Source organism: Clostridium sp. CTA-19 (assembly GCF_054767855.1).
This window is the reverse complement of record NZ_BAAABH010000026.1, coordinates 1-50,303: the sequence shown is the minus strand read 5'-3', so window position 1 is coordinate 50,303 and position 50,303 is coordinate 1. Positions and strand designations below refer to the sequence as shown.

The window sequence follows — 50,303 nt, the reverse complement described above, 5'->3', positions numbered from 1 at the left end:
TTAAAAATAAGAAATAAAAATAATAAGGAGGGAGCTACTAGACAAAATATCCAAAAGCAAGTAGTTAAGGTACAGAAAATCCATCAAAGATTATATAATATTAGAAATGATTATAATAATAAAATAGTTTCAGAACTAGTGAAAATCAAACCAGTTTTTATAACTATAGAAGATTTAGCTATTTCTAATATGATTAAGAATAAGCATTTATCTAAAGCTATACAAAAGCAAAAATTGTATGACTTAAGAAATAAACTTATTTCAAAATCACATCAAAATAATATTGAAATAAGACAAGTGAGTAAATGGTATCCATCATCTAAACTTTGTAATAAATGTGGAAGCATAAAAAAGGACTTAAAGCTTTTAGATAGAGTATATAATTGCAAGTGTGGTTATAGTTTTGATAGAGATGCAAATGCTTCATATAATCTCAGAGATGCAAAAGAATATAAGATTATCTAACGTTAAATAGATACTTATATATGTACCGTTGGCTAGATGGGAATTTAGGCCTGTGGAGTGCTATATAAACCAAAGTAGCTTCGGCAAAATGGAGTACATTGAAACAGGAAAAATCTCAATATGGGTATTTTTGTCCATATTTTGAGTAGCAGGCTTAACATGGATAAGAGACTGACAGAGCTTTCAAAAACGTCAGGTTGAGCAGCAAAAATAGGGCCGGAGACCCTTTCAAAAATATTAGGTAAATTACCTAAAATGGAAAATGAAAACTTGATAGTTGGAATAGAGACTTCAGATGATGCAGCTGTTTATAAAATAAATGATGATATAGCAACAATACAAACTTTAGATTTCTTTACGCCGGTAGTAGATGACCCATACATTTTTGGTCAAATAGCGGCAGCAAATTCATTAAGTGATGTATACGCTATGGGAGGAAAACCAACTGTAGCTATGAATATAGTATGTTTCCCTAATTGTCTTAATATAGATGTTTTAGGAGAAATATTAAAAGGTGGAGCAGATAAAGTTATAGAAGCAGGGGCAGTTATTATAGGTGGACACAGTGTTGCTGATGATGAGCCTAAATATGGGCTTTCCGTAATGGGATTAGTTCATCCAGAGAAAATATTAAAAAATTATGGATCTAAGGTTGGAGATATTTTAATTTTAACCAAGCCATTAGGAACTGGAATACTTACAACTGCTATAAAGGCAGAAATGGCATCTAAGGATGCTTATAATGAAGGTGTAAAAGTTATGAGCACTTTAAATAAATATGCAGGGGAAATTATAACCAAATATAATATAACGGCATGTACAGATGTTACAGGTTTTAGCTTAATGGGACATAGTTATGAGATGGCAAGTGCATCAGAGGTAACATTTAAAATATTTAAAGATAAATTACCTATAATAAATTCTGTAGAAGAATATGCAAAGATGGGTTTAGTTCCAGCAGGGACCTATAATAACAGAAATTATCTGAACGGAAAATATGAATTAAATAATGTTGATGATTTTATTTGTGACATATTATTTGATCCACAGACTTCAGGTGGTTTATTGATATCAATACCTAAAGAAGAAGGAATTATACTTTTTGAGGAATTAAAAAGATTAGAGTTGAAAACTTCTATAATAGGAGAAGTTGTAGAATTTAATGATAAGCATATAATTGTAGAATAATTATTTGTAAAAGATGCATCTGATTTATGTTGAAATTTTAAAATGTTTAATTGCTATTTTAAAAATGAAAATAATTTATTAGGGTTTAGGAGAGTGCTTATGAACAAAGAATTATTAAGGAAACTTCCGAAAATTGATGAGTTATTAAAGGAGCCATTAATTCAAAAAGAAATAGATATTACATATAGAGTATTAGTAGTAGATTCTTTAAGAGAAGCTATAGATAAGTTTAGAAGAAATATATTAGAAAACAAAATTAATGATTTTGAAAGTGAAGATGTTTTAAACTATGCACTAGGAATTTTAACTAGAAAAAAACAGCATAATTTAAGAAAAGTTATAAATGCTACTGGAACAGTTATACATACAAACTTAGGGCGTTCTTTATTAAGTAGCGATGCAGTTAAAAATGCTATGGAAGTGGCAAGTAGATACAATAATTTAGAATATGATATAAAAGAAGGAAAAAGAGGTTCTAGATATAGTCATATAGAAGAATTAATAACAAAAATAACCGGTGCAGAGGCTGCTATAGTAGTTAATAATAATGCAGCAGCCATAATGCTAGTTTTAGATACTTTATCTAAAAATAAGGAGGTTATAGTATCAAGAGGTCAACTTGTTGAAATTGGTGGATCTTTTAGAATTCCAGAAGTTATGAAATTTAGTGGAGCTAAATTAATAGAGGTAGGTACAACTAATAGAACTCATTTATATGATTATGAAGATAATATAAATGAAAATACAGGTATATTATTAAAGGTTCATACATCTAATTTTAAAATTTATGGATTTACTGAAGAAGTAGAACTTGATGAATTGGTAGAATTAGGACAAACAAAAGAAATACCTGTAGTAGAAGATATTGGTAGTGGAGTTTTGGTTGATTTCACTAAGTATGGATTTACTCATGAACCTACTGTCCAAGATAGTATAAAAAAAGGGGTAGATATAGTTACTTTTAGTGGAGATAAAATGCTAGGAGGACCTCAAGCTGGAATAATAGTTGGAAAGAAAAAATATATACAAGCAATGAAAAAAAATCAATTAACTCGTGCACTTAGAATAGATAAGATGACTTTAGCAGGATTAGAAGGAACATTAAGACATTATTTAGATGAAAGGAATGCTATAAAAAACATTCCAACTTTAAATATGATATTAGCATCTAAAGATGAAATGAAGAAAAAAGCTATAAGATTTAGAAAAAAACTTAGAAATGTAGTTAAAGATTTTAAATTTGATATAGAAGAAGATTATTCTATGGTTGGTGGAGGATCTATGCCAACAGAAAAAATACCTACATATGTTATAAAGGTTAGAAATGAGGGTATATCAGCAGCAGAAATAGAAAAAAATCTAAGACTAAATGAGGTTCCTATTATAGGTAGAGTTTTTGATAATGAGTTTATAATAGATGTAAGAACTGTTTTTGAAGAGGATATAAAAGAAATTATAAAGGCTTTAAAAGACATGGAAAACTAAGTTTACAAAAATAATAGTTTAAGGTTTATTGGTCTATTTTATTAAATAAGGTAGACCAATGTCTTTTTAAAATTTAATTTGAAAGGATGTTAGTTATGAAACACGTTATTATAGGAACTGCAGGTCATATAGATCATGGAAAAACTACATTAATTAAAGCGTTAACAGGAAGAGAAACTGACACTTTAAAAGAAGAAAAGGATAGAGGGATTTCTATTAATTTAGGTTTTACATATTTTGATTTACCATCTGGAAAAAGAGCAGGAATAATTGATGTTCCAGGTCATGAAAAATTTATAAAAAATATGCTAGCAGGAATAAGTAGCATAGATGTTGTTCTATTAGTTATAGCAGCAGATGAAGGAATTATGCCACAGACTAGGGAACATTTAGAAATCCTACAACTTTTAAATGTAAAAAAAGGAATAATTGTACTTACTAAAGCTGATTTAGTTGATGATGAATGGATAGATATGATAAAAGGAGATATAAAAAAAGAATTTGAGGGTACATTCCTTGAAAATGCTCCAATCCATGAAGTATCATCTAAAACAAAATCAGGATTTGAAGCTCTTACTGAAGATATAGAAAAGCTTACTAGTGAAGTAAATCCAAAAGATACAGAAGGACATTTTAGATTACCGGTAGATAGAGTATTTACCATAAAAGGATTTGGTACTGTTGTTACAGGAACAGTAATAAGTGGACGTGTTAAAGTTGGGGATAGTATAGAAATATATCCATCTAAAATAATAACTAAGGTACGAGGTATAAGAATTCATGATGAACCGTGTGAAATAGGTGAAGCGGGACAAAGATGTGCAATAAACCTTACTAATATAAAATTAGAAGAAGTGTCAAGAGGAAATGTTATAGCAAAGGAAAATATAATGGAACCTTCTTACAATATAGATTGTAATTTATATTATTTAAAAAGTGCAGAAAAACCATTGGTAAATAGACAAAGAGTTAGACTTTACCATGGTACAGAAGAAGTACTTTGTAGAGTAATTATATTAGACAAAGATGAGATTAAACCAGGTGAAAGTGGATACGTTCAATTGAGATTAGAAAAGCAAATAACTGCACAACGTAATGACAGGTACGTACTTAGAAGCTATTCGCCTATGTTTACAATAGCAGGTGGATCAATAATAGAGCCAGTAGCTAAAAAAGCTAAAAGATTTGATGAAAAGTATATAGAAGAGTTAAAAATTAAAGAGAGTGGAAAATCAGAAAGCATATTAGAAAATGTCATAAATCAATTAAGCAACACATATCCTAATAAAGCTAATATATTAAAATCACTTGGGAAAAATTTAGAAAATATTGATGAAAAAATAGAAGAACTAGTTGAAAATAAAATTATAATAGAACTTAAAGCATCAGAAAATAATATATATGTTCATAAAGAGTTTTTAAAAAATAAGATAAATATCATAGAAGAAAACTTAGTAGAGTTTCATAAGATTAATCCTTTAAAATTCGGAATGTCAAAAGAGGAAATAAAAAGTAAGGTTTTTGGTAAAGCTTTAAAACAAAAAAATTATGATGAAATCTTAAATCTTTTACAAGATAGAAACATAATAAAAGTAAATTCTAAGTTTATATCTTTGTTTAATTTTAAAGTTGAATATAATAAAGAACAACAAAGAATTAAGGAAACATTGATAAAGTCATATAAAGAAACAAAATATAATTGTCCCAAGTATAGTGATTTAGCTTTAAATGAAAAAGATAAAAGTAACTTTAAAATGGTCTTTGAATCTTTACTTGATCAAGAGTTATTGGTAAAACTCAATGAAGAGTGTATAATAGAAAAGGGAAATTATGATAAAGCAAAAATTATGCTAAAAGAATATATCGAAAAAAATGGATCTATAAGTGCATCATCAACAAGAGATTTATTTGAAACTAATAGAAAGTATGCAGTTGCTATGTTAGAACATTTTGACGGCATAAAATTCACTAAAAGGATAGAAAACGACAGAATTCTATATTAAAATTATAAAAAGACAGATAAATTATTAGAAACATAAAAAAAGTGTTGAATTATGTGAAAAATTTGATATAATAATAGATGTGTCAATAATTATTTGAAAAACAAATATTCTGGGAGTAGATAGGTGCTGGTGTGCCTGCCGGTCTTCAAAACCGTGTTGCCGTGCTAAGACCACGACGGGTGGGTTCGATTCCCACATATTCCCGCCAAATAAGTATATACAGACTTATATAATCTTAAGGTTATATAAGTCTTTTTATATTTATTTAAATTTTAGAAGTATTAATTTCTTAGGAGATACGAGATTTAGAATGAATTCTTTTAAAACCTGAAAATATGTATAAAAATGAATTGTAATATAATAAAATAGCTATGGCATATAATGTATAAATAATTTGAAAAAATCTACAATGTAATATATTAGTATATATTTAAAATGTAACTTATTTATTAAAATCTTAATATAAAAAAGGAACTGAATCATTAGCTTTGAAATATATACTAATGTAACATATTATTTTTTATAAATTAAAATTTAATTTAATGTACTTAAAATTAAAATCAAATGAAAAATATTTTTAGTATCATTAAAAAAATATAAAGTAATTAACAAATTATTCACTAAAATTCTGCTAAAAATATTAAAAAGTATGATTTCTAAAATAAGTATTAGGAGTTGAAATTTATGAAAAGATTATTTAAAGATAAGGCTGTAGAAATTAAAACAATTTTGAACAGAGTATTCACAGATACAGAATTTATTTGTTATACTTTTAGATTTAAAATTTAGTAAGAATATATAAATAGTAATATTAAAGTTAATGTATAAAATTTTATATAAAAAAACAATCTAAAACCTTATGTTTATTATATAAGGTTTATTTTTATAACAAACAATGTAGAGAATATTTAGGGTACAATAGAAGAATAAAATAGTATAATAAAAGTAAGTATAAATTATATAACACTACATAAATAAGTATAAATTTAGAATTATGTATAATTGGAGGTGAAGATAATGGAGTTTTTCAAAAAACCTATATATAAATCTAGAAAAAATAAAAAAATAGACGGGGTATGTGCAGGTATAGCAAATTCATTAGAGGTAGATGCTAGTTGGATTCGAATTCTATTTGCACTAACTATTTTATTAGGGGGATCTGGTATCATTGTATATTTAATATTAGATATAGCTCTGGAGAAAGAGCCAGAGTAAAACAATAAGCTTAAAAAATATGAATTTATGATAATTTATGTTTTTTAAGCTTATTATAAGGTTTGAAGCTATCAGTTAAAATTATTTATCTATTAAATGATAAAATTTAAGCCTGCTTCCCTATGTGTTAAGTTGAATGGATAAAATATGAATTATGTGGCAATAATTTCTATAAAAATGATAATAGGTGATTATATGGAAAGGCCATTAATATTTTATGCTATATGTATACTTATAGGTAATTTTTCTGCATTGTTTTTGTTGCAAAATGTTTATTTTATATTTTGTATATTATTAATTTTTTTAATAATATCCTATATTGAATTAGAAAAGCATTATTTTTTCTTTGTGCTAGCTTTTATTTTTATAGGATTTGTTTCATATAGTATATACTTTACTACAGAACTAGGACAATCTGTTCAAGGTAGAATTATTGAAAATAATAATGGTAAAGTTATAGCTAAGATAGAAAGTAGAAAAGTACTTTTAGAAGGCAATAATTTGGATGATTTAAAACTAGGACAACTATTTAATGCAAAAGGATTGTATATAAAAGATTTAGATTATAAAAATGGAATTATAGGAGTTTATAAAACAAATAAAATAGAAAAAGGCAAAGATAGTATAACAAAAATTTATAATATAAAAAATAACTGTTATAATAAAATTGCAAAGTATGATGAGGATATAGCATCAATTGTTATGGCTATATCTTTAGGAGATAAATCCTATCTAGACTATGAAAAGAAAAATGATATGAATACTTTAGGAATTGTGCATATACTTACAGTTTCAGGATTCCATATTGCGTTGATATATAAATGTATGGAAAAATTGTTAGGATATAAGATATCTATATTAATTACACTTATCTACATAACAATTATAGGCTATACAGCCTCTACAGTTAGGGCATTTATAATGATTTGCGTTTTTGTATTATCAAAAAAAGTTTATAGAAATTATGATGGTATAAGTAGTTTAGCATTAGCGTTTATAATAGTTGTCACAATGAATCCATATTATATTTTGGATCCTGCCTTTAATCTATCATTTTTATCAGTGTTAGGTATTTTTGTAATGAATAAAAAATTTGATAAAACATTATACTTTTTACCTAAACTATTAAGAGACTCTATAGTTATTACATTATCCGCTTCGACTTTTACAACATTATATATTGCTTTTAATTTTGGTACAGTAAATTTAAATGGTATAGTAGGAAATTGTTTGTTAATTCCATTTTATACAATTCTAATAATAGCAAGTAATATGTTTTTATTTATTATTTATATTCCTAAAATAAACACTTTATTTCTATGTTTTTTAAAAGGATTATTATTATGTATAAATACCTTTGAAGGGTTTTTAATAAAAGATTTTAATCAGGTATATAATGTAGGGTATGTTGCCTCTTTAACTATTTTATCTATGTATTGTTCTTATATATTTTATAAAAGTGGCTATAAAAAGAGCAAATATATACCCGTTATAATGCTTATGATTACAATTATAAGTCAATATTCCTTTTATCCCAATATACATTATATAAAGACAAAAAAAGGAACTACTATAAATATTAATTACAAAATGAAAAATGTTATTTTAAGCAATAAGTCAGTAAAACTTTCAAAAATAAAAGAACCATTAGATATACATAGAATTTATGATGAAATAGATTGTGAGAAAAATTTAAATTTAGATAATAAATATAACATAAAAGCTATAAATAGTGATGGTTATTTAGATTTAATAATAGCTTGTAAAAATAAAAAGATATTTATAACTGAGAAAGAGAATTATAGTAAAGCCAACATAGACAAATATAATATTGTGGAATTGGTTGAAGATGATAAATATAAACCAAAGGGAACTATATATGGAAAGTATAAGCTTATAAATGAGGATATAGTAAAAATATATTATTAAAGTAAAGAGTTATTGTAAAATAAAAAAAAAAATTATAATATATAGATATATAGGAAAACAAGCTGACATTTAAATTTATTCATCAAATTTTTGTTATCAGTTGAGAAAAATAAGTGCAAATATATTTACTTAAGAATTATGAATTATGAATTATGAATTTAGGATGAAAGTGGCAACCACTTTCTGAAAATGATTTTAAAAAATCTATCAATATAATTTGCTTTACAAATTTATAAAAAGATACGTTGAAAATTACTAGGAACGAAGTGAGTAGTAATAACCAAAACTGTTCACTATTCACTATTAACTTTTAACTAAAATAATCTGTTAGTTATTAAAAAAATATTAATTTGAGTTTTCTCATTTGATAAATGAATAAGTTTAAGATTTAACTTGGAACCCTATATCAATTTTTAGTTTATACATTCTTTCTATGAAAGGTAAGGGAAAACCGGTGATTAATTTAGTTCAATTTGAAGCAAATATAAAAAAAGGTGACTTGAAAAATTTATATGTATTTTGTGGTTCCGATGAGAATTTGATAAAAGAATCTATAGAAAAGATATCGAAGGGATTAGTGGGAGAAGATTTTAAAGAATTTAATTTTATAAGATTAGATGGAAGAAAAGTGGATAATGACATTATAATAAATGCTTGTGAAACTATGCCTTTTATGGGTCAGCGAAAAGTTGTTGAAGTTTTTAGAGCAAATTTTTTAGATGATACTAAATCTTTAGATGATGAAAAAACAATAGATTTTAATAAACTTTTAAAATACACACAAAATTTACCACCATATACAACATTAATAATGTACTATATATTTAAAAGTGATAGAGATAAACCTAGTAGTAAAGTCAAAAAACTTGAAAAAAATGGTGTATTAGTAAAGGTAGATAAAGTAAAGGGTAATAATTTATATTTTAAAGTAAAAGAAGTTTTTGAGAGAAAAGGTAATAAGATAGATAAACCTGAATTGAGTTTTTTTTGTAGTTTAGTAGAAGGTAATATGGATATTATAAATAATGAGGTGGAAAAACTTTGTTGCTATTGTGAAGGAAGAAACATAACTAAAGAAGATATACTATTATTAATGTCTCAAAAGAGCGAAAATGATATCTTTAATTTAGTAGATTATATATCTCAAAAAAATATAAAAAAATCTATAGATGTATTAAATGAATTGATTTATAAAGGGCAAGAGGTAACGTCTATATTATATATGATACAAAGACAATTTAGGTTACTATTATCTGTAAGAGTAAGCAGTGAAAAAGGAGAATCTATTGAAAAAATATCTAGAAAATTTAGATTGCATCCATATGTAGCTGAAAAAATGATAGGTCAAAGCAAGAAGTTTACTTTGGAAAAGCTTAAGAGAAATCTAGAATTAGCATTAGAAGTTGAAGGTAATATAAAGAGTTTAACAACTAATAGTAGAATACAGTTAGAATTCTTTATTATAAATTCTATGATATAAAAAATAACTAATCTTTAAGGATTAGTTATTTTTTATATAAAGTAAAATAAAAAAACCGGTAAAAACCGGTTCATTTATTAAGCTGATAAATTGTTTAATTTAGTAGCTAATCTAGATTTCTTTCTAGCTGCTTTATTTTTATGTAGTATTCCTTTTGATGCAGCCATATCTAAAGCTTTAGCAACTACAGTATAGTTAGCTTGAGCTTCTTCTACATTTTTGTTAGCAACTGCAACTTCAAACTTTTTAATTCTAGTTTTAAGTGCAGATTTTATCATTGTATTTTTAAGAGTTTTAGCTTTAGTAACTTTTATTCTCTTTTTTGCTGACTTAATGTTTGCCATTTCACTTCACCCCCTTGTATTTTTATCACGTCTCAGCAGCTTTGGGGAAGTCTGCGTATGAGTTCTTTTTATTCAACAAGTGATATTATATCACTAATTTTTTTACACTTCAAGTAAATTTTATAAGTTAATTAGAAAAAATTACTGATTTTATGTATAAATACCCCTAAATCTTATTATAACAGTATTAATAACAAAAATACATAAAATTTTTTAACTTTATATTAATTGCTAAAAAAATACATGGGGAATTTAATTTATTTAATTGTAATTAAGAAGCAGTAATTAAAGAATATTAATATTTTATTTGGAAAAAATAAAATCAGATATAATTTTAGAATAATATGCTATAAACACTAGTTTTACAATTAAGAGTTAAAAAGTTTAAGGGAGGAATACCAGTGAATAATATTAGAACGGATTTAGCATTAGAAGCTAGGGAGTATTATACTGAGCAAAATAGTGAAGAACGTGAAATAGATGGTGTAGAAGTTGAAGAATATGTTGATAAACAAGTTATGGTTTCTCATGTTAAAGTTATAAATGAGAATGGAGAAAAAATAATTGGAAAACCTAAAGGAAGTTATGTAACTTTAGAGTTTGCCGATTTTGTTTATTATGACGTAGAGGCAAAGGAAGATTTAAGTCAAAGTTTAGCAAAAGAACTTTCAAAATTAGTAAAGATAAATGATAAAACCACTGCGTTAGTAGTTGGCTTGGGAAATTGGAACATTACACCAGATGCATTAGGTCCTAAAGTTACATCAAAGTTAATGGTGACAAGACATTTAAAAGAATACGTACCAGATAGTATAGATGAGGGAATAATACCAGTTTCTGCTATAGCACCAGGTGTTCTTGGAATCACAGGTGTAGAAACTAGTGAAATAGTAAAAGGTGTTGTAGATAGAGTAAAACCTAATGTAGTAATATGTATAGATGCATTAGCATCAAGAAAAACTCAAAGAGTTAATAGAACAATACAAGTTGGAAATACAGGTATATCACCAGGTGCAGGAATAGGAAATAATAGAATGGCGTTAAATGAAAAAGAATTAGGTGTTCCTGTAATAGCTATAGGTGTTCCTACAGTTGTAGATGCGGCAACATTAGCGAATGATACTATAGAACTAGTAATAGAAGATTTAATGAAAGAAGCTAAAAGTGGTAGTGAATTTTATAATAGTTTAAATTCATTAGATAGAGAAGAAAAGGAAGTACTAATAGGTCAAGTTTTAGGTGAAAAAATGGCTACTATGGTTGTTACACCTAAAGATATAGATATGGTAGTAGATTGTCTATCAAAAATTATAGCTAATGGTATAAATATAGCATTGCAGCCAGCCCTGACATTGGAGGACATTGATAGATATTTAAATTAAAAACATTAAAAGAATCTGCTTTAAGATAAAACTTAAGTTTTATCTTAAAGCAGATATTTTTATGCTGTTATATTTTAAAGAACCTAAACATATATTATAGTGATTGAAACAAAGAAGGATTTTAATTTAGGACAAGTTATGTAATTTATAAAGGTCATTTAACTAAAAAATATTTTTATATAAATATAGAGTGCTTAATTTAGATAATTATGGACTTGTGCTAATCTTTTAGGCATCCCAATCTTCAAATGAATAATTTAAAAAATCAATTTGGAATCTTATAAAGTGTAGCTTTATATGTAAATTTTATACAAATAACAGGAGGGTAAAATGAGATACAATAGGGAGAAATATAAAAGATATAATCCAAGATATAACCCAAGATACAGTTCTAGATATGTTAGTAATAGAACATATGAAAATGTAAAAAATGTTAAATTAAATTTTAAATATATGAAATTTATAATTATAATCTTAGTGGCTACGTTACTAGTAATTTTGCCAAAAAGTTTTATTATATATGAGGGGCATAATAGTGATGGGATAAAGACAACTTTATACTTTAAAGCTATAAATAATTGTATGGCTACTGTAGGGGTTTCATCTAATAATATGTTAAGAGAAGAAGACAAGGGTATATCATCGTTTAGTATTCTAGAACTTATCAAAGGAGAATTAGGTTTTTTTGACAAAGAGCAGGTAAAACAAGTAAAAGCAGAAGAGTATAAAATAAGTGCTTTTAATTTAGGGGAAAATGATATAAATAAAAATGAAGTAGGTGCTGTGCCAAAAGAAGATGCTACCAAAAATGCAAATAAGAAAGTGCTAATATATCATAGCCATTCTTCTGAGGCCTATTCACCAGGAGAAGAAAGTAAGAAAGATGCCAGTCAGAATATAATTGCTGTAGGTGAAGAACTTACAAAAAATTTACAAGCACAAGGATTTACTGTTATACATGATACAACAGCACATGACCTACCAGATTATAATGCTGCTTATTATAAATCACGTGAAACTATGAAAAAATATTTAAGTGAATATGGAAACTTTGATTTAATTATAGATTTGCATAGAGATTCAGGTGTAGATAAAAAATATGTTACAGGAACTGTTAATGGTGAATCAACAGCTAAGGTAATGTTTGTGCCAGCGATGGCTAATCCAAATTATGCAAACCAATTAGAAATAATGAATAACATTGTAGGAGCATCTAAGACATTATACCCAGATTTATTTAGGGGGAGAGCTATATATGATGTTTACACAACGGGAATAACTTATTACAGTCAAGATTTAAGTAGTAATGCAGTGTTAATTGAAGTTGGATCTACAACTAATACTCTTGATGAGGCAAAAGCCAGTATGAAATATTTGGCTCACTCTATTAGTGTAGGATTATCACAATAAAGATAATATTATAATATAAAAGGCTTTATCAAAATGAAAGTTAAAATTTATTTTGATAGGGCTTTTTAAATTTTAATTCTAAAATATATTTTTGCGTTTTAATGTTTGAATAAAAAACATATATAATGTGAATTATTATAATATTGGAGGTGCTCTTTTTGGGAAGAAAAGAAAAAAATATACTAATTTTATGTACATTAGCTATTATAATTGGAATTGTTGTGGTAAATAAAAATTCAAGTGATGTAGTGAAAAAAAATAGTAATATAGAAATTTGTAATGAGGATAAACCTAAAATAATATTAAAATTAAATGAAAAACAATTAGTTTTTAAAAGTGATTTTTTTTATGATTTAGAAAATGGCTTTAAAATTATATTTAATAACATAAAAGAGAACATAAACTAATTACATAAGTTATAATAGAATGAAAAATTATAAAAGACTTAAAGTTAAGGTTGTTTAATACATATCATTGACAAGTTAAATAAGTTGTATGGTATAATTTAAACTGAGTAATTATAATTTATTTATAAAAAGTATATTAAAATTTAAATGTAGTAAAAAAATTTGATAATATAAAGTAAATTTATATATCCATTACACAAACGGGGGTAAAATTCATGCAAAGTGACAGACAAAAGTATATAAGAAATTTTTCAATAGTTGCCCATATAGATCATGGTAAATCTACATTAGCTGATAGATTGCTAGAGAAAACAGGTACATTAACACAAAGAGAAATGGAATCTCAAGTACTTGATAATATGGAGTTAGAAAAAGAAAGAGGAATAACAATTAAAGCACAAGCAGCAAGACTTGTATATAAAAGAGAAGCAGATGGAAAAGAATACATATTAAATCTAATTGATACTCCAGGACATGTAGACTTTAATTATGAGGTTTCTAGAAGTCTAGCAGCTTGTGAAGGAGCAATTTTAATAGTAGATGCAACACAAGGGATTCAAGCTCAAACTCTTGCAAACTGTTATCTAGCATTAGATAATGATTTAGAAATAGATCCGGTAATAAATAAAATAGATTTAGCAAGTGCAAGACCGGAGGAAGTAAAGCAAGAAATAGAAGATGTTATAGGCATAGAAGCACAGGATGCACCTTTAATATCAGCTAAAACAGGATTAAATATAGAAGATGTATTAGAATCAGTTGTAGAAAAAATACCTGCACCAACTGGTGATGAAGAAGCACCATTAAAAGCATTAATTTTTGATTCTTATTATGATAGTTATAAAGGTGTTGTTACTTATATAAGAGTTTTTGACGGAAGTGTTAAAGTAGGCACAAAAATAAAATTAATGAATACTAATAAAACTTGTGAAGTTACGGAAGTTGGAGTGTTTACTCCAGCACCAATGCCGATTGAAGAATTAAGAGCTGGAGAAGTTGGATATTTAAGTGCTGCTATAAAAAATGTAGGAGATGCAAGAGCAGGAGATACAATAACTGAAGCAAATAGACCTACTAAAGAACCAATGAAAGGTTATAGACCAGCAATACCAATGGTGTTTAGTGGAATATATCCAGCAGATGGTTCAAAATATGAAGCATTAAAAGAAGCTTTAGAAAAATTGCAGCTAAATGACGCTGCACTATCTTTTGAACCAGAAACATCTATTGCATTAGGTTTTGGATTTAGATGTGGTTTCTTAGGATTATTACATATGGAAATAATTCAAGAAAGAATAGAAAGAGAATTTAATTTAGATATAATTACAACAGCGCCATCAGTTATCTATAAAGTTACAAAAACAAATGGTGAACTTTTAGAAATTACGAATCCTACAAATTTACCAGAAATATCAGAAATAAGTTATATGGAAGAGCCTATGGTAAAAGCATCCATAATAGCGCCTTCAGATTATGTAGGAGCTATTATGGAATTATGTCAAGAAAAAAGAGGAGTATTTATAGATATGCAATATCTTGATCAGACAAGGGTTATGCTAAATTATGATATGCCTCTAAATGAGATAGTATATGATTTTTTTGATGCACTAAAATCAAGAACTAAAGGATATGCTTCTTTTGACTATGAATTAAAAGGATATAAAGAAACTAAACTAGTTAAACTTGATATAATGTTAAACGGAGATGTTGTAGATGCTTTATCAATGATAGTTCCAGAAGAAAGGGCTTATCATAGAGGAAGAAATATGGCAGAAAAATTGAAAGAAATTATTCCAAGACAATTATTTGAAATTCCAATCCAAGCAGCTGTAGGTTCAAAGATTATAGCCAGAGAAACTGTAAAAGCTATGAGAAAAGATGTTCTTGCAAAATGTTATGGTGGAGATATATCAAGAAAGAAAAAACTATTAGAAAAACAAAAACAAGGAAAGAAAAGAATGAGACAAGTTGGAAGTGTAGAAGTTCCACAAGAAGCATTCATGGCAGTGCTTAAAATAGATTAATTTTACTAAAAGCTATAAGGAGGAATGCAAAATGAAAGATGTATCATTGTATATTCACATACCATTTTGTAAAAATAAGTGTTTTTATTGTGATTTTCCTTCTTTTAGTGGATGTGACGGGAAAATGCTAGAGTACACTAAAGCGTTAGGAAAAGAAATAGATAAAATAGATAAAGATTACATTATAAAAACGGTATTTATAGGTGGGGGAACTCCCACCTATTTATCTTTAGATGGATTAAAATATATAAAAAAAAGTATAGAAAAATTAAATTTAGCTCCTGATGTTGAGTTTACAGTAGAAGGAAATCCAGGTACATTCACAAAAGAAAAATTAGAATTATTTAAAAGCATGGGTGTTAATAGATTAAGCATAGGTCTTCAAGCTTATCAAGATAATCTTTTAAAAAGTATAGGAAGAATACATTCTGTAGAAGATTTTGAAAAAAGTTATAAATTAGCACGAGAATGTGGATATAAAAATATAAATATAGATTTAATTTTTGGACTTCCAAATCAAGATATTGATAATTGGAAAGAGACACTAAAAAAAGTTGTAAAACTTAACCCAGAACATTTGTCTTGTTATAGTTTAATAATAGAAGAAGATACTAAATTTTATAGTTTATTTGAAAATGATAAATTAAAACTTCCATGTGAAGAAGATGAAAGGGAAATGTATTTAAAAACTTTAGAAATACTAAAAGAAAATGGTTATAATCATTATGAAATTTCAAACTTCTGCAAACCTAATAAAGAATGCAGACATAATTTGGTGTATTGGGAATTAAAACCTTATATTGGCTGTGGAAGTTCTTCCCACTCTTATGTAGATGGACGAAGATATTATAATGAAAGTGATATAGAAGAATATATTAAAAAAATTAATGAAAATGGAAGTGCAATAATAGAAAGTAAAAAAAATAGGATAGAAGATGATATTGAAGAATATATGTTTTTAGGATTGAGAAAAATAGCGGGTGTTAATAAAAAGCAGTTTCAGCTTAAATTTTCTAAGGATATATATGAAATTTATGGGGAAATTATTAATAGATTTAAAGGCTTGAAAATGATAAATGACGATGGTGAAAAAATATACCTCACAGAAAAAGGAATAGAAGTGTCGAACAGCATAATGTGTGAATTTATATTAGAAAAGTAAAAAAGGTATTGACAAATTAATATTAAAATGATATGTTAAGAATGTAGTAATTAGCACTCCTTGTTAACGAGTGCTAATAAAGAGGTGATAATATGAAAATGGATGATAGAAAAATTTATATACTACAAGCTATTATCCATGATTACATTACTTGTGGTGAGCCTGTAGGATCTAGAACTATTGCTAAAAAATATGATTTAGGAATCAGTTCTGCAACTATTAGAAATGAGATGGCGGATTTGGAAGATATGGGATATTTAGAACAACTTCACACATCTTCTGGAAGAAAGCCTTCTGATAAAGGTTATAGACTTTATGTAGATAATTTAATGAAAATATCTAATTTAACATCACAAGAAAAAGCTATAATTAAAAAATCTATAATTGATATGGCTTGTGGTGAAATAGATAGAATCATAATGAATGCTACTGAAATTTTATCAGATCTTACAAAACTTACATCTATAGTAAAGGCTCCGTCTCTTAGGAAAAGTACATTAAGACATGTTCAACTTTCTTTAGTTGATAATAATAATGTCTTAGCAACTATGATAACTAATAGTGGTGTAATTAGAAACAATATTATTAAAATTACAAAACCGATAGATAGCAGTACTCTTTTAAAATTAAATAATGTTTTAAATGAAAAACTAAGAGATATAAATATTGAAGATATTTCTTTGGAATTTCTTTTAAATATTAAAAGAGAATTAAAAGGAAATGAAGAAATTTTAGATGCTATCATTCCTATACTGTATGGGACTTTAATAAATGAAGAAAATAGTAAAATATATATAAAAGGCTCAACAAATATATTTAATTATCAAGAATATAATGATATAGAAAAGGCGAAAGATTTTTTAAATTTTTTAAATAATAATGAATTTGTAAAAAGTTTATTAGATCAAAATAAGGAAAATGGATTAGCCATAAGTATAGGAAAAGAAAATTTTAATGAATATACCAAGCAATGTAGTATTATAACAGCTACTTACAATTACAATGGAATACCATTGGGAACTATAGGAGTTATAGGGCCAACAAGAATTCCGTATGGCAAAGTAGTAGGAATTTTAAATACATTAGTAGATGAGCTTAACTTTAATATAGAAGAGATATATAAGAAGTTTTAAAAAGCTATGGAATGGAGGAGTGCAAAATTGAATAAGAATAATATAGATGAAAATCTAGATGAAATTAAAGATGAACATACTAACAAAACAAGTGAATGTTCAGAAAATCAATGTGAGTGTGATTCAAAAGAAAAAGAAACTACTTTTGAACCAGTAGATGTAAAAAAAATAAAAGAAGAAAATGAAAAATTAAAGAAAGAAGTAGAAGAATTAAAAGAAAAACAATTAAGAATTTCTGCTGAATATGATAATTATAGAAAAAGAACAATAAAAGAAAAGCAAGATGTATATCTGAATGCATATGAAGATGTTTTAAAAGAAATGTTTGAAGTTTTAGATAATCTAGAACGTGCTTTATCATGTGATTCTAACTTAGAGGATTTAAGAAAAGGAATCGAAATGACAGTTAAACAGTTTAATACTTCTTTAGAAAAATTAGAAGTTGAAGAAATAGATACAAATGGAGAATTTGATCCTAACTATCACAATGCAGTAATGCATGAAGAAAATGATAGTGTTGGAGCAAATCAAATAGTTGAAGTATTCTTAAAAGGATACAAAAAAGGTGAAAAAGTACTAAGATATAGTATGGTAAAAGTAGCAAACTAACAATTAGGAGGTAATTTATAATGGGAAAAGTAATTGGTATTGATTTAGGAACAACAAATTCATGTGTAGCAGTTATGGAAGGTGGAGAACCAGTTGTTATAGCAAATGCTGAGGGAGCTAGAACTACACCATCAGTTGTATCTTTTATGAAAGATGGAGAAAGATTAGTAGGTCAGGTTGCTAAAAGACAAGCGATAACTAATCCAGATAAAACTATAATATCAATAAAAAGACATATGGGAACAGGTCATAAAGTTAATATAGATGGAAAAGATTTAACACCACAAGAAATATCTGCAATGGTACTTCAAAAATTAAAAGCTGATGCAGAAGCTTATTTAGGTGAAAAAGTAACAGAAGCAGTTATAACAGTTCCAGCATATTTTAATGATAGTGAAAGACAAGCAACAAAAGACGCAGGAAGAATAGCTGGTTTAGATGTTAAAAGAATAATCAATGAGCCAACAGCTGCATCACTTGCATATGGTCTTGATAAAATGGATACAAATCAAAAAATATTTGTATATGACTTAGGTGGCGGTACTTTTGATGTATCAATACTAGAACTTGGAGATGGAGTGTTTGAAGTTTTATCAACAACAGGTGATACTAAATTAGGTGGAGATGACTTCGACGAAAAAATAATGAACTATATAGCTGAAAGCTTTAAAGCTGAAAATGGTATTGATTTAAGAAATGATAAAATGGCACTTCAAAGATTAAAAGAAGCTTCAGAAAAAGCTAAAATAGAATTATCATCTTCAATGCAAACAAATATTAACTTACCATTTATAACAGCAGATGCTACAGGTCCAAAACATATAGACCTAAACTTAACAAGAGCTAAATTCAATGAATTAACTCATGACTTAGTTCAAAGAACAATTGAGCCAATGAAAAAATCACTTGCAGATGCTAAATTATCAATAAATGATATAGATAAAATACTTTTAGTTGGAGGTTCTACAAGAATACCAGCAGTTCAAGAAGCTGTTAAAAACTTTACAGGAAAAGAACCATCAAAAGGAGTTAACCCAGATGAATGTGTTGCAGTTGGAGCAGCAATTCAAGCAGGAGTATTAACAGGAGATGTTGAAGGATTACTATTATTAGATGTTACTCCATTAACATTAGGAATAGAAACATTAGGTGGAGTTGCAACTCCATTAATAGAAAGGAATACAACAATACCAACTAAGAAGAGCCAAGTGTTCTCTACAGCTCAAGATGGTCAAACATCTGTTGAAATTCACATTGTTCAAGGTGAAAGACAAATGGCTGCGGATAATAAAACATTAGGTAGATTTACTTTATCAGGAATAGCACCAGCTCCAAGAGGAATTCCACAAATAGAAGTTGGATTTGATATAGATGCTAATGGTATTGTAAATGTAACAGCTAAAGATAAAGGAACAGGAAAAGAAGCTAATATTACAATAACAGCATCTACAAATTTAAATGAAGATGAAATTAAAAAAGCTGTAGATGAAGCAGAACAATTTGCAGCTCAAGATAAAGAAAGAAAAGAAGCTATAGAAGTTAAAAATAATGCTGACCAAATGGTTTATCAAACAGAGAAAACATTAGGTGAGTTAGGAGATAAAGTTTCAGCAGAAGATAAATCAGAAATAAATGCTAAAATAGATGCATTAAAAGCTGTTAAAGATGGGGAAGATATAGAAGCAATTAAAAAAGCTACAGAAGAATTAACACAAGCATTCTATGCAGTATCTTCTAAAATGTATCAAGGAGAAGCTGGAGCACAAGGAGAAGCTCAAGCTGAACCACAACAAAATGGTAGTAATGAAGATGAAAATGTAGTTGATACAGATTTTAAAGTAGACTAATTAACAAATTTATTTTAAAAGATTAAAAAAGTAAAGGTTGATAGTTATGAATGTGTATAGTCAAATAATTAAATAGTATTTAATTATAAATACCATAACTATCAACTTTTTTAAAATTTATTTAAAATAAAATTAGCTTAATACTACTCAAAAAAGAGGGATGAGCATAAAAGCTCTTCCCTCAATTTGAGTAATATGTATTAATAGAAGATAGTAATTTGATTCTTATTTTATAAAATATACTTAAATTGGTAACAGCTTTGGATGAGTTTTAATAAGATATATATGTAATAATTTAAAATTGATAAAAAGCACTACATACTAATGCGGTTAAAGTGGAATTTTATATTATATTAATGTTGAAATAATACGTAATATAATTTATATTATAAAGGTTAGAGTATAATAGGTGGTGAAATTAATATAATGGCAAATAAAGATTATTATGAAATTTTAGGTGTAGATAAAAGTGCAACTGAAGATGAAATAAAAAAAGCTTTTAAAAAATCTGCATTAAAATATCATCCAGATAGGAATCCAGGTGATAAAGAAGCAGAAGAAAAATTTAAAGAGTTGAATGAAGCATATCAAGTGCTTTCGGATAGCGAAAAAAGACAAAGATATGATCAATTTGGAACAGCGGATTTTAATGGTCAAGGATTTGGTGGATTTGAAGGAGGATTTGGTGGATTCGACTTTGGAGACATATTTGGCGATATATTTGGAGGATTTGGTGGATTTGGTGGAAGTTCATCAAGAAGAAATGGACCGAGAAAAGGTGCAGATCTTGAGTACAATATAAATCTTACTTTTGAAGAAGCTGTATTTGGCATAGAAAAAGAAGTGAAAATAAGCAGAAAAGAAAAATGTGAAAGTTGTAATGGAACAGGTGCTAGTAATGGATCAGCTCCAAAAACATGTTCTAAATGTAATGGTACTGGACAAGTGAGAATACAAAGGCAGACACCGATAGGGGTTATAGCTACATCTTCAACTTGTGATGTTTGTGGAGGAAAGGGTCAGGTAATAGATAGTCCTTGCTCAACTTGTAGAGGTACAGGTAAAGAAACTAAAAGAAGAAATATAACTATAAATATACCAGCAGGTGTAGATAATGGAAATGTTATGCCATTGAGAGGCCAAGGTGAAGCTGGTGAGAATGGTGGTCCGGCAGGAGATTTATATATAAATATTAGAGTTCAATCTCACAAAACATTTGTAAGAAAAGGATTTGACATTTATATAGAAACACATGTAAGCTTTGCACAGGCTACACTAGGGGCAGAAATAAAAGTTCCTACAGTGGATGGAGATGTTAAATACGTTGTGCCAGCTGGTACACAACCAGGAACAACATTTAGATTAAAAGGTAAGGGGGTTCCAAGAGTTAATTCAGCAGGACGTGGAGATCAATATGTTAAAGTTATAGTAGATGTTCCAAAAGAATTAAACGAAAAACAAAAGGAAGCTCTTAATATGTTTATGGAAGCTAGTGAAGAGTCTAGTGAAGGAATACAACATCATGCTAAAAGAAAATGGTTTGGAAAATAGATTGAAAGAGAAACTTCAAGTAAGAAGTTTCTCTTTATTTTTTAGTAGATAAATAAATTGAAAACAGGTTAATTGGGAATAAGAATATAAATATACTATATAACTTTAGGATTAATATATTTAAAAAAGGTTAAAATTTATGATAGTATATATAGATAAAGACATTTAATTTAAAATACAATTTAAATAAATAATATATAAATCACATTAATTTATATGCGTTTTAATGTAATAGAATTAATATTGGAGGAAAAATTATGAGTAAAGAATGGATTGAAATAACGGTTGTAACGAGCTGTGAAGCTGTAGAAGCAGTAACAGGAATATTTTATAGTACAGAGGTTGAAGGTGTATCTATAATTGATTCAGAAGATGTAGAATTTAAGAAAAAGAATCCTGGTGATTGGGATTATTTTGATGAAAAAGTATTAAATATAAAAAAAGGTGCTGTAGTAAAAGGCTACTATAAAGAAGATGAAAATCTTGAAAAATATATAAAATACATAAAAGAAAATGTAGAAAAATTATCTGAATATGGTTTTGATAAAGGCGAAGGAACTGTTGATGTAGTAAAAGTGAATGAAGAAGATTGGGAAAATAATTGGAAAAAATATTATAAGCCTACTAAAATAGGAAATAAAATTGTTGTAAAGCCAATATGGGAAGAATATATTGCAAAAGATGATGAGTTAATTGTAGAATTAGATCCTGGTATGGCATTTGGTACTGGAACACATGAAACTACTAGAATGTGTATAAAATCTTTAGAAAAATATGTTGAAAAGAATAGTAGAGTATTTGATATAGGAACAGGCTCAGGAATACTTGCTATAGCTGCTGCAAAACTTGAGGCGAAAGAAGTTATAGCTGTAGATTTAGATCCTGTAGCAGTAGATTCAGCAAGAAATAATGTTGGCTTTAATGACATTGAAAATATACAAATTTTACACGGAGATTTAATGGAAGTTGTAGAAGGAAAAGCTGATATTATTGTAGCTAATATAATAGCAGATGTAATAATATTTTTAACAGAAGGTGTTAAAAAGTTTATAAATAAGAATGGATATTTTATAACTTCAGGAATAATATTAGATAAACAGCAAGAAGTTCAAAATAAAATGAAAGAATGTGGATTTGAAGTTGTGGAAGTCATTAATGATGGAGAATGGGCTTGTGTAATAGCTAAAAATATATAAGTTGCATTTAAACACTTAATTAGATATTATATTTTTTATATAGATAGTTCTCAATGATAAACTTAATGGTGTTATAAGGTTCTAAATTTTAACTATACCTTATGGTTTTATTTATATCATTGGAACTTTATGAAAGTATTGTTTTTATGTATAAGTGAAAAACATATTATTTAAAGTTAATTAACGGTGGTGAAAAAATGCATAAGTTTTTTGTGAATAAAGAAAATATATGTTGTGATGTATGTAAAATAGATGGAGAAGATGTAAAACATATATACAAAGTTTTAAGATTGAAAATTGGAGATAAAATCAATATAAATAATTGTGAAGGTAAAGAGTATTTAGCTATAATCCAAGATATTAACAAAAAAGAAGTTATAGCAAAAATACTTGAACAGTGTGAGCTAAATAATGAAAGTAAGGTAAGAGTGCACTTATTTCAAGGGTTGCCAAAGTCAACTAAAATGGATTTAATAGTTCAAAAAAACACAGAATTGGGAATAGCATCTATAACCCCAGTAATAATGGAAAGAGTAGTTGTTAAAAATGATTCAGAATTTAAAAAAGTTGATAGATGGAATAGAATAGCATTGGAAGCCTGCAAACAAAGTAAAAGAAGTTTAATTCCAAGTATAAATAAACCAATAGAATTTGAAAAACTTATAGAAAAAATAGATGATATGGATTTAATTGTAGTTCCCTATGAAAATCAACAGGGATATGGAATAAAAAAACTTGCAAATAATTTAGATAAGAATTCTATAAAAAATGTAGCTATTGTAATTGGACCAGAGGGTGGTTTTGAAGAAGAAGAAATCGGAAAATTAAAAGCTAAAGGTGCCAATATAGTTACATTAGGTCCAAGAATATTAAGAACAGAAACAGCAGGATTTACAGCTTTAAGTCTTATAATGTATGAATTAGCTGATTTAGGAGGAGTTTTATAATGAAAGTTGCTTTTGCTACTTTAGGGTGTAGGGTTAATGTTTATGAGTCAGAAGCCATGACAGAAAAATTTATAAAAGAAGGATATGAAACTGCAACTTTTGATGAAGCGGCAGATGTTTATGTTATAAATACATGTACAGTTACTAATATGGGAGATAAAAAATCTCGCCAAATGATTTCTAGAGCAAGAAGAAAAAATCCAGGGGCGATAATAGCAGTTGTTGGTTGCTACTCTCAAATTGCATCAGAGGAAATTTCTAAAATAGAAGGTGTAGATGTAATTTTAGGTACAAAAAACAAAGGGGATATTGTTTATTATGTAAATAGAGCTAGAGTTGAAAAAAAACAATTCGTTGAAGTAAATGATGTATTGAAAAATAAAAAATTTGAAGAATTAAAAATAGAAGAATACCAGGATAAAACTCGTGCATTTTTAAAAATCCAAGATGGATGTAATCAATTTTGTTCATACTGTTTAATTCCTTTTGCTAGAGGAGCTGTGTGTAGTAAAAATCCAGATTTGATTCTAGATGAAGTAAGACAACTAGCTGCAAATGGGTTTAAAGAAATTATTTTATCAGGAATTCATATTGCGTCTTATGGTGTGGATTTAGATAATGACTGGTCATTGGTTAAAGTGTTAGAAGAGATAAATAAAATAGAAGGTATAGAAAGAATAAGGATAGGTTCAATTGATCCAACATTTTTTACAGAGGGAGTTATTGAAAAAATAGTTTCTTTGAAAAAACTTTGTCCTCATTTTCATTTATCACTTCAAAGTGGATCAAATGCTACATTAAAAAGAATGAATAGACATTACAATGCTGAAGAGTATAAGGATGTTGTGAATAACCTAAGAAAATACATAAAAGATGTTTCTATAACCACTGATGTAATTGTTGGCTTTCCAGGAGAAAGTGAAAAAGAGTTTGATGAGACTTATAGATTTTTACAGGATATAAAATTGTCTAAAATACATGTATTTAAGTATAGTCCAAGAAGTGGAACTAAAGCTGCAAAAATGATACTTCAAGTAGATGGTAAGATAAAAGAACAAAGAAGTGAAAAGCTTATAAACTTAAATTTAGATCTTGAAAAAGAGTTTATGGAAAAATTTAAAGGTAAGAGTATGAACGTCTTATTTGAAGAAGAAATGAAAAATAAAGAAAACCATTATATAGGATATACACCTAATTATATAAAAGTTACAGTAGAAAGTGCAGAGAAGTTAGATGGAAAAATAATAGAGGTTAAACTTTTAGAAGTAGAAAAAGAAAATATGATAGGTATAGTAGAAAAATAGTAGAATTTAATAAAAAAACTAGAATAGTGTACAATAAGATATTATAATTAATTTTGAATTTTGATTATTTATATATTTTAATATAAATAAAATTTATATTAAGGAGGGTAGAGTTTATTTTAACAGTATATAGTTAATTTAAACAGAACGTTATGAGTGATTGTATTTTTTGTAAAATAGCTAATGGTGAAATACCTAGTCAAAAAGTTTATGAAGATGATAGGGTTCTAGTTTTTAATGATATAAATCCAGAAGCTCCAGTTCATGTGCTTGTTATTCCTAAAGAGCATATATCAAGTGCTAATGAAATAACACAAGAAAATTCTGACATAATATCTCATATATTTGTTGTAATTAATAAAATTGCAAGGGAATTGAAAATATCAGAAGATGGATTTAGAATTGTTAATAACACAGGAAAAAACGGTGGTCAAACTGTTGGACACATGCATTTTCATGTCTTAGGTGGTAGAAATTTAGCATGGCCACCAGGCTAAATAAAAAAAAATGAAATTGTTGACAGAATATGAAAATGTATTGTATAATTAACAATGTGCTATTTATGTCCCGCATGGCTATTTGAAATTAAAAATTTGAATTGAGCTAGCGGAGGGAGGGATAATAATGTCAGAAATTAAAGTTGGAGAAAACGAATCATTAGAAAATGCTTTAAGAAGATTTAAGAAGAAATGTGCTAGAGCTGGTGTTCTTTCAGAAGTAAGAAAGAGAGAGCATTACGAAAAGCCAAGCGTTAAAAGAAAGAAAAAATCAGAAGCTGCAAGAAAGAGAAAATTCAAATAGAATTTTTGAAAGAAGGTAAAGCTATGTCCCTTAAAGATAGATTACAGCAAGACTGGAAAAATGCTTTAAAGGAAAGAAATAAATTTAAAGCTAGTGTTATAAGTATGGCAAAGGCTGCAATTTTGCTTATAGAGAAAAATGGCAGTGGAAGTCTTAATGATGATCAAGTCATTGAGGTTTTAGCTAAGGAAGTTAAACAAAGAAGAGATTCTTTAGAAGAATTTAAAAATGGAAATAGACAAGATTTAGTTGATAGCACTAATGCTGAAATAGAAATCTTGTTGGATTACCTTCCTCAGCAGTTAACTGAAGATGAAATTCGAAAAATTGTTGTAAAGTCTGCGGAAGAAATTGGCGCAAATAGCATAAAAGATATGGGCAAATTAATGTCTATTGTTCGACCTAAAACAAATGGTAGAGCGGACGGAAAAATAGTAAGTCAAATAGTTAAAGAATATTTGAATAAATAAGAACTCAGTTTTCTGAGTTCTTTTTTCGTTTATATATAAAAAATCTTTTTAACCTTAAAACAAGTAATTTATTTTGGTAGACAATCATAAAATAAAACATGTAATTATATAGTAAATAACAGAGCTATATATAAGTAATATAGTGAAACAAGTTCGAGTTTTAACTTATTCATAACTTACAAAAATATTTTAGTCTAACTGGAATTATGTATTTGAGTGATTTTCGAGCATGTAATCACTCTTTTAGGAATGGAAATACTCTAGGTATAAATTTAAGAGTAATTTTGGATTCCTATAAAAAATACTGTTTAATTATAGTAATTTAAAATACAGGTTAAAGAGGTGGGTACTTTGAAAAATAAGATAAAAAAGAAAGCAGAGCTAATTGTTGAAAAATTGGACATACCTAGAGATACTGTATTAGACTTACCTAAAATAACGGTAATATCTAATTCGGAAATTACAATAGAAAATCATAAAGGAATAACCACATTTGAAAGTAATGAGATAAAAGTAAAAACTTCTATTGGTGTATTGGAAATATTAGGTGAAAATTTTGAAATATCTTTTGTAGGAGGAACGACAATAGTTTTAAATGGAAGTTTTAATGCTATTGGATACAAGAAAAATGAGTAAAGATTTAAATTATAAAAAAGGATTATTAGTAGTAGAGATTGAAACAGTAAACCTAGAAAAGCTTATAAATTTTTTATGGAGAAAAGATGTAAAAGTAAGAAATTTAAAAAGAAATAGCCTAACCAATTGCACTATGGAAATTGAATTCATTGATTATGAAGTTTTATTAGAAGGAGTAAAAAAAACCAATAGTAAATTAAAAGTTCTTAATAGAAAAGGTATTATGTTTAAAATTTTAAAATTAAAAAGAAGAAGGACGTTACTTGTTACAGTACTTATTTTTGTGGGAGTATTATATTATTTAAGTAGTTTTATTTGGAAAATAGAGGTAGTTACAGAAAGTTATATAGCACCTTTTGAAATAAGAGAATTGTTAAAATCATATGGTATAGAAAAAGGAACTTATAAAAATAGTTTTGATGTTCATAGAGTAGAAGAAAGAATAATAGATGATAATGATGAAGTAATGTGGGTAAAAGCTAGAATAGATGGATCAAAATTAAAAGTTGAGGTAATAGAAAGGCAGGCACCACCAAAAATAAAAGAGGAAAAGCTGACAGGAAATATTGTTGCAAAAAGAGATGGAGAAGTACAACGAATATTCTCTCAGGGTGGGACTGTTATGGTGGAAAGAGGGAAAATTGTTAAAAAAGGTGACTTGTTAATAAAGGGAGAACAAGGAAAAGAAGGCAAAGAATATGATGTTAAGGCAGAAGGAAATGTGTTTGCCAAAACATTTTATGAACAAAAGAAAGAAATTCCTAAAAGTACAGTAGTAAGAAAAAAAACAGGGGAAAAAGCTAGAAGCTATTATATAAAAATAGGTGGGAAAAAAGTTTATATTAAAAATGCCTTAAATGCATTTGAAAATTATGATAAAATAGAGAATAACAAATGGTTTATAGGTGAAGAAATCTATGAGGAAGTACTAGAAGAAAATGTTGAGGCCAATACTGATATGGTTATTAAAGAACTTAGCAATAATGTTTTACTTAATTTAGATAAATTTGTTAAAGTTTTGGAAGTAAAGCCAGAAATAAAAGATAAAGGTGATAATTTTTTAGTTACAGTACTTGTAATAGCGGAAGAAGATATATCTTTAGAAGAAGCAAAGAGCGATATTATAGAGGAGAATACAGAGAGAAAAGCTGAAAATGATGAATAAACAATCTTAGAGTAGGTTAGATATAAACTAGAGAAAAGAAAGTTGGGATGTTTATGAAAGGGTTTAAAATAGGTAAGAAAAAGAAAATGCCTAAATTATCAGCAAGGTTAATATTTATTATTACTACTGTTATTATATACTTTTTAACTTCAACTTCTATAATTACAGAAACTTATGATTTAGAAGTAGGGGATATAGCTAAGGTTGATATTAAAGCTCCTAAGGATATTGAAAATCAGTTTGCTACAGAACAGGCAAAGGAAGAGGCTATAAAACATATAGCAGATGTATATAGTTATAATAGTGAGGTTAGTATTACTGCAATTAAAACCATAGAAGAGTTTTTTGATACAGTAATATCAATAAATAAAAAGTATGAGAGTTCAACGTCTCAAGAAGATGAAAAACAGAAAAAGATAGAAGAATTAAAAAAATCATCTAAAATTGCTAACTTATCTGATGAAGCCTATAATACATTGGCAATATCAGATGTTAAAGAGCTAGAAGAATTAAAAACTTTTATGCTAAATTCTATGGAGAAGCTATTTGATGAAGTGAAAATTCATGAAGATAAACCAGAGGAAATAGTTTTAGCTCAAGGAATAATAACCACATTATTTAATAATTCTAGATTTTCTAAGAATTTAAAAGATGTCGGTATGGCAGTAGGATATTCACAAGTAAAACCAAGCTTTTTTGTTGATTATGAAAAAACTCAAAAGCAAAAAGAAGAAGCTCAAAAGGCTATAAAACCGGTAGTTATAAAAAAAGATCAAATAATTGTTAAAGAAGGAGAACCAGTAAGCCAGATTGAAATAGAAATTTTAAAAGAGTTAGGGCTTTTAAATAAGGATAAGTCTCTTAGAATAAATTTATATGCAACACTTTTAATACTAGTGCTAGGTGTAATGCTTATGCAGTGGTATTATTTAAAAACTATCAGATGGGATATATATAAACAGTATAATAAAACTGTAGTTATAAATATTTTAACTGTAATATCTGTTATATTAAGTGCAACTCTAAATATGATTTCACCATATTTAATACCATTTGCATGTGTTCCTATATTAATGAGTATACTTGTAGATGAGAAAGTCTCTATGACTATAAGTATCTTGAATGTATTAATTATAAGTATAATTATAAAATTTAATCCAAGTGTTATGCTTATAGCTCTTTTAAATGCAGTATATGCGCCAATTGTATTAAAAAAAATACAACAAAGAAATGATATATTGCAATCTTGTTTATATTTAGCAGTATTAAATTTTATTTTTGCATTTGCAATAGGTTATGTTCTTAGTAACCATGTTGTAGGTATAATAACTCAAGCTGCATTTGCAGCTACTGCAAGTTTTATATCAGGAATTTTAGCTATAGGTATGTTACCTTTTTTAGAAAATATTTTTGATATAGTGACAAACATAAAATTGTTAGAATTGGCAAATCCTAATAGCCCACTTTTAAAGAGACTATCTATGGAGGCACCAGGAACATATAATCATAGTGTGTTAGTTGCAAATTTAGCTGAAATAGCTGCTGAAGCTGTAGGAGCTAATGCTGTCCTAGCTAGGGTGGCATCTTACTATCACGATGTAGGAAAGATAGAGAGGTCTTATTATTTTAAAGAAAACCAATTTAGTGGAGAGAATCCACATGATAAAATATCACCTAAGTTAAGCTCATTAATAATAACTTCTCATGTTACTGATGGTATTGAACTTTCTAAAAAATATGGCATTCCAACTGTTATACAAGATATAATAGGTCAGCACCATGGTGATTCTTTGGTAAAATATTTTTATATTACAATGAAAAATAATTCGGAAAATCCCGATGATATAAATGAAGAAGATTATAAATACAAAGGACCAGCTCCATTTACGAAAGAAGCAGGGATTATAATGCTAGCAGATAGTGTTGAAGCAGCAGTAAGGTCTATACAAAATCCAACTAAAGAAAAAATAGAAAATATGGTAGATAATATTTTAAAAGGAAAGTTATCAGAAAATCAATTGGATAATTGTGAGTTAACTTTTAAAGACCTTAAAATTATAAAAGATTCTTTTTTGAAAGTATTGAAGGGAATATATCATGAAAGAATAGAATACCCTATGGATAAATTAGAAAATAAGGAGAAAAAGAATGATACTAATAGACAACAGGCAAAGTAAAATTGAAGCAACACAAGAACTAGAAAATAAAATGAAAGAAATAATAGAATACAGTTTAAAAGAAGAATGTGTAAATATACCTTACGAGATTAGTATAATATTCGTTGATAATGAAGAAATAAAAGAAATTAACAATGAAATGAGAGGAATAGACAGTGCTACTGATGTGTTATCTTTTCCCATGCTAGAATTTGAAAAAGATAAGTATTTTAAAGATATGTATATAAATCATGAATTTATGCCTTATGAGCTAAATGAAGGGCGATTAGTTTTAGGTGATATGGCCTTATCGCTTGAAAGAGCAAAAGAACAATCAATAGAATATGGACACTCTTTTGTAAGAGAAGTTATGTATTTAGTAGTACATTCTATATTACATCTTTTAGGTTATGATCATATGGAAGATGATGATAAGAAAGTAATGCGAAAAAGAGAAGAAGAGATAATGAGAAAATTTAATATAACAAGATAATATAATTCACAATCTAAATTAAATTAGTTATAAAAATATTTTGAAAACATAAGATAAATATAAAAAATATGAGCAAGATATTAGTAACTATATAAAAAATTAGATTGTGAATTTTTTACTACAAATAAGGGGCTAGTATTATGAAAGTTAAGAAAATTCTAGATAGTTTTAACTATGCTATAGAGGGAATAATATATTCTATAAGAACTCAAAGAAATATGAGAATACACGTTATAGCAGCAATAATGGTTTTAACATTATGTTTTTTTTATGATTTAAGTAAAGTTGAGCTACTTATTACAACTATAACAATAACTATGGTAATTGTTGCTGAAATGATAAACACGGCTGTGGAAGCTGCAATTGATGCAACTACCAATTATTACCATCCGCTTGCAAAGATATCGAAAAATGTTGCTGCTGGGGCTGTATTAATCACTGCATTTAATGCAGTGATAGTGGCGTATGTTATATTTTGGGATAGAATAAGACCTTTTTCAATTAATGTACTTAATAAAATTAGAAATTGTGATCCGCATATGATATTTCTTATATTAGTTATAGTTAGTATACTTACTTTAGTTGTAAAAGCAATATTTGGAGAAGGAACGCCATTAAGGGGTGGAATGCCAAGTGGTCATAGTGTAATATCTTTTTCTATTGCAACAACTATAACTTTAATTAGTAATAATTCTGTAATAATGGTATTATCTTATTTTTTGGCATTAATTGTAGCACAAAGTAGAGTTGATGCTAAAATACACTCTGTATTAGAGGTTGCTGTTGGCGCAATGTTTGGAATATTGGTAACTTTGCTTTTGTATAATTTTTTCTCGTAAATAGTTAAAAAACATTGAATTAAAATTATTTAGTGGTATAATTTACGTACACTTTATATGTATAAATATAGTAAAGAACCGAATAAAATTTTAATGAATATATATAATAAATATTTATAATAAACTTAGTATGGATTTGTAAAATACAAAATTAAGTTATTATTTATTTAAAGTTTATGTTTAGGAGGAATAGATATGGATTATAAAGAATTAGTAAAAGAAGCTATAGAAGCAAGAAAAAATGCATATGTTCCATATTCCAACTTTAAGGTTGGTGCAGCGGTAATCACAGAGGATGGAACTATATATGGAGGCTGTAATATAGAAAATGCGTCTTATGGTGCTGCTAATTGTGCTGAAAGAACAGCTATATTTAAAGCAATTTCTGAAGGGCATAATTCTATAAAGGCTATAGCTGTTGTAGGAGATCAATCTACATATACAGCTCCTTGTGGAATATGTAGGCAAGTAATATCAGAGTTTTTAGAAGAAGATGGAAAAATAATAGTAGTTAAAAATGAAGATGACTATCAAATAAAAACTTTAGAAGAAATTTTACCAGGAGCATTTACAAAGAAAGACTTAATAAAGTAAGTATTGGAGGAAAAAATGTTTAAATCAGGATTTATAACAATAATAGGAAGACCAAATGTAGGTAAATCTACATTATTAAATTATATAATGGGAGAAAAAGTATCTATAGTTTCTAGTAGACCGCAAACTACAAGAGATAATATACAAACTATAAAAACAACGGAAGATTATCAGATGATATTTGTAGATACCCCAGGAATGCATAAGCCAAGACATAAACTGGGAGAATATATGGTTAATGTAGCAAAGGATTCGTTAAAAGAAGTAGATTTAGTGTTGTTTATAACAACACCAGAAGATGAAATGCACAGAGGAGATGAACATATATTAAATCAGCTTGAAGAAGCTGGGGTTCCAACATTTTTATTAGTAAATAAAATTGATGAAAATCCTGCAGAAAGAGTGGCTAAAGCCATAGATACATATTCTAAAACTATGAATTTTGAAGAGGTTATCCCTTTATCTGCAATTAATGGGAAAAACATAGAGACGTTAATGAAGCTTATAGTTGAAAATTTACCGGAAGGACCAAAGTATTACCCAGAAGATATGATTATAGATAAACAAGAAAGATTTATAGTTACAGAAAGTATTAGAGAAAAAGCATTAAGATTATTATCTAAAGAAGTTCCTCATGGAATAGCGGTAGAGATAGTATTAATGAAAAAAAATGAAAAAGGTATATATAAAATAGAAGCTAATTTATTATGTGAAAAAGATTCTCATAAAGGTATAATAATAGGTAAAAATGGAAACATGCTTAAAAAGATATCTACATATGCAAGACAAGATTTAGAAAAGTTTTTTGGAAACAAAGTAAATCTTAAACTTTGGGTTAAAGTGAAAAAGGACTGGAGAGATAGTCCTACTATGCTTAAAGAACTTGGATATAAAAAATAGGAGTTCAAGATTTGAATTTAATAAAAACTAGGGGTGTAGTTCTAAAAACTCAAGATTACAAAGAAAATGATAAACTAGTATGGCTTTTTACAGAGAAATTAGGAAAAATTTCATTAATAGCTAAAGGTGCTAGAAAAGGGAAAAGTAAACTTATGTCAACTACACTTCCCTTTTGTTATGGTGAATTTGTACTTTACAAAGGTAGAAGTATGTATATATTAAATGAAGGAAAAATAATAGAATCCTTTCAGGATTTACTAGAAGACTTTGAATACTTAATATATGGTTCTTATTTAAATGAATTAGTTGACATATGTTGTGAAGATGGACAAAAGGAATTCTTTATATTCAAAAATTTAATTACAGCTTTTTATTTAATGAAGAATAAAGTTGTAGATTTAGATATTTTAGCAAGAGCCTTTGAATTAAAGATTTTATCTCATACTGGTTATGGTATAAATTTAGAAGAGTGTTGCATATGTGGAAATAAAATAAATACTTCAAATTATTTATCTATGCAATATTATGGTATGATTTGTAATAATTGTGAGAAAAGATATGTAACACAAATATCAACAATAGCTTATAATATATTAAAATTCCTTAATAAATCTGAATTGGAAAAAGTTCCAAGGATAAAGGTCCCACAAAATGCAAAAAAAGAAATAGAACAGATATTAAGTAATATTATAAGTACAAATTATACTAAAAGACCTAAAAGTCTTGATATGTTAAAACATTTTAAAGTGGAATAGGATTTTTACTTGAAAAACTTTTAAAATAGAGTTTATAAAGTATGGGGGTGTAAAAATGAGTGAAATAACTTTAGAAAAAATAGATATATTAAGAAACAGATTTAATATTAGTTATAGTGAAGCGAAAAAAGTTTTAGAAAAATGTGATGGTGATTTAGTAGAAGCATTGGTTTATTTAGAAGAAAGTCAATCGGATAAAAAGAAGAAGGAACTTTTTGATAAAGATGAAATAGTTAATTATATAAAAAGATTAATTGAAAAAGGGAATGTAACTAGAATAAGAGTAAAAAAAGATGATGAGATAATAATTGACGTACCCTTAAATGGTGTTATAGTAACAGGGGCAATATCAGCATTGTATCCTAAATTTCTAGTATTACTTACTGCAACATTAACAGCAACTGCTGTTGTTACTAAAATTACTATAGAAGTAAGTAAGGAAGATGGAACAGTAGAAGTAATTAATAAATATATAGAAAATGGTAAAAAGGTTGTAAAAGCTACAACTTCAGATGTAATGGAGAAAGTGTCAGATGTAACATCTGCAATAAAATTAAAATTAAATAATTTATCAGATAAAGAGGATAATTTAAAGGAAAATTCATTTTCTTATAAAGTTAATTTGTAAAAGATATAGGGAAACGAGCTTCAACTTAAATTCATACATCAAATTTTTGTTATCAGTTAAGAAAAATAAGTATAAATATAGTTAGTTAAGAATTATGAATTATGAATTATGAATTATGAATTAAGAATTTTGGATGAAAGTGGCAACCACTTTCTGAAAATGATTTTAAAAAATCTATCAATATAATTTGCTTTGCAAATTTATAAAAAGATACGTTGAGAATTACTAGAAACGAAGTGAGTAGTAATAACTATAACTATTCACTCTTAACTTTTAACTAAAATAATCTGTTAGTTATTGATAAAATATTAATTTGAGTTTTCTAATTTGATAAATGAATAAGTTTAAAATTTAATTTGGAACCCTATAGCCCCTAAATATAATATATATTTAGGGGCTTATTTTAATTAGTTAAAAAACTTTTAAAATTAAAAGTTATAAAAATAATTTTTAAATACTAACTTAGAAAAATGAAGAAATATAAGGAAATATACGGGAAAAAATATTTTTTATTATGTTATATTTATAACAAGCAAGAAATAAGATGAAAACTTGTATATTTAGCTTGAAATAGATATAATAAAAACTTGTTAATCATATATGTATTTTGAAATATTTAATAAAAAGGTGTATAATAAAAAGTAAAGTAGCATAAAAAATATACAATATCAAATTTAAAGTATAACAGATATAATGCGAAAAACCTTAAATGAAATGCATTTTTCAATGTTTTTTTAAGAAATTTAATTTTATTAAAAAACAAAATGTATCAAAGATTAAATCATGTAAATATTTAAAATAATTTGAAATTTAAATGTTATCCTTCATAATTTGCATGATATGTCCCTGTATGGTAAAATATAGAGGAAAATATACTAGTTTTTAATATTTCATAAAATAAAATATTATAAAAAAGATTAATATTTGTTAAAATAAATAAAATGATAATAAAAGCTAAATTAAAATAATATTTAGTTTATTTTTGATTGATAGTTATTTTACACATTGAAATTGTAAAATTTAGTTTTATAGGAAAAAGGGATAGCATTAAAAAATTTAAACTGAAAGAGGGCGAAGACAATAGAATTCTCACCAAGGCAAGAAGAAATTATAAAACTTGTAAAAGAAAATGCACCAATTACTAGTGAAGCGTTAGCTGCAAAATTAGGGTTGACACGTTCAGCTTTAAGAGCAGATTTATCAATTTTAACCATGATTGGTATATTAGAAGCAAGACCTAAAGTCGGATATATTTACTCTAAAAATTCATCAATAGGCTTTAGCAGTGATTATATAAGAAGTATTAAAGTAAAAGATGTAATGTCAAAGCCTATAGTAGTACAAGAAGAAACTACTGTCTATAATGCTATTTTAGATTTGTTTTTAAGTGATGTAGGTACTTTGTTTGTAGTAAATAATGATAATTTAGTTGGTATTGTTTCTAGAAAAGATTTTATTAAAACTGCTATGGGTACTGCAGATATACACAAAGTTCCAGTAGGCATAATTATGTCAAGAATGCCAAATATAGTTTTAGTAGAAGAAGAAGATTCAGTATATGATGCTGCAAAAAAAATAATTGAACATGAAGTTGATTGCTTACCAGTGGTAGGTAAAGAAATTGAAGATGGCAGAGAGGTTTTTAAGATAAAGGGGAAAGTTTCAAAAACTAGCATAACTAATATATTTGTTAAACTGGGTGAAGATAGATAAATTGAAAAATTTATCTATTTAGCTATATATTTCTAATATTATTTTGTAATTAAGGGGTTGTTTAACATGGAAGAGAAAAAATATGTGTACCTATTTAAAGAAGGAAATGGTGATATGCGTGATTTGCTTGGGGGCAAAGGTGCAAATCTAGCAGAAATGACCAACATAGGAATACCTGTACCTATGGGATTTACGGTAACAACAGAGGCATGTAATAAATATTATGAAGATGATGAAATTATATGTGATGAAGTTGTAAATCAAATTTATAACAAATTAGAGCAACTTGAAAATGAAACAGGTAAACAATTTGGGGGACTTGAAAATCCATTGCTAGTTTCAGTAAGGTCAGGAGCAAGAGCTTCTATGCCTGGCATGATGGATACGATATTAAATTTAGGATTAAATGATGATACTGTAGAAGTAATGGCTAAAAAAACATCAAATCCGAGGTTTGCATATGACTCTTATAGAAGATTTATTCAAATGTTTTCGGATGTAGTAATGGGAATAGATAAAAAACTTTTTGAAAGCATAATGGATGAAAAGAAAAATGAAAAATCAGTTAAATTAGATACAGAATTAAATGCTGATGATTTAAAAGAATTAGTTATAAAATTTAAAGAACTTTATAAAAAGGAAATAAATGAAGATTTTCCAATAGAACCTAAAAAGCAATTAATACAGTCTATAACAGCGGTATTTAGGTCTTGGAATAATCCAAGAGCTATAGTGTATAGAAGGCTTAATGATATTCCATCTAGCTGGGGTACTGCTGTTAATGTTCAAGAAATGGTATTTGGAAATAAAGGCAATACATCAGGAACAGGTGTTGGTTTTACGAGAAATCCGGCAACAGGAGAAAATAAAATATTTGCAGAGTATTTAATGAATGCTCAAGGTGAAGATGTTGTTGCAGGAATAAGAACACCACAACCAATTTCAAAATTAAAAGAAGATATGCCTAAAATATATGAGGAATTTATATCCATAGCAGATACTTTAGAAAAACATTATAAAGATATGCAAGATATGGAGTTTACTATAGAAGAAGGCAAATTGTATTTTCTTCAAACAAGAAATGGCAAAAGAACAGCGCAAGCTGCATTAAAAGTTGCGGTGGATTTAGTAGAAGAAGGTATGATTTCTAAAGAAGAAGCAGTCTTGAAGGTTGATCCAAAACAATTAGATACTTTATTGCATCCAAATTTTGACAATAAAGAAATAGAAAAAAGTATTCCTATAGCAAGTGGACTTCCAGCTTCACCAGGTGCTGCTTGTGGTAAAATATACTTTACAGCAGAAACAGCAAAACAAGCTCATGAAGGTAGAGGAGAAAAGGTTGTTTTAGTTAGACTTGAAACATCACCAGAGGATATAGAAGGAATGGTAGCAGCAGAAGGAATACTTACAGTAAGAGGTGGTATGACCTCCCATGCTGCAGTAGTTGCAAGAGGCATGGGAACTTGTTGTGTAGCGGGATGTGGTGAAATAAGAGTTAATGAAGAAGAAAAAACTTTAATAGCTAATAACGTAATTTATAAAGAAGGCGACTATATATCATTAGATGGAAGTACTGGTAATGTATATGAAGGTGAAATTAAAACTGTAGAACCAGCTATAAGTGGATATTTTGAAACACTTATGAGTTGGGCAGATAGTATAAGAGCTCTAAAAATAAGAACTAATGCTGATACACCAAAAGATACTGCACAAGGTATTAGATTTGGTGCTGAAGGTATTGGACTTTGTAGAACAGAGCATATGTTCTTTGCAGCAGATAGAATAATGGCTGTTAGAGAAATGATAGTTGCAAAAAATGAAGAAGAAAGAAAAAAAGCTTTAAATAAAATTCTTCCAATTCAAAGACAAGATTTTATAGAAATTTATGAGGAATTAAAAGAAAAACCTGCAACTATAAGATTTTTAGATCCACCGCTACATGAATTTTTACCATCAGATGAGGCAGATATAAAGGAATTGGCAGAAGATTTAGATATAACTGTAGCAGATTTGAAATCTACAATTCAATCATTGCATGAATTTAATCCAATGATGGGACATAGAGGTTGTAGACTTGCAGTATCCTATCCAGAAATAGCAGAAATGCAAGCAAGAGCTGTAATAGAAGCAGCGATAGATGTGAAAAGAAGAAAAGGATATGATATAGTTCCAGAAATAATGATTCCGTTAGTTGGCGAAGTAAAAGAATTAAAATGTATAAAAGATGTTGTTGATAAGGTTGCAAAGGAAATTATAGAGAAAAGTGATGTTAAACTTGAATATCTTGTAGGAACTATGATAGAAGTTCCTAGGGCAGCTCTTACTGCTGATAGAATAGCCGAAGAAGCTGAATTCTTCTCATTTGGAACAAATGATTTAACACAAATGACTTTTGGTTTCTCAAGAGATGATGCAGGAAACTTCTTAAAACATTATTATGATAAAAGAGTTTATGAATTTGATCCTTTCCAAAAATTAGATCAAGATGGTGTTGGAAAGTTAGTTGAAATGGCTGCTAAGTTAGGTAGAGAATCTAGACCAAACTTAAAAGTTGGAATTTGTGGAGAGCATGGTGGTGATCCATCTTCAGTTGAATTCTTCCATGGTGTAGGATTGAACTATGTCTCATGTTCACCGTTTAGAGTTCCGGTAGCTAGATTGGCAGCAGCTCAAGCGCAAGTTAAGAATCCAAGAAAATAATATTTAAAAATATATACCGCTACACATATGTGTAGCGGTTTTAATATTTTCAAACTAAAGTCTTGTATTAAATTTTTGTTCGATATAACTTTTGAATTTTAGAGAAAAATCATATTGAAAATAACAGTCTTTTGTTGCTTTCTTTAGCATTTTACAAAAGACTTTTTTATTACATTTATTTATATTACCAAAATAATCCCTTGATAATTTCCAATACTTTTGAGGAAATGATAGATATGATAAAAGATATTTATAATCATCTAAAGTGAGTTGTGAACTTAGCTCATACTCCTCAAAAAAGCTCATAGCAACTGTAAAACTCCAATTTATCTTCTCTTTACGTAAAACTCTTCTTAGACAATAACCAATATCAAGGGCACAATAATCAATTTTACATTTATCAAAATCTATCACCCATACATTATCATCTATATCTAAAATCAAATTTTTACTAACATAGTCATTATGACAAATTGACTTAGACAAGTAAGATTCATCTATTAGAGAAGCTATATAATTAGATAATTGAGCTAATTTTATATTGGTTTCAAAGTTTTTTAAATAGATTTTAGAGTAGTTATCATTAAACCTAGAGGCTAAGTTAAAATAAACCAATAAATTATTAAAATGTTTGTTTATAGATTTATAAAGATTACTACAACCAACTTTGATTTTACTTTCACTTATAGGTTGAAATAGTTTAGAATAACTATGGATTTTACCTAAAGTTTCAGCAGCTAGTAGTATTTCATATTGGGAATTAAAATTGCATTTAAGCCCATCAATCCAAGGAGTTAAAATAAAAAGCATATCATTATAGTTTACAAATCTACCATGGTTTTTTGTAGGTAAAATTCTAGGAACGTGGATATTATGTCTATAAATCCACTCTATAGCAGAATATACAAACATAAGTTCTTCTGCAGGATAATAAACTTTCTTAAGACAATATGTATTATCCGGTGTAACAATCTTATAAACAGCTCTTTGCTTATCGGTATCTTTGAATTTAATTTGTTCTATAGTAAAATCATTTAAATCATAATGTGGAATAACATAAGTTTTTACGTTATTTATAGTTAAAAATTTAGAATTATTTTTAGAAACATCTAATGTACTCATTAACAATACTCCTTTAAAAAGATTACATTATAAACATATTAATAAAAAAACGCTAATATACATGAATGATAAAAATACTTTATTAAAATTAGAATAATAATTAAAATATTAGAATAAACTTAAATGGATTTATATAGGGAAAAAATCTCAAATTTAAATTTATTCAATAACTTTAAAATATTTTCATACAAGATACAGTGTTGAATTCTAAGTGATTCGGAGCATGTATCACTGTTTTAGGTATACAAGTTTGGAAATGAATAAATTTAAGAGTCAACTTGGAGCCCCATAGGCGTAAAGCTAAACCTAAAAGTTCCAAAATTATAGTGTTAAAAGTAATAATGAAAAAGATTAAAATGATAGTATGTGAAAATTTCAAAGAAACTCTAAATATATTTTTATCTGATTTTTATGACTACCCGGATAAGCGACGTCATTGTCTGGTGCACCGGCTAGTCTGTCCTTTGATTAGGTCAAAAAAGTCAAACAAAAATCTATAAGAGTTTCTAAATCAATTTTCAATGAATATATTCTCTAAAATAAGATTTGCACCTAAGATTATGTTGAAGAGAATAATTTTCAATTTTTGTAAGTACTAAAGGTATTTAAATATTTTATTGATGAAAAAGGTATATTTGAAATTGAAATTAAAAATTTACAAATAATAGATTTGACTTTAAGGTACTTTAGTTATATGATTTATAATTGCTAAAGTATTATAAAAATATAACTAAAATTTTATATTACTTTAGTGTTTGTAAATAAAATATATAGTATAATTTAATTTTAACAAAGGAATTTCAATAATATTGATAGAATAAGTAAGTAACATATAAAGGTTAGGAGGATTTTTGATGAATATAAGAGAAAAAATAGAAAAAAATGAAAAACTTATATTAAATCCTTTTGCAACTTACTCAATAAATACAAAGGGTAGAAAAATATTAGAGAAAGAAGACGATTTTAGAACTTGTTATATGATTGACAGAGATAGAATAATTCACTCTAAGTCTTTTAGACGATTAAAAGTTAAGAGTCAAGTATATATTAAAACATTAAACGATCATTATAGAACAAGGCTCACACATACTTTAGAAGTTTGTCAGGTAGCTAGAACTATAGGAAAAGCTATAGGATTAAACGAAGATTTAATAGAAGCAATAGCATTAGGACATGATATCGGACACGGACCCTTTGCTCATACTGGTGAAGAAGTGTTAAATGAGCTTTTGCCTAATGGTTTTATGCACAATAGTAATAGTGTAAGGGTTTTAACTAAAATAGAAAATGACGGAAAAGGACTAAATTTGACGACGGAAGTATTAAATGGCATACTTTATCATAGTGGTTTTGGGTTAGATAGGAATAATCCGACGACTTTAGAAGGACAAGTTGTTAAATATAGCGATAAAATAGCTTATGTAAATCATGACATTGATGATTCTATAAGGGCGGGTTTATTAAAAGAAAAAGACCTTCCTATGGATATTATAAAAATTTTAGGAGAAAATCATAATAAACGAATAAATAATTTGATAATAGATTGCGTTAATAAAACTCTTGAAAATATAAGTAAAAATATAAGTAAAGTGGAATTATCATTAGAAATTGAAGAAGCTTTAAGCAATTTAAGAAGATTTATGTTTAAAAAAATCTATAAAGGAAATATTTTAAAACTAGAGAGAGATAAGGCGAAGTTTATTTTACGACATATTTATGAATATTTTTATAATAAACCAGAACAATTGCCAGATTTCTATAAAAATATTGTTTTAAAAGAAGGATTACATCAGGGGGTAGCAGATTATATATCAGGTATGAGTGATGAATATTGTTTAAGAGTATTTAATGATATATATGTGCCTAAATGTAGTACATATATTATATAGAATATGTCAATAATGTATTTAGAAAAGATTGATATATAGAATTTAAAAATTACAGATTAAACAATACATTGTAGATTAGGATACCTAAAAAAGATGTAATTTAGCTAAAAATTAGGTTGAATTCAAGGAGATATGTTAGAATGAAAATTTTCTAGAATTTATGAATAAATTAAAATGTGAACTTGTTTTACTATAAAATGTTATAAAAATTTAACTTTTTGAAGGAGATTTTTACTTTATAAAGAATATATAAAAAGTGAAATATAAATTTCGATAAAAAAAATTAAAAATAAAGAAGGAATTTTAATTTTTTTGTCGAATTTCAAGAAGATAAATAAAAAAAGGTGGGATTTAGTTAGTGATTTCAGAAGAAGTCATTCAAAGAATTAAAGATGAAGCGGATATAGTAGACATTATATCTGAAAAAATTTCATTGAAAAGAGCAGGAAGAAACTTTATTGGAAGATGCCCATTTCATAATGAGAATACTCCATCCTTTACTGTATCTCCAGATAAACAAATTTATAAGTGTTTTGGTTGTGGAGAAGCTGGTAATGTTTTTAGTTTTGTCATGAAAACAGAAAATTTGACTTTCCCAGAAGTAATAAAAAAATTAGGAGAAAAGTTAGGGATAGAGGTAGAAGAAAAAGGGGTTATAAATAAAGAAAAAAAAGATAAATTTGAAAGAATGAAAAAGCTGAATGTAGATGCAGCTAAATTCTTTTTTGCTAACTTAAGAAAGAATACAAAATCTATAAATTACCTAAGAAATAGAAAAATTGCAGACAAGACAATGAACAGGTTTGGGCTAGGTTTTGCATTAGACAATTGGCAAGATTTAAGAAATTATCTTAAAAACAAAGGATATTCCGATAATGAAATGGAGCAGTTAGGATTAATAATAAAAAGTCCAAAAAATAATTATTATAATAGATTTAGAAATAGAATAATATTTCCAGTATTTGACCATAGAGGGACAGTTATAGGTTTTGGAGGAAGAGTTTTAGATGATAGCAAACCTAAATATTTAAACTCTCCTGAAACACCATTATTTTATAAAGGAACTAATTTATATGGATTAAATTTTGCAATAAAAGAAGATTTTAAAAAGACGATAGTTATGGTAGAAGGGTATATGGATTGTATAGCTTTATACCAAGAAGGAATAAAAGGAGTAGTGGCTACTTTAGGAACTGCTTTAACAGAAAATCAAGCTAAACTTTTAAAAAGATATGCAGATAAGGTTATAATTGCTTATGATGCAGATAATGCAGGACAAAAGGCAACTGCAAGAGGTCTAGAAATATTAAAAAAGGTTGGGTTAGAGGTTAGAGTACTTTCAATACCTAAAGGCAAGGATCCAGATGATTTTATAAAAAAGTATGGTAAGAGCGCTTTTGAAAAACTTATGGATGATGCATTGCCACTTATAGAATATAGATTAAAAAAGGCAGAAGAAGGAATAAATTTCTCAGATAATGAAATGATAATAAGGTATAAGAACTTAGCAATGAAAATACTACAAGATGTGGGTGAATTTGAAAGAAATATCTATATAAAGCAAATTGCTGAGAAATTAAATGTAAAAGATGAAATATTAAATGATGAATTTAATAGAATAAATAAAAAAATACAATCTAATAATGTAATTGATTTTGACAAATTTAATAAGACTTCATATATTGAACCAGCAATTGTTAAAGCTGAAAGAATTTTATTAAAGTATATGTTAGAAGACAAAGAATATTTTAATAAAGCAAAAGAATTGTTAGGAAATATAGGTTTTTCGTCTGAAGCACATGAGAGAATTTATGAGTTAATAGTTAAATTTTCCAATTTAAATTATGATAATAAAATACAATCTATTGAAAATAATTGTAATGATAGTGAAACAACTAAACAATTTATTAACTTATTACAGTGCTCTATTGATAAGGAAAATTGTAATATAGATAAAATGATAGAAGATTGTATAAAAAATATAAAAAAATATAAGTTAGAGGAGTCAGAAAAAGAAGTTATGAATAAAATTAAACATTATGAAGCACAAGGAAATGTGGAAGAAACATTAAAATATACTCAGCAGTTTATAGAAATACAAAAGACTTTAAAAAACTTACAATAGCATGAAAGGAGGTAACACAATGAAAGACAAGAACTCAAAGGTTGCAGTAGTAAAGAAACTTATAGAAAAAGGAAAAAAGCAAGGATCTTTAACTTATAAAGAAATTGTAGAAGAACTAGATGATGTAGAATTAAATCCAGAGCAAATAGAAAAAATATATGAAGCATTAGAAGCAATGGAAATTGACGTAGTTGGAGAAATTCAAGAAGAAGAGGAAGAAGAAGAAGAAGAGATAGATATATCTATACCGGAAGGTATTTCAATAGATGACCCAGTAAGAATGTACTTAAAAGAAATTGGAAAGGTACCTCTATTATCATCAGAAGAAGAAATTGACTTAGCGCAAAGAATAGAAGAAGGGGAAGAATATGCTAAGAAAAAATTAGCAGAAGCAAACCTTAGACTTGTTGTAAGTATAGCTAAGAGATATGTTGGAAGAGGTATGTTATTCTTGGATTTAATACAAGAAGGAAATTTAGGACTTATAAAAGCTGTTGAAAAATTTGATTATAGAAAAGGATATAAGTTCTCAACATATGCAACTTGGTGGATAAGACAGGCGATTACAAGAGCTATAGCAGATCAAGCTAGAACTATTAGAATACCAGTTCATATGGTTGAAACTATAAATAAATTAATAAGGGTTTCAAGACAATTACTTCAGGAGTTAGGAAGAGAACCATTACCAGAAGAGATTGCAAAACAGATGGATATGTCTGTAGATAAAGTTAGAGAAATAATGAAAATAGCCCAAGAGCCAGTATCACTAGAAACTCCGATTGGTGAGGAAGAAGATAGTCATTTAGGTGATTTTATACCAGATGATGAGGCTCCAGCTCCAGCGGAAGCAGCTGCATTTACTATGCTTAAGGAACAATTAATTAATCAGCTTCAAACATTAACACCAAGAGAAGAAAAAGTATTAAGATTAAGATTTGGGTTAGATGACGGTAGAGCTAGAACTTTGGAAGAAGTAGGTAAGGAGTTTAATGTTACTAGAGAAAGAATTAGACAGATTGAAGCAAAAGCATTAAGAAAGTTGAGACACCCAAGTAGAAGTAAGAAATTAAAAGATTACTTAGATTAAAAATGAAGTTTAATGAATTTATAACTGGCATTTAGAATATACAAATATAAAGCTAAAGGTATTTTTACCTTTAGCTTATTTTAAATTAAAAAATAATAAAAATATAGTTTTAATTTAATTTTACGGTAATTTTGTTTTATGATATAATTAGTCCATATTCAATTTAAGTAATAGTTCAAATTACTAATCTATTTTGCAAAATTCTATGTTTATAGAACTTTAATAATTCTATTATTAAAATCTGTTTTCCTTGGGTTTAACAAAATATACATTGTGATTCTGGTCTATTATTTTCTTTAATAGGACTTGTGTAAAAAATAGCTTCTATTTATTTAAAAGTAAGAAGAACATATTGTAAGATAAAAAATAAATTTAGAATAAACGATTAAAAATTAAATATGATTTATAATATATATAAAATATGTTGAAAAGAGGTGATAAGGTGCTATTCAATTCAAGAAAAGAAAAAGAAATATTAGTAGTTTTTTTATTTGTAATAATATTTAATATAGCAGTAATTTTTCTTATGGGATATATGAATTCTTATATAATAATAAGTTTATTAAAGTTATTATTAATTTCATATAACATATATTATTTTTATTATATATGTTTATGGATAACTTTAAAGTATGAAATTAAGGAAAAAGAAATTTTAATTATTGGTTTTAAAGGATTGAAAAAGATTAAAATTTCAACAGATGAAATAGAGGGGTATACTAAAACTAAAGGCAATATAAAAGGAGTGAAACTTTCAGGAATAGCTACACATAATTTTGCGTTAGGAAGAATTGTTATTAAAAAAATAGGTACTACAAGAATGTTTGTTACTAATAATAAAGATGTTATATATTTAAAAACTAAAGAAATAAATTATGCGATATCTCCTGAAAACATAGAAGTCTTTGAAAAAAACATTGAAGAAAAAAATATCCACTTAATAGAGTGGGAAGGTAAATTTAATAAAATTCACAAGATATATAAAGAATGGAAATTTAAAATACCAATAATATTAACAGGAATAGTAATAGTAATTTTAATTTTAAATCCGTTGATTTTATATTTAACGGAAAGATTGCCAGATATTATGCCTATTACCTTTGATGCTAAATTTAATGTGGTTAAAGTGGGCACTTCTAAAGAATTTGCTTCAGCACAAATGACTTATGGAGTTCTTAATATGGCATTATTTTTCTGTATGTATTATGCTGCATATTTTTATGCTAAGTATGATAAAAAAGTAGCATATAGATACTTATACGTTCCTCTAGTTATAGCTTTGTTATTTTTATTTATACAAATTAAAATATTGATAGGTTAGTAAAGGATGATACAAATGAATTTAAGTAATAGATTGAAAACTATAAGCGAAATGATAGATAATAATACAAAAACTATAGTAGATGTAGGAACGGATCATGGTTATATTCCTATTTATCTTGCTAAAAACAAAAAAATAGATTATGCAATAGCATCAGATATAAATAAAGGACCTGTAGAAAAAGCAAAATTAAATATAAAAAATTACAGTTTAGAAAATAGTATTAAATGTAGATTAGGTGGCGGACTTACAACAATTAAAAAGAATGAAGTTGAAGCAGCTATAATAGCTGGTATGGGTGGAAACTTAATTAGAGATATAATAGAAGAAAGTTTGGATGTATTTAAAAATTTAGATTATGTTATTTTACAACCAGTTCAAAATCCAGAAGTTTTAAAAGAGTATATATATAGTAAAGGCTATGATATTTTAGATGAAAATCTAGTAAAAGAAGATGAAAAATTCTATGAAATATTTAAAGTTAGATATAATAATAATATAAAAGAAATAGAAACTATATATTATGAAATAAGTGAAGTTTTATTAAGGAAAAAACATCCAGTTATGAAAGAATATTTAAATTTTAAACTTGGGAAATATATTAAAATATGTGATGGATTAAAATTAAATAGTGAAGGTGCTACAAGTAGAAAAAAAGAATTGGAATTTAAAGTAAGTAAAATAAAGGAGTTTTTAGAATGTCTTTAAAGGTTAAGGATATAATAAAAATAATGGATCAATATGCTCCAACAAAATTAAAAGAGGACTATGATAATGTAGGTTTGATGATTGGAGATAAAGAAAAACAAATAACAAAAATATTAGTAGCTTTGGATACTACTTTAGATGTAATTGAAGAAGCAAAAGAAAAACAATGTAATTTTATACTAAACCACCATCCTATATTATTTTTAAAACCTAAAAGTATAACTACAGATACATTATTAGGAAAAAAGATAATAAATCTTATAAAAAATGATATAAATGTTTATGCAAGTCATACAAATTTGGATTCAGTTGAAAATGGAATTAATGAGATGGCAACTAGGATTTTAGGATATGATAAATTTAAGGTTCTAGATTGTAGTAGAGCTTTAGGTTATAATGATGGAAAACATGGCATAGGTAGATTAGTAAATCTAGAACAAGGCATTCCATTGAAAGAACTTTGTATAAAAGTTAAAAAAAGTTTCAAGGCATCTAATATAAGATATACCGGTAATGAAGAAAAATTAATAAAAACTATAGCTATAATAAATGGTAGTGGACAAGATTACTTAAATCTAAGCAAAACAAAGGGTGCAGATTGTATAATAACAGGAGATACAACGTATCATTACATAAGTGATATAAAAGAAGAAGGCATAGCAGTAATAGATGCAGGACACTTTGTTACAGAATGGCTACCGATGGTGGCATTTAGTAAAAAATTTGAAGAAATTTTAAGAAATAATGGATTTAATAATGAAATAATTGTATCGGAAAAAACAGTTGATCCATACAAATATGTTTAAATATAAAGCTCTAAGCTAGAATTAGCTTAGAGCTTTATATTTTCAATTTAAGAAAATATTTGTATAAGTTATTATATTTATATAACTTTGGTTCATTTTGCATCTTAAATTATTGAATATAAAGTTTTATGAAGTACATAATAAGAATATAATCAGCTCACAAACTAATTAATAAAAATAGTTATTTAAATGTAATTATTAAAGTATATAGTTTTAACTGAGTTGATATAGGGTTTTAACCTACATTTTAAATATAAATTTAAAGTTGTAGGATACCCGATAAATAGTTACTTTAATTTTAATATTATATATTAAAGTAACTATTATATTAATCTTTTAAAGTAATATAAACATATTAGTTTAAGAAGAGAAAGTAATTTTTATAAAGGTAAGAAAATTAAATTTAATTTAAGACTATTATTATTTATACTATTACCAAACAACTTCTGTTTTATGTTTATGTTAAAGATTAATATAAAATTAGTTAGTTATAATTTTATAGCTAATTATAGAAATATATTTATTTAATATTTAAACCTATAATCATAAGCTATGTAGTATAGTCTTCACCAAAGAAAAAGTAATACAAATACTACTTAATTAAAGACTAAATAACTTTTCCTAAGATAAACACTTATACTGCATAAAAATAGATTTATTATATAATTCTATTTTAAATGAATATAGGATTAAAATACTTTATAAAATATTTCTGATATTAGAAGTATTAAAGTATTAAATTTTAATACTTCTATAATTAAGTTTTAAGAAAGGTTGATTACCGATGGGAAATAAAATGAAAAAGAAAAAAAACAATGGGCACAAGCATATTGATCATGACCCAAGAAGTGAAAGTGCTAAGGCTGTTTTTGGTGAACCAAAGGCTAAAGAATACAATCCAACTGATTTTAAAATTTAAATAATAAAGAAAATGCAATGATATTTGTCATTGCATTTTCTTTATTATTTAAATTTAATATATCTACAATTATAAAAAAAATTTATTTTTACAACAAAAATTATAATGATTTGTATGATTAATTGAAAAAAAGATAAAAAAATTTGCATTTATATTAAAAGTATGATAATATAAATCTTGCGAGTAAGTCAGACAATCGCTGCTGATTTTTATCAGGAGAGGAAAGTCCGAGCTCCGTAGGGCAGGGTGCTGGGTAACTCCCAGTGGAGGTGACTCTAAGGAAAGTGCAACAGAGATATACCGCCAGAACAAGTTTACTTGTGAGTTTAGATTTTATCTAACTGGTAAGGGTGGAAAGGTGAGGTAAGGGCTCACCAGCGTACTGGTGACTGTACGGCTATGTAAACCCCATCTGGAGCAAGATCGAATAGGGGGATATATGGGGCTGCCCGTCCCGTCCCCGGGTGTATCGCTTGAGTTTATTGGTAACAATAGGCCTAGATAGATGATTGTCAAATACAGAACTCGGCTTATAGATTTATCTCGTATATGAAAAACATTAGGTTAACGCCTAGTGTTTTTCTTTATGTGTATAATAAAATAAAATGTTGAATAAAAAAATTAATAATGTGAGTCATTAACATAAAATAAGGAAGTATATGGCAAGGTAAAATTTGAAAATTAAGTGAGAATTTCTGGCATTTTACTTATATTAAAAATTGATATTAAAAACAAACATTATATTTTTTACTTATATGGGTATAATATATACGAATTAATAAAATATATTTAAAACGGAGGTATATGAAAATGTCAGAAAACGAAAATAAAAACAAATATGAAAATAAAAGTAGTTTCTTAGGATGGATAGTAAGATTAGTATTATTTGCAATTGTCCTAGGTGTGACATCATTTTTGACACCAGGTTTTACTGTTAATGGATTATGGTCTATGATTATAGCAGCAGTTGTTATAACTGTATTGGACTATTTTGTAGAAGCTCTTATGGGAGTTGATGCATCACCTTTTGGAAAAGGTTTTAAAGGTTTTGCTATTGCAGCTGTAATAATATACTTAGCACAATTTGTAGTACCAAATATGAGAGTATCTATAATAGGAGCTTTAATAGCAGCTATAATTATTGGAATCATAGACGCCATATTTCCAGGAAGAGTTATGTAAAATAATATTATAAAAAACACCTTATAAATATTTTTTTAATATTTATAGGGTGTTTTTTACTTTTATTATTGTTTTAACATGTTGAGGGCGTGATAATGCCCGAAACTAAAAACCGCCCGCTATGCGGGTGAGATTAAGTTCTTAAGAAAAGAGCATCATACTTTTGTTATAATAGTGATTGTTCAAGCCACTAAGATAACAGAAAGGAAT

At 27.0% G+C, this 50,303-nt stretch carries 43 protein-coding genes, 1 tRNA gene and 1 other RNA gene; 43 read left to right on the top strand and 2 right to left on the bottom strand.

The genetic code is table 11. From position 1 onward, the window contains the following. From ACYUE0_RS13570 to holA, 8 genes are all read left to right on the top strand, one after another. On the top strand, positions 1-465 hold a 465-nt coding region (locus tag ACYUE0_RS13570; RefSeq protein ID WP_460270991.1), incomplete at its 5' end, for an RNA-guided endonuclease InsQ/TnpB family protein. A gap of 159 nt (positions 466-624) precedes the next feature. After that, a complete protein-coding gene (selD, locus tag ACYUE0_RS13565; RefSeq protein WP_460270990.1) occupies positions 625-1,653 on the top strand; it encodes a selenide, water dikinase SelD in 1,029 nt (342 codons plus the stop codon). Positions 1,654-1,752: 99 nt separating this feature from the next. Further along, positions 1,753-3,138, top strand: a complete 1,386-nt coding sequence (gene selA / locus ACYUE0_RS13560; protein ID WP_460270989.1) for an L-seryl-tRNA(Sec) selenium transferase — start codon at positions 1,753-1,755, stop codon at positions 3,136-3,138. A 95-nt stretch (positions 3,139-3,233) separates the two neighbouring features. Continuing rightward, a complete protein-coding gene (selB, locus tag ACYUE0_RS13555) occupies positions 3,234-5,141 on the top strand; it encodes a selenocysteine-specific translation elongation factor (RefSeq protein WP_460270988.1) in 1,908 nt (635 codons plus the stop codon). A gap of 111 nt (positions 5,142-5,252) precedes the next feature. Next, a tRNA-Sec gene (locus tag ACYUE0_RS13550) sits at positions 5,253-5,349 on the top strand. An 809-nt stretch (positions 5,350-6,158) separates the two neighbouring features. Next, the gene (locus ACYUE0_RS13545; RefSeq protein ID WP_199868749.1) at positions 6,159-6,356 is read left to right on the top strand and encodes a PspC domain-containing protein; all 198 of its coding nucleotides are present in this window, start codon (positions 6,159-6,161) and stop codon (positions 6,354-6,356) included. A 147-nt stretch (positions 6,357-6,503) separates the two neighbouring features. After that, positions 6,504-8,285: a ComEC/Rec2 family competence protein gene (locus ACYUE0_RS13540; RefSeq protein WP_460270987.1), complete on the top strand. Its 1,782-nt coding sequence runs from the start codon at positions 6,504-6,506 to the stop codon at positions 8,283-8,285. Between the two features lie 454 nt (positions 8,286-8,739). After that, positions 8,740-9,765, top strand: a complete 1,026-nt coding sequence (gene holA / locus ACYUE0_RS13535) for a DNA polymerase III subunit delta (RefSeq protein ID WP_347561413.1) — start codon at positions 8,740-8,742, stop codon at positions 9,763-9,765. A 77-nt stretch (positions 9,766-9,842) separates the two neighbouring features. Here holA and rpsT read toward each other — a convergent pair whose 3' ends face one another. Then, the gene (gene rpsT, locus ACYUE0_RS13530) at positions 9,843-10,109 is read right to left on the bottom strand and encodes a 30S ribosomal protein S20 (RefSeq protein ID WP_010292636.1); all 267 of its coding nucleotides are present in this window, start codon (positions 10,107-10,109) and stop codon (positions 9,843-9,845) included. 401 nt (positions 10,110-10,510) lie between these two features. Between rpsT and gpr the strand changes: the two genes are divergently transcribed. The 26 genes from gpr to ppdK all read left to right on the top strand — a co-directional run bounded on the left by gpr (position 10,511) and on the right by ppdK (position 38,934). After that, positions 10,511-11,491 carry a GPR endopeptidase gene (gene gpr / locus ACYUE0_RS13525; protein WP_061994990.1) on the top strand — a complete coding sequence of 327 codons (981 nt, stop codon included), beginning with the start codon at positions 10,511-10,513 and terminating at the stop codon, positions 11,489-11,491. Between the two features lie 330 nt (positions 11,492-11,821). After that, a complete protein-coding gene (locus ACYUE0_RS13520; protein ID WP_061994989.1) occupies positions 11,822-12,901 on the top strand; it encodes a stage II sporulation protein P in 1,080 nt (359 codons plus the stop codon). Positions 12,902-13,059: 158 nt separating this feature from the next. Continuing rightward, complete coding sequence (locus ACYUE0_RS13515) at positions 13,060-13,308, top strand: hypothetical protein (protein WP_199868754.1); 249 nt, start codon at positions 13,060-13,062, stop codon at positions 13,306-13,308. A 215-nt stretch (positions 13,309-13,523) separates the two neighbouring features. After that, positions 13,524-15,332 carry a translation elongation factor 4 gene (gene lepA / locus ACYUE0_RS13510; protein ID WP_061994987.1) on the top strand — a complete coding sequence of 603 codons (1,809 nt, stop codon included), beginning with the start codon at positions 13,524-13,526 and terminating at the stop codon, positions 15,330-15,332. Between the two features lie 31 nt (positions 15,333-15,363). Then, entirely contained in the window at positions 15,364-16,494 is a 1,131-nt protein-coding gene (gene hemW, locus ACYUE0_RS13505) for a radical SAM family heme chaperone HemW (RefSeq protein WP_460270985.1), read from the top strand. A gap of 98 nt (positions 16,495-16,592) precedes the next feature. Beyond that, entirely contained in the window at positions 16,593-17,627 is a 1,035-nt protein-coding gene (hrcA, locus tag ACYUE0_RS13500; protein WP_199868936.1) for a heat-inducible transcriptional repressor HrcA, read from the top strand. Positions 17,628-17,633: 6 nt separating this feature from the next. Next, positions 17,634-18,236: a nucleotide exchange factor GrpE gene (grpE, locus tag ACYUE0_RS13495; RefSeq protein ID WP_199868760.1), complete on the top strand. Its 603-nt coding sequence runs from the start codon at positions 17,634-17,636 to the stop codon at positions 18,234-18,236. A gap of 20 nt (positions 18,237-18,256) precedes the next feature. Next, the gene (gene dnaK / locus ACYUE0_RS13490) at positions 18,257-20,083 is read left to right on the top strand and encodes a molecular chaperone DnaK (RefSeq protein WP_460270983.1); all 1,827 of its coding nucleotides are present in this window, start codon (positions 18,257-18,259) and stop codon (positions 20,081-20,083) included. A gap of 426 nt (positions 20,084-20,509) precedes the next feature. Further along, positions 20,510-21,634 (top strand): molecular chaperone DnaJ, encoded by a 1,125-nt coding sequence (gene dnaJ / locus ACYUE0_RS13485; protein ID WP_460270982.1) that lies wholly within the window; start codon positions 20,510-20,512, stop codon positions 21,632-21,634. Positions 21,635-21,891: 257 nt separating this feature from the next. Beyond that, entirely contained in the window at positions 21,892-22,830 is a 939-nt protein-coding gene (gene prmA, locus ACYUE0_RS13480) for a 50S ribosomal protein L11 methyltransferase (RefSeq protein ID WP_061994981.1), read from the top strand. Between the two features lie 197 nt (positions 22,831-23,027). Continuing rightward, positions 23,028-23,777, top strand: coding sequence for a 16S rRNA (uracil(1498)-N(3))-methyltransferase (locus ACYUE0_RS13475; protein ID WP_460270981.1), 750 nt, complete (start codon positions 23,028-23,030; stop codon positions 23,775-23,777). Continuing rightward, the gene (gene mtaB / locus ACYUE0_RS13470) at positions 23,777-25,081 is read left to right on the top strand and encodes a tRNA (N(6)-L-threonylcarbamoyladenosine(37)-C(2))-methylthiotransferase MtaB (protein WP_061994979.1); all 1,305 of its coding nucleotides are present in this window, start codon (positions 23,777-23,779) and stop codon (positions 25,079-25,081) included. Before ACYUE0_RS13475 ends, mtaB begins: the two co-directional genes overlap by 1 nt. 152 nt (positions 25,082-25,233) lie before the next feature. Next, positions 25,234-25,578: a histidine triad nucleotide-binding protein gene (locus ACYUE0_RS13465; RefSeq protein WP_061994978.1), complete on the top strand. Its 345-nt coding sequence runs from the start codon at positions 25,234-25,236 to the stop codon at positions 25,576-25,578. Positions 25,579-25,705: 127 nt separating this feature from the next. Then, on the top strand, positions 25,706-25,882 hold the full coding sequence (rpsU, locus tag ACYUE0_RS13460; protein ID WP_010292600.1) for a 30S ribosomal protein S21: 177 nt from the start codon (positions 25,706-25,708) through the stop codon (positions 25,880-25,882). A 23-nt stretch (positions 25,883-25,905) separates the two neighbouring features. After that, positions 25,906-26,352: a GatB/YqeY domain-containing protein gene (locus ACYUE0_RS13455; protein WP_061994977.1), complete on the top strand. Its 447-nt coding sequence runs from the start codon at positions 25,906-25,908 to the stop codon at positions 26,350-26,352. Between the two features lie 351 nt (positions 26,353-26,703). Then, positions 26,704-26,988, top strand: a complete 285-nt coding sequence (gene yqfC, locus ACYUE0_RS13450) for a sporulation protein YqfC (protein ID WP_199868767.1) — start codon at positions 26,704-26,706, stop codon at positions 26,986-26,988. After that, positions 26,960-28,153 carry a sporulation protein YqfD gene (gene yqfD, locus ACYUE0_RS13445; protein ID WP_460270980.1) on the top strand — a complete coding sequence of 398 codons (1,194 nt, stop codon included), beginning with the start codon at positions 26,960-26,962 and terminating at the stop codon, positions 28,151-28,153. The genes yqfC and yqfD overlap by 29 nt, the downstream gene beginning before the upstream one ends. Positions 28,154-28,206: 53 nt before the next feature. Further along, on the top strand, positions 28,207-30,330 hold the full coding sequence (locus ACYUE0_RS13440; protein WP_460270979.1) for an HD family phosphohydrolase: 2,124 nt from the start codon (positions 28,207-28,209) through the stop codon (positions 30,328-30,330). Then, complete coding sequence (ybeY, locus tag ACYUE0_RS13435; protein WP_460270978.1) at positions 30,302-30,802, top strand: rRNA maturation RNase YbeY; 501 nt, start codon at positions 30,302-30,304, stop codon at positions 30,800-30,802. Before ACYUE0_RS13440 ends, ybeY begins: the two co-directional genes overlap by 29 nt. A 140-nt stretch (positions 30,803-30,942) precedes the next feature. Beyond that, positions 30,943-31,641, top strand: a complete 699-nt coding sequence (locus tag ACYUE0_RS13430) for a diacylglycerol kinase (RefSeq protein WP_061994972.1) — start codon at positions 30,943-30,945, stop codon at positions 31,639-31,641. Positions 31,642-31,836: 195 nt separating this feature from the next. Next, positions 31,837-32,235, top strand: a complete 399-nt coding sequence (locus ACYUE0_RS13425) for a cytidine deaminase (protein WP_061994971.1) — start codon at positions 31,837-31,839, stop codon at positions 32,233-32,235. Positions 32,236-32,250: 15 nt separating this feature from the next. Next, complete coding sequence (gene era, locus ACYUE0_RS13420) at positions 32,251-33,135, top strand: GTPase Era (protein ID WP_460270977.1); 885 nt, start codon at positions 32,251-32,253, stop codon at positions 33,133-33,135. 11 nt (positions 33,136-33,146) lie between these two features. Then, entirely contained in the window at positions 33,147-33,890 is a 744-nt protein-coding gene (gene recO, locus ACYUE0_RS13415; RefSeq protein ID WP_157450848.1) for a DNA repair protein RecO, read from the top strand. 55 nt (positions 33,891-33,945) lie between these two features. Then, a complete protein-coding gene (locus ACYUE0_RS13410; RefSeq protein WP_460270976.1) occupies positions 33,946-34,518 on the top strand; it encodes a DUF4342 domain-containing protein in 573 nt (190 codons plus the stop codon). A gap of 1,080 nt (positions 34,519-35,598) precedes the next feature. Beyond that, positions 35,599-36,231 carry a helix-turn-helix transcriptional regulator gene (locus ACYUE0_RS13405; protein WP_061994967.1) on the top strand — a complete coding sequence of 211 codons (633 nt, stop codon included), beginning with the start codon at positions 35,599-35,601 and terminating at the stop codon, positions 36,229-36,231. A 66-nt stretch (positions 36,232-36,297) separates the two neighbouring features. Then, complete coding sequence (gene ppdK, locus ACYUE0_RS13400; RefSeq protein WP_460270974.1) at positions 36,298-38,934, top strand: pyruvate, phosphate dikinase; 2,637 nt, start codon at positions 36,298-36,300, stop codon at positions 38,932-38,934. A 54-nt stretch (positions 38,935-38,988) separates the two neighbouring features. Here ppdK and ACYUE0_RS13395 read toward each other — a convergent pair whose 3' ends face one another. Next, positions 38,989-40,056: a CotS family spore coat protein gene (locus ACYUE0_RS13395; protein ID WP_199868774.1), complete on the bottom strand. Its 1,068-nt coding sequence runs from the start codon at positions 40,054-40,056 to the stop codon at positions 38,989-38,991. Positions 40,057-40,910: 854 nt separating this feature from the next. On the opposite strand from ACYUE0_RS13395, the gene ACYUE0_RS13390 reads away from it, so the two are divergent. The 9 genes from ACYUE0_RS13390 (at position 40,911) to ACYUE0_RS13350 (ending at position 50,093) form a co-directional block, all read left to right on the top strand. Further along, entirely contained in the window at positions 40,911-41,945 is a 1,035-nt protein-coding gene (locus tag ACYUE0_RS13390; protein WP_460270973.1) for a deoxyguanosinetriphosphate triphosphohydrolase, read from the top strand. Between the two features lie 358 nt (positions 41,946-42,303). Then, entirely contained in the window at positions 42,304-44,070 is a 1,767-nt protein-coding gene (gene dnaG, locus ACYUE0_RS13385; protein WP_460270972.1) for a DNA primase, read from the top strand. Between the two features lie 19 nt (positions 44,071-44,089). Continuing rightward, complete coding sequence (gene rpoD / locus ACYUE0_RS13380; RefSeq protein WP_061994962.1) at positions 44,090-45,157, top strand: RNA polymerase sigma factor RpoD; 1,068 nt, start codon at positions 44,090-44,092, stop codon at positions 45,155-45,157. Between the two features lie 442 nt (positions 45,158-45,599). Then, positions 45,600-46,478, top strand: a complete 879-nt coding sequence (locus ACYUE0_RS13375; RefSeq protein ID WP_460270971.1) for a PH domain-containing protein — start codon at positions 45,600-45,602, stop codon at positions 46,476-46,478. A 15-nt stretch (positions 46,479-46,493) separates the two neighbouring features. Next, the gene (locus ACYUE0_RS13370) at positions 46,494-47,186 is read left to right on the top strand and encodes a tRNA (adenine(22)-N(1))-methyltransferase (protein WP_460270970.1); all 693 of its coding nucleotides are present in this window, start codon (positions 46,494-46,496) and stop codon (positions 47,184-47,186) included. Next, positions 47,177-47,992: a Nif3-like dinuclear metal center hexameric protein gene (locus ACYUE0_RS13365; protein WP_460270969.1), complete on the top strand. Its 816-nt coding sequence runs from the start codon at positions 47,177-47,179 to the stop codon at positions 47,990-47,992. Before ACYUE0_RS13370 ends, ACYUE0_RS13365 begins: the two co-directional genes overlap by 10 nt. 784 nt (positions 47,993-48,776) lie before the next feature. Beyond that, on the top strand, positions 48,777-48,911 hold the full coding sequence (locus ACYUE0_RS13360; protein WP_279282889.1) for a CPC_1213 family protein: 135 nt from the start codon (positions 48,777-48,779) through the stop codon (positions 48,909-48,911). A gap of 180 nt (positions 48,912-49,091) precedes the next feature. Next, positions 49,092-49,461: RNase P RNA component class A (gene rnpB / locus ACYUE0_RS13355), an RNA gene on the top strand. A gap of 260 nt (positions 49,462-49,721) precedes the next feature. Beyond that, a complete protein-coding gene (locus ACYUE0_RS13350; protein ID WP_082761151.1) occupies positions 49,722-50,093 on the top strand; it encodes a phage holin family protein in 372 nt (123 codons plus the stop codon). Positions 50,094-50,303: the final 210 nt, after the last annotated feature.

Coding starts and splice junctions, on each gene's coding strand:
- ACYUE0_RS13430 (WP_061994972.1), top strand. CDS start 30,943: ATGAAAGTTAAGAAAATTCTAGATAGTTTTAACTATGCTATAGAGGGA.
- lepA (WP_061994987.1), top strand. CDS start 13,524: ATGCAAAGTGACAGACAAAAGTATATAAGAAATTTTTCAATAGTTGCC.
- ACYUE0_RS13370 (WP_460270970.1), top strand. CDS start 46,494: ATGAATTTAAGTAATAGATTGAAAACTATAAGCGAAATGATAGATAAT.
- ACYUE0_RS13475 (WP_460270981.1), top strand. CDS start 23,028: ATGCATAAGTTTTTTGTGAATAAAGAAAATATATGTTGTGATGTATGT.
- dnaK (WP_460270983.1), top strand. CDS start 18,257: ATGGGAAAAGTAATTGGTATTGATTTAGGAACAACAAATTCATGTGTA.
- hemW (WP_460270985.1), top strand. CDS start 15,364: ATGAAAGATGTATCATTGTATATTCACATACCATTTTGTAAAAATAAG.
- prmA (WP_061994981.1), top strand. CDS start 21,892: ATGAGTAAAGAATGGATTGAAATAACGGTTGTAACGAGCTGTGAAGCT.
- ACYUE0_RS13455 (WP_061994977.1), top strand. CDS start 25,906: ATGTCCCTTAAAGATAGATTACAGCAAGACTGGAAAAATGCTTTAAAG.
- ACYUE0_RS13520 (WP_061994989.1), top strand. CDS start 11,822: ATGAGATACAATAGGGAGAAATATAAAAGATATAATCCAAGATATAAC.
- ACYUE0_RS13540 (WP_460270987.1), top strand. CDS start 6,504: ATGAATTATGTGGCAATAATTTCTATAAAAATGATAATAGGTGATTAT.
- ybeY (WP_460270978.1), top strand. CDS start 30,302: ATGATACTAATAGACAACAGGCAAAGTAAAATTGAAGCAACACAAGAA.
- ACYUE0_RS13410 (WP_460270976.1), top strand. CDS start 33,946: ATGAGTGAAATAACTTTAGAAAAAATAGATATATTAAGAAACAGATTT.
- ACYUE0_RS13360 (WP_279282889.1), top strand. CDS start 48,777: ATGGGAAATAAAATGAAAAAGAAAAAAAACAATGGGCACAAGCATATT.
- rpsT (WP_010292636.1), bottom strand. CDS start 10,109: ATGGCAAACATTAAGTCAGCAAAAAAGAGAATAAAAGTTACTAAAGCT.
- yqfD (WP_460270980.1), top strand. CDS start 26,960: ATGCTATTGGATACAAGAAAAATGAGTAAAGATTTAAATTATAAAAAA.
- rpoD (WP_061994962.1), top strand. CDS start 44,090: ATGAAAGACAAGAACTCAAAGGTTGCAGTAGTAAAGAAACTTATAGAA.
- ACYUE0_RS13350 (WP_082761151.1), top strand. CDS start 49,722: ATGTCAGAAAACGAAAATAAAAACAAATATGAAAATAAAAGTAGTTTC.
- selB (WP_460270988.1), top strand. CDS start 3,234: ATGAAACACGTTATTATAGGAACTGCAGGTCATATAGATCATGGAAAA.
- ACYUE0_RS13395 (WP_199868774.1), bottom strand. CDS start 40,056: ATGAGTACATTAGATGTTTCTAAAAATAATTCTAAATTTTTAACTATA.
- ACYUE0_RS13545 (WP_199868749.1), top strand. CDS start 6,159: ATGGAGTTTTTCAAAAAACCTATATATAAATCTAGAAAAAATAAAAAA.
- ACYUE0_RS13390 (WP_460270973.1), top strand. CDS start 40,911: ATGAATATAAGAGAAAAAATAGAAAAAAATGAAAAACTTATATTAAAT.
- mtaB (WP_061994979.1), top strand. CDS start 23,777: ATGAAAGTTGCTTTTGCTACTTTAGGGTGTAGGGTTAATGTTTATGAG.
- ACYUE0_RS13465 (WP_061994978.1), top strand. CDS start 25,234: ATGAGTGATTGTATTTTTTGTAAAATAGCTAATGGTGAAATACCTAGT.
- dnaJ (WP_460270982.1), top strand. CDS start 20,510: ATGGCAAATAAAGATTATTATGAAATTTTAGGTGTAGATAAAAGTGCA.
- grpE (WP_199868760.1), top strand. CDS start 17,634: ATGGAATGGAGGAGTGCAAAATTGAATAAGAATAATATAGATGAAAAT.
- selA (WP_460270989.1), top strand. CDS start 1,753: ATGAACAAAGAATTATTAAGGAAACTTCCGAAAATTGATGAGTTATTA.
- ppdK (WP_460270974.1), top strand. CDS start 36,298: ATGGAAGAGAAAAAATATGTGTACCTATTTAAAGAAGGAAATGGTGAT.
- rpsU (WP_010292600.1), top strand. CDS start 25,706: ATGTCAGAAATTAAAGTTGGAGAAAACGAATCATTAGAAAATGCTTTA.
- ACYUE0_RS13440 (WP_460270979.1), top strand. CDS start 28,207: ATGAAAGGGTTTAAAATAGGTAAGAAAAAGAAAATGCCTAAATTATCA.
- ACYUE0_RS13365 (WP_460270969.1), top strand. CDS start 47,177: ATGTCTTTAAAGGTTAAGGATATAATAAAAATAATGGATCAATATGCT.
- hrcA (WP_199868936.1), top strand. CDS start 16,593: ATGGATGATAGAAAAATTTATATACTACAAGCTATTATCCATGATTAC.
- ACYUE0_RS13425 (WP_061994971.1), top strand. CDS start 31,837: ATGGATTATAAAGAATTAGTAAAAGAAGCTATAGAAGCAAGAAAAAAT.
- era (WP_460270977.1), top strand. CDS start 32,251: ATGTTTAAATCAGGATTTATAACAATAATAGGAAGACCAAATGTAGGT.